General features: G+C 70.5%; 49 protein-coding genes, 1 tRNA gene and 1 pseudogene (1 of these 51 running past the window's edge). 31 read left to right on the top strand and 20 right to left on the bottom strand.

Annotation, left to right across the window (positions count from 1 at the left end):
* Positions 1-251: 251 nt before the first annotated feature.
* Positions 252-1,490 (top strand): MFS transporter, encoded by a 1,239-nt coding sequence (locus ACWD35_RS07395; protein ID WP_451350190.1) that lies wholly within the window; start codon positions 252-254, stop codon positions 1,488-1,490.
* A gap of 42 nt (positions 1,491-1,532) precedes the next feature.
* Here the strand turns inward: ACWD35_RS07395 and aroA are convergent, their stop codons facing one another.
* Positions 1,533-2,780, bottom strand: coding sequence for a 3-phosphoshikimate 1-carboxyvinyltransferase (gene aroA / locus ACWD35_RS07400; protein ID WP_451350191.1), 1,248 nt, complete (start codon positions 2,778-2,780; stop codon positions 1,533-1,535).
* A gap of 163 nt (positions 2,781-2,943) precedes the next feature.
* On the opposite strand from aroA, the gene ACWD35_RS07405 reads away from it, so the two are divergent.
* Positions 2,944-4,803, top strand: coding sequence for a glycoside hydrolase family 3 protein (locus tag ACWD35_RS07405; RefSeq protein ID WP_451350192.1), 1,860 nt, complete (start codon positions 2,944-2,946; stop codon positions 4,801-4,803).
* Between the two features lie 31 nt (positions 4,804-4,834).
* On the opposite strand, the gene ACWD35_RS07410 is transcribed toward ACWD35_RS07405, so the two are convergent.
* The 6 genes from ACWD35_RS07410 to ACWD35_RS07435 all read right to left on the bottom strand — a co-directional run bounded on the left by ACWD35_RS07410 (position 4,835) and on the right by ACWD35_RS07435 (position 11,815).
* Entirely contained in the window at positions 4,835-5,224 is a 390-nt protein-coding gene (locus ACWD35_RS07410; RefSeq protein ID WP_451350193.1) for a hypothetical protein, read from the bottom strand.
* A 115-nt stretch (positions 5,225-5,339) separates the two neighbouring features.
* Entirely contained in the window at positions 5,340-9,068 is a 3,729-nt protein-coding gene (locus ACWD35_RS07415) for an ABC transporter ATP-binding protein (protein WP_451350194.1), read from the bottom strand.
* A gap of 101 nt (positions 9,069-9,169) precedes the next feature.
* Positions 9,170-10,198, bottom strand: coding sequence for an esterase-like activity of phytase family protein (locus ACWD35_RS07420; RefSeq protein ID WP_451350195.1), 1,029 nt, complete (start codon positions 10,196-10,198; stop codon positions 9,170-9,172).
* 53 nt (positions 10,199-10,251) lie between these two features.
* The gene (locus ACWD35_RS07425) at positions 10,252-11,184 is read right to left on the bottom strand and encodes a serine hydrolase (protein WP_451350196.1); all 933 of its coding nucleotides are present in this window, start codon (positions 11,182-11,184) and stop codon (positions 10,252-10,254) included.
* A gap of 110 nt (positions 11,185-11,294) precedes the next feature.
* On the bottom strand, positions 11,295-11,600 hold the full coding sequence (locus ACWD35_RS07430; RefSeq protein WP_451350428.1) for a hypothetical protein: 306 nt from the start codon (positions 11,598-11,600) through the stop codon (positions 11,295-11,297).
* Between the two features lie 8 nt (positions 11,601-11,608).
* Complete coding sequence (locus ACWD35_RS07435; protein ID WP_451350197.1) at positions 11,609-11,815, bottom strand: hypothetical protein; 207 nt, start codon at positions 11,813-11,815, stop codon at positions 11,609-11,611.
* A 170-nt stretch (positions 11,816-11,985) separates the two neighbouring features.
* On the opposite strand from ACWD35_RS07435, the gene ACWD35_RS07440 reads away from it, so the two are divergent.
* Entirely contained in the window at positions 11,986-12,780 is a 795-nt protein-coding gene (locus ACWD35_RS07440) for a helix-turn-helix domain-containing protein (protein WP_451350198.1), read from the top strand.
* Complete coding sequence (locus ACWD35_RS07445; RefSeq protein ID WP_451350199.1) at positions 12,773-12,994, top strand: DUF397 domain-containing protein; 222 nt, start codon at positions 12,773-12,775, stop codon at positions 12,992-12,994. Before ACWD35_RS07440 ends, ACWD35_RS07445 begins: the two co-directional genes overlap by 8 nt.
* Before the next feature lie 200 nt (positions 12,995-13,194).
* On the opposite strand, the gene ACWD35_RS07450 is transcribed toward ACWD35_RS07445, so the two are convergent.
* Both ACWD35_RS07450 and ACWD35_RS07455 read right to left on the bottom strand, forming a co-directional pair.
* On the bottom strand, positions 13,195-15,327 hold the full coding sequence (locus ACWD35_RS07450) for a tetratricopeptide repeat protein (protein ID WP_451350200.1): 2,133 nt from the start codon (positions 15,325-15,327) through the stop codon (positions 13,195-13,197).
* Entirely contained in the window at positions 15,324-15,734 is a 411-nt protein-coding gene (locus tag ACWD35_RS07455) for a hypothetical protein (RefSeq protein ID WP_451350201.1), read from the bottom strand. Before ACWD35_RS07455 ends, ACWD35_RS07450 begins: the two co-directional genes overlap by 4 nt.
* 232 nt (positions 15,735-15,966) lie before the next feature.
* On the opposite strand from ACWD35_RS07455, the gene ACWD35_RS07460 reads away from it, so the two are divergent.
* Entirely contained in the window at positions 15,967-16,236 is a 270-nt protein-coding gene (locus ACWD35_RS07460; protein ID WP_451350202.1) for a hypothetical protein, read from the top strand.
* Positions 16,229-16,840, top strand: a complete 612-nt coding sequence (locus ACWD35_RS07465; protein ID WP_451350203.1) for a DUF6879 family protein — start codon at positions 16,229-16,231, stop codon at positions 16,838-16,840. The genes ACWD35_RS07460 and ACWD35_RS07465 overlap by 8 nt, the downstream gene beginning before the upstream one ends.
* A 60-nt stretch (positions 16,841-16,900) precedes the next feature.
* Here ACWD35_RS07465 and ACWD35_RS07470 read toward each other — a convergent pair whose 3' ends face one another.
* Both ACWD35_RS07470 and speB read right to left on the bottom strand, forming a co-directional pair.
* Positions 16,901-18,637, bottom strand: coding sequence for a thiamine pyrophosphate-binding protein (locus ACWD35_RS07470; RefSeq protein ID WP_451350204.1), 1,737 nt, complete (start codon positions 18,635-18,637; stop codon positions 16,901-16,903).
* 23 nt (positions 18,638-18,660) lie between these two features.
* Positions 18,661-19,629, bottom strand: coding sequence for an agmatinase (speB, locus tag ACWD35_RS07475; protein WP_451350205.1), 969 nt, complete (start codon positions 19,627-19,629; stop codon positions 18,661-18,663).
* Positions 19,630-19,747: 118 nt separating this feature from the next.
* On the opposite strand from speB, the gene ACWD35_RS07480 reads away from it, so the two are divergent.
* Complete coding sequence (locus ACWD35_RS07480; protein ID WP_451350206.1) at positions 19,748-21,208, top strand: PucR family transcriptional regulator ligand-binding domain-containing protein; 1,461 nt, start codon at positions 19,748-19,750, stop codon at positions 21,206-21,208.
* Positions 21,209-21,296: 88 nt separating this feature from the next.
* A complete protein-coding gene (locus tag ACWD35_RS07485) occupies positions 21,297-22,085 on the top strand; it encodes a phosphatase (RefSeq protein ID WP_451350207.1) in 789 nt (262 codons plus the stop codon).
* 94 nt (positions 22,086-22,179) lie between these two features.
* Here ACWD35_RS07485 and ACWD35_RS07490 read toward each other — a convergent pair whose 3' ends face one another.
* From ACWD35_RS07490 to ACWD35_RS07505, 4 genes are all read right to left on the bottom strand, one after another.
* Positions 22,180-22,578: a hypothetical protein gene (locus ACWD35_RS07490; protein WP_451350208.1), complete on the bottom strand. Its 399-nt coding sequence runs from the start codon at positions 22,576-22,578 to the stop codon at positions 22,180-22,182.
* A 360-nt stretch (positions 22,579-22,938) separates the two neighbouring features.
* The gene (tesB, locus tag ACWD35_RS07495; protein ID WP_451350209.1) at positions 22,939-23,805 is read right to left on the bottom strand and encodes an acyl-CoA thioesterase II; all 867 of its coding nucleotides are present in this window, start codon (positions 23,803-23,805) and stop codon (positions 22,939-22,941) included.
* Positions 23,806-23,841: 36 nt separating this feature from the next.
* Positions 23,842-24,999 carry an acyl-CoA dehydrogenase family protein gene (locus tag ACWD35_RS07500; protein WP_451350210.1) on the bottom strand — a complete coding sequence of 386 codons (1,158 nt, stop codon included), beginning with the start codon at positions 24,997-24,999 and terminating at the stop codon, positions 23,842-23,844.
* A 202-nt stretch (positions 25,000-25,201) separates the two neighbouring features.
* Complete coding sequence (locus ACWD35_RS07505; protein WP_451350211.1) at positions 25,202-25,807, bottom strand: SACE_7040 family transcriptional regulator; 606 nt, start codon at positions 25,805-25,807, stop codon at positions 25,202-25,204.
* Between the two features lie 98 nt (positions 25,808-25,905).
* Here ACWD35_RS07505 and ACWD35_RS07510 point away from each other — a divergent pair, with 98 nt between their 5' ends.
* From ACWD35_RS07510 to ACWD35_RS07560, 11 genes are all read left to right on the top strand, one after another.
* Positions 25,906-27,522, top strand: a complete 1,617-nt coding sequence (locus ACWD35_RS07510) for a carboxyl transferase domain-containing protein (protein ID WP_451350212.1) — start codon at positions 25,906-25,908, stop codon at positions 27,520-27,522.
* An 11-nt stretch (positions 27,523-27,533) separates the two neighbouring features.
* A complete protein-coding gene (locus ACWD35_RS07515; RefSeq protein WP_451350213.1) occupies positions 27,534-29,474 on the top strand; it encodes an acetyl/propionyl/methylcrotonyl-CoA carboxylase subunit alpha in 1,941 nt (646 codons plus the stop codon).
* Positions 29,471-30,412 carry a hydroxymethylglutaryl-CoA lyase gene (locus tag ACWD35_RS07520; RefSeq protein WP_451350214.1) on the top strand — a complete coding sequence of 314 codons (942 nt, stop codon included), beginning with the start codon at positions 29,471-29,473 and terminating at the stop codon, positions 30,410-30,412. The genes ACWD35_RS07515 and ACWD35_RS07520 overlap by 4 nt, the downstream gene beginning before the upstream one ends.
* Before the next feature lie 5 nt (positions 30,413-30,417).
* Positions 30,418-31,578 carry an acyl-CoA dehydrogenase family protein gene (locus ACWD35_RS07525; protein ID WP_451350215.1) on the top strand — a complete coding sequence of 387 codons (1,161 nt, stop codon included), beginning with the start codon at positions 30,418-30,420 and terminating at the stop codon, positions 31,576-31,578.
* 153 nt (positions 31,579-31,731) lie between these two features.
* Positions 31,732-32,493 (top strand): DUF4232 domain-containing protein, encoded by a 762-nt coding sequence (locus ACWD35_RS07530; protein WP_451350216.1) that lies wholly within the window; start codon positions 31,732-31,734, stop codon positions 32,491-32,493.
* Positions 32,494-32,642: 149 nt separating this feature from the next.
* Complete coding sequence (locus tag ACWD35_RS07535) at positions 32,643-33,701, top strand: ABC transporter substrate-binding protein (protein WP_451350217.1); 1,059 nt, start codon at positions 32,643-32,645, stop codon at positions 33,699-33,701.
* A 32-nt stretch (positions 33,702-33,733) separates the two neighbouring features.
* Entirely contained in the window at positions 33,734-34,576 is an 843-nt protein-coding gene (locus tag ACWD35_RS07540) for a siderophore-interacting protein (protein ID WP_451350218.1), read from the top strand.
* Between the two features lie 63 nt (positions 34,577-34,639).
* The gene (gene desA, locus ACWD35_RS07545; RefSeq protein WP_451350219.1) at positions 34,640-36,082 is read left to right on the top strand and encodes a lysine decarboxylase DesA; all 1,443 of its coding nucleotides are present in this window, start codon (positions 34,640-34,642) and stop codon (positions 36,080-36,082) included.
* Positions 36,066-37,346: a lysine N(6)-hydroxylase/L-ornithine N(5)-oxygenase family protein gene (locus tag ACWD35_RS07550; RefSeq protein WP_451350220.1), complete on the top strand. Its 1,281-nt coding sequence runs from the start codon at positions 36,066-36,068 to the stop codon at positions 37,344-37,346. The genes desA and ACWD35_RS07550 overlap by 17 nt, the downstream gene beginning before the upstream one ends.
* Positions 37,343-37,867, top strand: coding sequence for a GNAT family N-acetyltransferase (locus tag ACWD35_RS07555; protein ID WP_451350221.1), 525 nt, complete (start codon positions 37,343-37,345; stop codon positions 37,865-37,867). The genes ACWD35_RS07550 and ACWD35_RS07555 overlap by 4 nt, the downstream gene beginning before the upstream one ends.
* Positions 37,864-39,633 (top strand): IucA/IucC family protein, encoded by a 1,770-nt coding sequence (locus tag ACWD35_RS07560; RefSeq protein ID WP_451350222.1) that lies wholly within the window; start codon positions 37,864-37,866, stop codon positions 39,631-39,633. The genes ACWD35_RS07555 and ACWD35_RS07560 overlap by 4 nt, the downstream gene beginning before the upstream one ends.
* 59 nt (positions 39,634-39,692) lie before the next feature.
* Here ACWD35_RS07560 and ACWD35_RS07565 read toward each other — a convergent pair whose 3' ends face one another.
* Positions 39,693-41,294, bottom strand: coding sequence for a beta-N-acetylhexosaminidase (locus ACWD35_RS07565; protein WP_451350223.1), 1,602 nt, complete (start codon positions 41,292-41,294; stop codon positions 39,693-39,695).
* Positions 41,295-41,355: 61 nt separating this feature from the next.
* Between ACWD35_RS07565 and ACWD35_RS07570 the strand changes: the two genes are divergently transcribed.
* A complete protein-coding gene (locus tag ACWD35_RS07570) occupies positions 41,356-42,267 on the top strand; it encodes a DUF4429 domain-containing protein (RefSeq protein ID WP_451350224.1) in 912 nt (303 codons plus the stop codon).
* Between the two features lie 46 nt (positions 42,268-42,313).
* On the opposite strand, the gene ACWD35_RS07575 is transcribed toward ACWD35_RS07570, so the two are convergent.
* The gene (locus tag ACWD35_RS07575) at positions 42,314-43,876 is read right to left on the bottom strand and encodes a purple acid phosphatase family protein (protein WP_451350225.1); all 1,563 of its coding nucleotides are present in this window, start codon (positions 43,874-43,876) and stop codon (positions 42,314-42,316) included.
* 165 nt (positions 43,877-44,041) lie between these two features.
* On the opposite strand from ACWD35_RS07575, the gene ACWD35_RS07580 reads away from it, so the two are divergent.
* Together ACWD35_RS07580 and glmS are read left to right on the top strand one after the other, a co-directional pair.
* Positions 44,042-44,299 (top strand): hypothetical protein, encoded by a 258-nt coding sequence (locus tag ACWD35_RS07580; protein ID WP_451350429.1) that lies wholly within the window; start codon positions 44,042-44,044, stop codon positions 44,297-44,299.
* A 13-nt stretch (positions 44,300-44,312) separates the two neighbouring features.
* Positions 44,313-46,130 carry a glutamine--fructose-6-phosphate transaminase (isomerizing) gene (gene glmS, locus ACWD35_RS07585; RefSeq protein WP_451350226.1) on the top strand — a complete coding sequence of 606 codons (1,818 nt, stop codon included), beginning with the start codon at positions 44,313-44,315 and terminating at the stop codon, positions 46,128-46,130.
* 74 nt (positions 46,131-46,204) lie between these two features.
* On the opposite strand, the gene ACWD35_RS07590 is transcribed toward glmS, so the two are convergent.
* Positions 46,205-46,765, bottom strand: coding sequence for a GPR1/FUN34/YaaH family transporter (locus ACWD35_RS07590; protein WP_451350227.1), 561 nt, complete (start codon positions 46,763-46,765; stop codon positions 46,205-46,207).
* Positions 46,766-46,921: 156 nt separating this feature from the next.
* A complete protein-coding gene (locus ACWD35_RS07595) occupies positions 46,922-47,449 on the bottom strand; it encodes a universal stress protein (RefSeq protein ID WP_451350228.1) in 528 nt (175 codons plus the stop codon).
* A gap of 318 nt (positions 47,450-47,767) precedes the next feature.
* Between ACWD35_RS07595 and ACWD35_RS07600 the strand changes: the two genes are divergently transcribed.
* The 5 genes and pseudogenes from ACWD35_RS07600 (at position 47,768) to ACWD35_RS07620 (ending at position 51,189) form a co-directional block, all read left to right on the top strand.
* The gene (locus ACWD35_RS07600) at positions 47,768-48,067 is read left to right on the top strand and encodes a hypothetical protein (RefSeq protein ID WP_451350229.1); all 300 of its coding nucleotides are present in this window, start codon (positions 47,768-47,770) and stop codon (positions 48,065-48,067) included.
* A gap of 360 nt (positions 48,068-48,427) precedes the next feature.
* Positions 48,428-49,642: pseudogene (locus tag ACWD35_RS07605) on the top strand (helix-turn-helix domain-containing protein).
* A 163-nt stretch (positions 49,643-49,805) separates the two neighbouring features.
* Positions 49,806-50,408: an oligoribonuclease gene (gene orn / locus ACWD35_RS07610; protein ID WP_451350230.1), complete on the top strand. Its 603-nt coding sequence runs from the start codon at positions 49,806-49,808 to the stop codon at positions 50,406-50,408.
* 115 nt (positions 50,409-50,523) lie between these two features.
* Positions 50,524-50,596: transfer RNA gene (locus ACWD35_RS07615), tRNA-His, on the top strand.
* Positions 50,597-50,667: 71 nt separating this feature from the next.
* A complete protein-coding gene (locus tag ACWD35_RS07620; RefSeq protein ID WP_451350231.1) occupies positions 50,668-51,189 on the top strand; it encodes a GNAT family N-acetyltransferase in 522 nt (173 codons plus the stop codon).
* Between the two features lie 15 nt (positions 51,190-51,204).
* Here ACWD35_RS07620 and ACWD35_RS07625 read toward each other — a convergent pair whose 3' ends face one another.
* Positions 51,205-52,260, bottom strand: coding sequence for a LacI family DNA-binding transcriptional regulator (locus tag ACWD35_RS07625; RefSeq protein WP_451350232.1), 1,056 nt, complete (start codon positions 52,258-52,260; stop codon positions 51,205-51,207).
* A gap of 417 nt (positions 52,261-52,677) precedes the next feature.
* Between ACWD35_RS07625 and ACWD35_RS07630 the strand changes: the two genes are divergently transcribed.
* The 4 genes from ACWD35_RS07630 to ACWD35_RS07645 all read left to right on the top strand — a co-directional run.
* Positions 52,678-54,009 (top strand): ABC transporter substrate-binding protein, encoded by a 1,332-nt coding sequence (locus ACWD35_RS07630; protein ID WP_451350233.1) that lies wholly within the window; start codon positions 52,678-52,680, stop codon positions 54,007-54,009.
* A complete protein-coding gene (locus ACWD35_RS07635) occupies positions 54,006-55,031 on the top strand; it encodes a carbohydrate ABC transporter permease (RefSeq protein WP_451350234.1) in 1,026 nt (341 codons plus the stop codon). Before ACWD35_RS07630 ends, ACWD35_RS07635 begins: the two co-directional genes overlap by 4 nt.
* The gene (locus ACWD35_RS07640; protein ID WP_451350235.1) at positions 55,028-55,927 is read left to right on the top strand and encodes a carbohydrate ABC transporter permease; all 900 of its coding nucleotides are present in this window, start codon (positions 55,028-55,030) and stop codon (positions 55,925-55,927) included. The genes ACWD35_RS07635 and ACWD35_RS07640 overlap by 4 nt, the downstream gene beginning before the upstream one ends.
* Positions 55,928-56,001: 74 nt before the next feature.
* A protein-coding gene (locus ACWD35_RS07645; protein ID WP_451350236.1) for a GH1 family beta-glucosidase crosses the window boundary here: on the top strand, positions 56,002-57,101 show its 5' portion. Its footprint extends 328 nt past the window's final position; 1,100 of the gene's 1,428 nt are visible here — the first part of the coding sequence; it begins with the start codon at positions 56,002-56,004; the stop codon falls past the right edge of the window.

Genomic DNA, 57,101 nt, shown 5'->3' on the forward strand with positions numbered 1-57,101 from the left:
GCAGAAGGGGACAGAGGCGACGCGGCCCGGGCCGCCGTAATTCGGTGGCCCCTGCACCGTACGCCCCGCTAGCCTCCCCCGGTGATCCCGCAGCCTGAGGAACCACGGCGAGGCGCGGCCTGAGCGACCGCAGAAGGGGACAGAGGCGACGCGGCCCGGGCCGCCGTAATTCGGTGGCCCCTGCACCGTACGCCCCGCTAGCCTCCCCCGGTGATCCCGCAGCCCGCGCTCCGCGCCGCCCGCCCTCGCTCATGAGCCTCAGCAGCTCCCTCATCGACGTAAGGCCGCTGCGCACCTCGCCCGTCTTCCGGCGCCTGCTGATCGGCCGGACGGTGTCCCTGTTCGGCGGGTTCATGACCTTCGTGACGGTCATGTACCAGGTGTGGGACCTGACCCACAGCACCGTGTGGACCGGCGCCGTCGGGCTGGCGGACGCGCTGCCGCTGGTGGTGTTCGGGCTGTTCGCCGGGGCGTGGGTGGACCGGGCCGACCGGCGGCGGGTCTTCCTCGCGGCCACCGTCGGCCAGGCGGTCTGCTCCGCGCTGCTCGCCGTACAGGGCTTCACCGGGCACGTCCCGGTGGTGGGGATCCTCGCCCTCGTCGCCGTGCAGTCGGCCTTCGGCGCGCTGGGCCACCCGGCCGCCGGGGTCTTCGTTCCGCGGCTGCTGCCCAAGGAGCAGGTGGCCGCCGGGCTGGCCCTGCAACAGGCCACCGGGCAGTCGATGATGCTGCTCGGCCCCGCCGTCGCCGGTGTGCTGCTGGGCTGGCTGGGCACCGGCCCCCTCTACCTGCTGGACGCCCTCAGTTTCGGCTTCGCCTTCTACGGCGCCTTCGGGCTGCCCGCGCTGGCGCCGGAGGGCGAGTCGTCGCGGACGGGTCTGCACGGGGTGCTGGACGGGCTGCGGTTCCTGGCGGGGCACCGGGTGGTGCGGGGCGCGCTGGTCACCGACCTCGCCGCGACCGTGCTGTCCTTCCCGGCCAGCCTGTTCCCGCTGGTCAACGCCGAGCGCTTCGGGGACGACCCGCGCGCGCTCGGACTGTTCCTGTCGGCGCTGGCGGTGGGCGGCATCCTGTCGTCCACGCTGTCCGGGTCGCTGACCCGGCTCGGCCGGCCGGGCCCGGTGATGCTGTGCACGTCCGCCACCTGGGGCGCGGCCCTGGTCCTGTTCGGGCTGGTCCGCAACCCCTGGGCCGGTCTCGCGCTGCTCGTCGTCGCCGGGGCGGCGGACGCCATCTCGGTCGTCTCCCGTGCCACGATCGTCCAGACCCACACCCCCGACGCGCTCCTCGGCCGGGTCTCGGCCGCCGAGGCGATCGTCGCCCGTGCCGGGCCCAGCATCGGCAATGTGCGCGGCGGCCTGGTCGCCCGCTGGACCTCCGGCACGACCTCCCTGGTCACGGGCGGCCTGCTGTGCGTACTGGCGGTGGCGGCGGTGGCCGGCTCGACGCCGCAGCTGCGAGAGGCGGCCACGGCACCGGACGCGGCGTAGGGCGGCGCGAGGCGGGCGCCTGGCGAGCCCGGCCCGCCCCCCTCAGCCGAGCCCGTCCGGCTCCCCGAAAGCCGCCCGGAACGCCTCGTGGAAGCCGGGGAACGTCTTGCGTACGCACCCGGGGTCGTCGAAGGTCAGCCCCGGTACCCGCAGCCCGGTGACCGCGAAGGACATGACGATGCGGTGGTCGCCGTAGGTCTTGATCTCCGCCCCCGGAAGGGGTGAGCCCGGGCGGATCTCGATCCAGTCCGGGCCGGTCGCGACGTCCACGCCGAGCCGCCGGAGGTTCTCCGCGCAGGCCTCCAGCCGGTCGCACTCCTTGACCCGCGTGTTGGCCACGTCCTCGATGCGGACGGGCCCGTCGGCGAACGGCGCGAGCGCGGCGAGCGTCGGCATGGTGTCGGAGACGTCCCGCATGTTGACGGTGAGGCCGCGCAGAACTCCCGTGCCGCGTACGGTCGTCCGGTCCTCGGCGACCTCCACCTCGGCGCCCATCCGCCGCAGCACCTCGACGAACCGCAGGTCGCCCTGGAGCGCCCCCGCCCCGAGGCCCGGCACGGTCACCTCGCGGCCCGGGGTGAGGGCCGCGGCGGCGAAGAAGTAGCTCGCGGTCGAGGCGTCCGGCTCCACCGCGTAGGTGGTGGCCCGGTAGCCGCCTCCCGGCACCTCGAAGACGTCGCCGTCGCGGACGACGTCCACGCCGAACGCCCGCATCATCGCGAGCGTGATCTCGACGTACGGCGCCGACACCAGGTCGGTCACCCGGATCCGCAGGCCCGCGCGGGTCAGCGGGCCGAGCAGCAGCAGCGCGGTCAGGTACTGGGAGGACTGGCCCGCGTCCAGCACGACCTCGCCGCCCTCGACGCCGGCCGCGTGGACGGTGAGCGGGTGGTGGCCCTCGACCTCCTCGTGCCGCAGGTCCACGCCCAGGTCGCGCAGGGCCCGGGTGAGGGGGCCGAGGGGGCGGCGGCGCATCTGCGGGGAGGCGTCGAAGCGGTAGGTGCCGTGGCCGGCGGCGGCCAGGGTGGGCAGGAAGCGGGCGGTGGTGGCGCCGTCGCGGCAGTAGACCTCGGCCTCGGCGACCGCCGGACCCTGCGGGCGGCCGTCCACCTGCCAGGCGTCCGGCGTACGGCCGATCCGGTAGCCGAGCCGGGCCAGGCCCTCGGCGAAGCCCTCCGTGTCGTCCGAGGACAGGGGCCGGACGAGGGTGCTTACGCCGTCGGCGGCAGCGGCGAGGAAGAGCGCGCGGGCGGTGATGGACTTGGAACCGGGGATCTCGACAGCGGGCATGGCCACATGATCGCAGCCCCGCCCGCGCGCCGGGCCCGGCGGTCCAGGGGCTGGACGATCACCCTTATGGGCGCTGCGCATTGCCTTGACGGAAAGAAACTTCCCGGATATTGGTGGCTGCTCGGAAGTTTCCTTCAGCGGTTCTCCTCCGGAAGGAGCGCACGTGCACGACAGCAGCACGGGAAACAGCACGGAAAACGGCACGGGAAACAGCAGGAACAGCGCACGGCCGTCCAGACGGGCCGTCCTCGCCGCGACCGCGGTTCTCACCGCCGCCCTGACCGTACCGACGAGCGCCCACGCCGCCGACCCCGAGGGCGACCGCCGACTGCGCGCCCTCGTCTCCCGCATGACGCTGGAGGAGAAGGTCGGCCAGCTCTTCGTGATGCGGGTCTACGGCCACTCCGCCACCGCCCCCGACCAGGCCGACATCGACGCCAACCTCAAGGAGCTCGGGGTCCGTACGGCCGCCGAGCTGATCGCGAAGTACCGGGTCGGCGGGATCATCTACTTCAGCTGGGCGCACAACACCCGCGATCCCCACCAGATCGCGGACCTGTCCAACGGGATCCAGCGGGCCTCCCTGGAGCAGCCCCGCGGCCTGCCGGTGCTGATCACCACCGACCAGGAGCACGGCATAGTGTGCAGGGTGGGCAAGCCGGCCACACTGTTCCCGGGTGCGATGGCGATGGGCGCGGGCCGCTCCCGGTCCGACGCCCGCACCCTCGGCCGGATCTCCGGCGCCGAGCTGCGCGCGATGGGCATCAACCAGGACTACTCCCCCGACGCCGACGTGAACGTCAATCCGGCCAACCCCGTCATCGGCGTACGGTCGTTCGGGGCGGACCCGGCCACGGTGGCGGAGCTGGTCGCGGCCGAGGTGAAGGGGTATCAGGCCTCCCGGGTCGCGGCGACCGCCAAGCACTTCCCGGGGCACGGCGACACCGCCGTCGACAGCCACACCGGCTTCCCGGTCATCACGCACAGCCGGGAGCTGTGGGAGAAGCTGGACGCGGTGCCGTTCCGGGCGGCGATCGAGGCGGGCATCGACTCGGTCATGACCGCGCACATCCAGTTCCCGGCCCTCGACGACTCCGGCGACCCGGCCACCCTCTCGCATCCGATCCTGACCGGCATCCTGCGCGGCGAACTCGGCTACGACGGGGTCGTGGTGACCGACTCCCTCGGCATGGAGGGCGTCCGCACGAAGTACGGCGACGACCGGGTGCCGGTGCTGGCGCTCAAGGCCGGGGTCGACCAGCTGCTCAACCCGCCCTCGATCGATGTGGCCTGGCACGCGGTGCTCAAGGCGGTCCAGTCGGGCGAGCTGACCGAGACACGCCTGGACGAATCGATCCTGCGGATCCTGCGGCTGAAGACGCGGCTCGGGCTCCTCGAGCAGCCGTACGTCAGCCAGGCCGGCGTCGACTGCACGGTGGGCACCGAGGAGCATCTGGAGACCGCCGACCGCATCGCCGAGCGGACCACGACCCTGCTCGTCAACGAGGGCGGCATCCTCCCGCTCGACCGCCGTACGCAGCCCCGGATCCTCGTCGTCGGCGCCGATCCGGCCTCCCCGTCCGGCACCACCGGCCCGCCCACGGGCGTGCTGGCCGCCGCCCTCACCGAGCTGGGCTTCACCGCCACCGCGCTGTCCACCGGCACCGCACCCTCCGCCGCCACCATCGACAAGGCGGTCACGGCGGCGCGGGACGCGGACGCGGTGGTCGTCGGCACGTACAACGTGACGGCGGGCAGCGCCCAGAAGACCCTCGTGCAGCAACTGCTCGCCACGGGCAGGCCGGTGGTGGCGATCGCCGTCCGCAACCCCTACGACGTGGCCCAACTCACCGCCGTCAAGGGCTACTTGGCGACCTACTCCTGGACCGACACGGAACTGCGCGCCGCCGCACGGGTGATCGCCGGACGGGTGGCGCCGCACGGACGGCTGCCGGTTCCGGTGCAGCGGGCGGACGATCCGGCGCGGGTGCTGTTCCCGATCGGATACGGGCTGACGTACTAGGTCCCGTCGTCAGCACGTCCTCAGCACGTCGTCAGCACAGGATCCAGCCGGAGTCGACCGAGTCCGGGCCCACCGAACCCTTGATGTAGACGCAGCGGTGGCCGGCATGCACGGTGATCGGGCCTGCGTGGTGCCTGAAGTAGCCCTTGTCCACGACGGCCCGGTTGCCGCGGGCCTGCACGCTGACCATCATCCAGCGGGTCACGCCCGGCTTCTTGGTGACGGTCATGGCGCAGACGTAGCCGTCGCGCTTGTAGACCTGCACGACACCGGATCTGAACGGCAGGGTCCGCACCGTGCGTCCGGTGCAGGCACTGTCCGCCGCCTGCGCGCTGCCCGGCACCGCGAGAGCGAATGCCCCGGACGCGGCCAGCACCGCCGCACCGAGCGCCAGGCGCCGGCGTATCGCACCACTGTCCACTGAGTCCTCCCCGTCAGACGACGGCCATGCTCGTACTCCCGTACTTACGTACTGATGTACGGACGCACGCGTGTGTTGCATGGTTGCACGACCGTCAGAAGGCGGTGAGACGGGGTCAGCGGGAGGCGCCCACCGGCTCCTCCGGTTCGGACTGGCCGATGAACGTGCGCCACAGCTCGGCGTACCGGCCGTCGCGGGCCAGGAGTTCCGCGTGGCTGCCGTCCTCGGCGACCCGGCCGTGGTCCATCACCACCACCCGGTCGGCGCGGGCCGCGGTGGTGAGCCGGTGGGCGACCACCAGCGTCGTACGGCGGCCCGCGAGGCGGTCGGTGGCCATGTTGACCTGGGCCTCGGTGGCCAGGTCCAGGGCGGCCGTCGCCTCGTCCAGCAACAGGACGTCCGGGTCCACGAGTTCGGCGCGGGCGAGGGCGATCAGCTGGCGCTGCCCGGCCGAGAGGTTACGGCCGCGCTCGGCGACCTCGTGCAGATAGCCGCCGTCGAGCGTGGCGATCATCTCGTGCGCGCCCACCGCCCGTGCCGCCGCCTCGACTTCGGCGTCGGTGGCCTCCGGGCGGCCGTAGGCGATGGCGTCCCGGATCGTGCCCGGGAAGAGGTACGCCTCCTGCGGGACGACCCCGAGGCGGTGACGGTAGGACGTCAGGTCCAGGGTGCGCAGGTCCGTGCCGTCCACGGTGACCCGCCCGCCGGTGGGGTCGTAGAACCGGGCCACCAGCTTCACCAGGGTCGACTTGCCGGCGCCGGTCTCGCCGACGAAGGCGACCGTCTGCCCGGCGGGGATCCTGAGGTCTATGCCCCCCAGGGCCTCCTCGTCGTCCCCGTAAGCGAAGTGCACGTCCTCGAATCCGATGTCGCCGCGCAGGGACAGGACGTCCCGGGGCTCCTCGGCGGACTTCGTGGACGTCGGCTCGCGCAGCAGCTCCTGGATGCGGCCCAGCGAGACCGTGGCCTGCTGGTAGCCGTCGAAGACCTGGGAGAGCTGCTGGACGGGCGCGAAGAACAGGTCGATGTAGAGCAGGTATGCCACCAGCGCGCCCGTGGTCAGCGTGGCCGCCTCCACCCGGTGCGCGCCCGAGATCAGCACGGCCGCCGCGGCCACGGAGGACAGCAGCTGCACGAACGGGAAGTAGACGGAGATCAGCCACTGGCCGCGGATGCGGGCGCGCCGGTAGCTGTCGCTGCGCTCGGCGAACCGCGCGCCGCCGTCCCGCTCGCGCCGGAAGGCCTGCACGATCCGCAGCCCCGCCACCGACTCCTGGAGGTCGGCGTTGACCACCGACACGCGCTCACGGGCGAGTTCGTACGCCTTCACGCTCGCCCGGCGGAAGAAGAAGGTGGCGATGATCAGCGGGGGCAGGGTGGTGAACACGACGAGGGCGAGCTGCACGTCGAGCACCAGCAGGACGACCATGATGCCGAGGAAGGTGACGACCGAGACGAACGCCGTGACCAGACCGGTCTGCAGGAAGGTCGAGAGGGCGTCGACGTCCGTCGTCATCCTCGTCATGATCCGGCCGGTCAGCTCGCGCTCGTAGTAGTCGAGGCCGAGCCGCTGGAGCTGGGCGAAGATCTTCAGCCGCAGCGCGTACAGCACGCGTTCGCCGGTACGGCCGGTCATCCGCGTCTCGCCGATCTGCGCCGTCCACTGCACCAGCACGGTGAGCAGGCCCAGCAGCGAAGCCGCCCAGACCGCGCCGAGGGCCATCTTGGTGACGCCCTGGTCGATGCCGTGGCGGATCAGCACGGGCAGCAGCAGACCGGCGCCCGCGTCGACGGCGACGAGCAGCAGGCTGAGGAGGAGGGGCGGCCCGAAGCCGCGCAGCAGGCGGCGGAGGCCGTAGGACTCCTCGGGGCGCACCGCGCGGGCCTCGTCTATGTCCGGGGTGTCGGTGGCCGGGGGCAGCGCCGCCACCTGGGCGAGCAGCTCCGGGGTGGCCGGGGAGCCGGCCAGCGCTGTGTCCTCGGCGTTCTTGGCCTCACGGTCGCCGGTCCACAGCCGCGGGGTGACCCCGCGCTCGGCGTCGAACTCGGCGTCCAGTTCCTCGCGGACGCTGGTGTCCTCCTGCGGCACGGGCGGCAGGGCGTGGCCCGGGGAGACTCCGCCCAGCTCGTCCGGGTCGGTGAGCAGCCGGCGGTAGAGGGCGGAGCGCTCCTGGAGCTCCTCGTGCGTGCCGAGATCCGCCAGCCGCCCCCCGTCGAGGACGGCGATGCGGTCGGCGAGGTTCAGGGTGGAGCGCCGGTGGGCGATCAGGAGGGTGGTCCGGCCCTCCATGACGTGCTTGAGGGCCTCGTGGATCTCGTGCTCGACACGGGCGTCCACGGCCGAGGTGGCGTCGTCCAGGACCAACAGGCGCGGGTCGGTGAGCAGGGCGCGGGCGAGCGCGATGCGCTGGCGCTGGCCGCCGGAGAGGGTCAGGCCGTGCTCGCCGACCTTGGTGTCGTAGCCCTCGGGCAGCTCGGCGATGAATCGATCCGCCTGAGCGGCACGGGCGGCGGCCTCGATCTCCTCCTGGGTGGCGTCCGGGCGGCCGTAGGCGATGTTGGCACGGACGGTCTCGGAGAACAGGAACGAGTCCTCCGGAACCAGCCCGATCGCGGCCCTGAGCGAGTCCAGGGTCAGCTCGCGCACGTCGTGCCCGCCGATCAGGACGGCGCCGTGCGTGACGTCGTAGAAGCGCGGGAGGAGGAGGGAGAGCGTGGACTTGCCGGAGCCGGAGGAGCCGACGACGGCGAGGGTCTCGCCGGGCTGTATTTCGAGGCTGAGCCCGTCGAGGACCTTGGAGCCGCTGTCGTACCCGAAGGACACGTCGTCGAACTCGACGCTCGCGGGTGCGTCGGCGGGCAGAGTCCGGGTGCCGTCCTGCAGGGTCGGCTCGGTGTCGATCAGCTCCAGGACGCGCTCGGTGCCGGCGCGGGCCTGCTGGCCGACCGTGAGGACCATCGCGAGCATGCGGACCGGGCCGACCAGCTGGGCGAGGTAGGTGGAGAAGGCGACGAAGGTGCCGAGTGTGATGTGCCCGCGCACGGCCAGCCAGCCGCCGAGCGCCAGCATGGCCACCTGGCCGAGGGCGGGTACGGCCTGGAGCGCCGGGGTGAACTTGCTGTTCAGGCGTATGGTGCGCAGCCGCCCCGCGAAGAGCTTGCGGCCGACCTCCCTGAGCTTTCCGGTCTCCTGCTCCTCCTGTCCGAAGCCCTTCACCACGCGTACGCCGCTCACGGCGCCGTCGACCACTCCGGCCACGGCGGCGGCCTGGGCCTGCGCGTACCAGGTGGCGGGGTGCAGCTTGCTGCGGCTGTGCTTGGCGATCCAGGCGAGGGCGGGGGCGACGGCGAGGGCGACCAGGGTCAGCGGCAGCGACAGCCACGCCATGATCGCCAGGGAGATGAGGAAGAGCAGGACGTTCCCGATGGTCATCGGGAGCATGAAGAGCAGGCCCTGGATCAGCTGGAGGTCGCTGGTGGCCCGGCCGACGACCTGCCCGGTCGACAGCTCGTCCTGGCGGCGGCCGTCGAGCCGGGTGATCGTGCCGTACATCTCGGTCCGCAGGTCGTGCTGGACGTCGAGGGCGAGCCGGCCGCCGTAGTAGCGGCGTATGTAGGTGAGCGCGTAGACGAAGACGGCGCCACCGATCAGGGCGCCGGCCCAGGGCCCCATGGAGCGGCTGTGGTCGCCGATCACGTCGTCGATGATCACCTTGGTGATCAGCGGGACGACGGCCATGACGGCCATACCGGCCAGGGACGAGCCCAGAGCGAGGACGACGTCCTTCGGATACCGCCAGGCGTATCCCGCCAGCCTCCGTGCCCATCCCCGTTGCGCTGCCACGCTGGTGCCTCCGTCGGTCCTGGTCTGCTCCTGATCTACCGGAACACACCAACGCACAGGCGAGCGAATTTCATCCCTCTGCAACAAAACAACGGCAGGCGTCAGACACGTACGCGCAAGTAATAGAACCGGGTCGTCTGGGTGGCCCTCTGGTTGTCGTCGCTCACCAGCAGGACCCGCAGGCGACCGGTGTGGTCACGGCCCGTGATCGTCATGCCCTCAATGTTGTCCAGCAAGGGGTTGGGCTGGGGCTGCCTGGCGGTCGCGCCCAGGCTCGGGCAGTCGGCGATGTCGGCGAGGAGAGTCTTCTGGATCAGACGGACGTCGGGCTGCCCGGTGAGGTTCTCGGTTCCGCTGGTGTCCGTGGCGTGGCGTATGTCGGCCAGGTAGAGGCGGACCGTGTTGCCGACGCCGGCGGTGAAGCCGCGCTCCAGGACGAGGAGACGGCCGTCGGGAGTGGCCTGGACCTCCGGGACACCGAGGCCGTCGTCGGTGCGGTAGGCGTACTGGGCGGAGAGCGCGAAGTGGTTGCCCTCGGTCCGGCGCCAGGTCTGGAAGCGGACGATGCCGGTGCTGTCCCCGGAGATCGCGTACTCCATGGAGGCCAGCAGGGTGCGGCCGTCGGGGAGCAGGGTCAGACTCTCGAAGGTCTGGTTGCCGGTGGCGCGCCCGGCCGGGGCGACCAGCAGGGAGGACGGCACCGGGAGCCGGTCGAGGATCTTCCCGTCGCGGGAGTAACGCCGGACGGACGGCTCGTTCTCGGAGGTGATCAGCCGGGTGCCGTCGCGATCGATGACCAGCCCCTCCGAGTCGAGGTCGGCGCCGTTCTCGTCGGCGAGGTGGACGGCCGACGTCGGCTGAAGGGTCGTCGGGTCCAGGCCGAAGAGGGCCGACCGGTCCTCCAGGGCCGCGATCGATCCGTCCCGGTCCACCGCGAGCGCGGAGAAGTTGCCGACGAAGGTGCCGTCGTACGTCGTCTTGTCGAGCGCGTCGGAGAAGCGGTCGAGGGCGACGGTGGACGAACAGGCGTGATCCGTGGCCGAGTTGGCAACGGCTGGCCCGGTGGCGGTCAGACTGGTGGCCGCCGCCAGGCCGGCGGTGAGGGTGGCGAGTACGGTTCGCAGGCGCATGGGCGTCACCGTAGGACGGGCCGGTGACGCCCGGTGGGCCACCTCGTGAAGTGTCAGCCGCTCGACGGCACGGCTGGGATCGCCTCGGCCGGGTCGGACGTCGGTGTGTAGCGCAGGGCGGTGGCGGTGGACGTGGTCGGGACGAGGTCCTTGTGGATGACCTTGGCCACGGCCTGGATGGTGTTGACGCCGTAGTCCATGGTGCTGTTGTCCCAGGTGAGCACGGACATCATGTAGTCGTGGCCGTTGCCGTTGAAGGTGCCGAGGCTGTGCACGCGCCAGCCGTGCGTGGAGCGCGGCAGCCAGCCGTTCTTGACGTGCACGGTGACGGTGGACGGCGCCCCGGCGGGCGTGCCCCAGCGCTGCGAGGAGATGACCTGGCTCATCAGCTTCAGGATGTACGCGCGGGAGTTGTCGCTCAGCACGGTGTTCTTGGCGGTGATGAGCTTGAGCAGCTTCTGCTCGTCCGTGACGTTGATCTGGGTCAGACCCCAGTAGCCGTTCGCCCCGGGCACGGTCTTCGTCATCCCGGCGGCGGCCAGGAAGCCCTTGATCTTCGTCAGTCCGAGCTGCTTCCAGAGTGTGGTGGTCGCATTGTTGTCCGACTGCGTGATCATGGCCCGGGTGAGCGTGACCTCACGGTCGGTCAGATAGCGGTTGTGCAGCTTCGCGTCCCACAGCAACGTGGCGAGGACGGTGACCTTGACGGTGCTGGCGGAGTCGTAGGAGTAGGTGGGCCGCAGTGCGCACGTCGTCTTGGTGACGCGGTCGTACACACCGACGGCCACGGTGCCCCTGCGGGTGGCGAGGGCGGCCGTGATGTCCTTCTGCAGCTTGGTGGCCAGAGCCGCGTTGGTGGCGGACGTACAGCTGACAGTCGGCGTGGCCGCGGCGGCCGGGGTGGCGGCGGCCACGGTGGGTATGAGCACACCGGCGGCAAGCCCGGCACCGAGCACACGGGCCCGCCGGGACGTGTGGCGAGTCATGGAGTTTCCCCCGTCCCTTTCAGGTGAGACGGCTACGTAGTGGACGCAGCCGCCTCCCTTGACTCGCCAGGGCGGCCGATAGTTGCACAGGGATTCGAGCGCAGGTGGGATCAGTCGTCACCGGCCGGGCAGGGGAGGCGGTCGCCCCGGCTCTGCGCGATCCGGTGTACGGCGGTCAGCGCCTCGCTCATCCGGCCGAGCAGAAACCGGAGTTGCGCGGACGTCGCACGGTGATCGGCGAGCATGTCGGCCGCGTGGTCGAGGAGGTCGGTCGCCATCCCGAGCTGCACGCTCTCCACGGTGTCGGCCACCTTGGAGAGATAGCCGGCTCCGTCGGTCACCAGGTAGCAGGGCTTGCCCTCCGACCCCGCCCAGGGCAGCAGACGTGCGCCGGTCGCACCGTTCGCCGCGTTCATGTCGCCCGTCACCTGCTCACCTCCACGCCCGCGGGCATACCGCACGACCCGATGCCGATCCCCGGCACCCTGGCCGGGAGTTCCGGCCGCGGGGGCCGGTAACCGGTGTGGTGGACGGTCGGCCCGTTCATGTGCGGGGAGTCGGCGTTCCGGCGGGGGCGGCGAAAGGGCCGTAGCACCGTCTCGAAGAGGCGGCGGGCGGTACGGTGACTCATGTCGTCAACTTCCTTGGAACTGGGGATGGATTGATGGCCACGCCCCCGGACCGGTCGCACGGTCGCGGGGGTTTCGCTTTGTGTTGCGATCCACTCACAGAGTGAGACGGTCGCCGCTAGGCTCGCCAGAGGGTCGGATGTGACAAGGCATTTGTCACAAAGGGGTAGCCATGGCGAACACGTACGGTGACTGGCTCAGGCAGCAGCGGGAAGCGGCGGGGCTGACACAGCAGGAGCTGGCCGACATGGCGATGATGACGCGTTCGCACATCGCCCACATCGAGGCGGGCCGCCGGATGCCGTCGAAGGAGGACGCGCGGCGCCTGGACAAGGCCCTGAACACGGGAGACGTGTTAAGCAGCTTCCTCCCGCAGGAGGATGTGGCGACAGCTGACTACTTCGAGGCGGTACGCGCACTCGAACAACAGGCGGTGATGATCCGCGAGTTCGCCCTGGCGTTCTTCCCGGGCATTCTCCAGACGGAAAGGTACGCACGTGCGGTTCTCGGCGCGGCGTTCCCTCCGGTGAGTGAAGACGAGCGTGACAGGCGAGTTGTCACACGCCTTGAGCGCGCGAAGATCCTCGAAGATCCGGTGACGCCCGTAGTGTGGGCGCTGCTGGACGAGACGCTGCTGCGACGCCCCGTGGCCGGCGGGGACATCATGGCCGAGCAACTCATGCACGTCGTTCGTCTCGCTGAGATCGGGCGCATCCGCGTACACGTGATGCCGTTTGGTGTGGGCCTTCATCCGTTGGCGACCAGCATGCTCACGCTGATGTGGTTCGAGGACCAGCCGCCCCTGGCGTACGGTGAGGGCCTGTGGGTGGGGAAGTTGCACGATTCCCCGTCCGTGGTCCGCGCGTTGCAGAGTCGCTACGAGCTCGCGCTGAGCGACGCGCTGTCTCTGAAGGAGTCACTGGCCCTGCTCAGGGCCACCGCGAAGGAGTACGGGCACCATGACTGACCGCACAATCCCGAACGGCGCCGTGCTGAGCGGCTGGCGCAAGTCGTCCCACAGCGATGACAACGCCGGCAGCTGCCTCGAAGTCCTCGACAACCACCCCTCCGGCGTCCCCGTCCGCGACTCCAAAGTTCCGCACGGCCCCGCACTGATCTTCTCCGCAGCCGATTGGTCGACGTTCATCACAGCCGTGAAGAACAGCGAGTTCCTCGCCTGAGCACCCCCGGAAACACATCAACAGCTCTGTACAGGCGAGGCGCTGAAAGTAAACCTCATCCCTCGCTACGCCGCCGCCACCTTCACTCGCTCGCTGGTCCTGGACGGCACCAAACCGGAGGCCAGCGCCTCCAAGCGCAAGGCGATGAGCTACGGCCGTCTTGCCGACGAGGAAGAGCGCATGCCGCAGGCGCGTACCCGTCACGCTCCGGGCGGGCGCCATTGTCCCGACGCGAAATCGCTGAGGAGCTGCCGACTGGCAGTGGTGAACGGGTGGTCGGCTCCCAGGCCGCGTTGCCGCCTGGCCACGACATCCGTCATGATCTCGATCCCCGCGTCCACGTGGCCCCGTGCAGCCTGGGTTCGCGACAGGAGCTGCTGAGCCGAGAGCGCGATCGGGTAGTCGGGACCGAAGCGTCGCCGGTATGCCTCGGTGACCAGCCGAATCTCCTCGTCGGCCTCGCCGAAACGGCCCAGCAGGTACAGGGCCCAGGCGTGGTTGTGGTGGGCGCCCAAGGTCACAGTGTGGTCGGGGCCGAGGGAGTGGACGCAGTCCGAGGGCAGGGAAAGCAGCGCGCCGTCTTCTTCGGCGACGATCTCGGACGCGGACAGCAGGACCAGCAGGCTTGAGCGGGAACGCAGCGTCAGTGGGTGGGCGGGGCCCAGTGCCCTTTGCCTGCCGGCGACCGTGGACCGCAGGAGCGAGACGGCCTCGTCCCGTCTCCCCAGATTTCCGAGTACGAGTTGCAGGCCGTGACCGCTGTCCAAGGTGTCAGGATCGTCGGCCCCAAGTAGTCGCTCTTGGGCCGCGCGGACGCGCCTGAGCAGCAGTTCGGCCTCGGTGTACCTGCCCAGCCGGAAGAGCGCCCGTCCGGCTCTGGAGCGGGCGGCCAGTACGAGGCGGTGCTCCGCGCCGAGCTGGCGCTCGCCGAGGTCCGCGGCGGCCCGGGCGGTCTCCCAGGCGGACAGGTAGTCTCCGGTGCGGTGCAGGGCGGTGGACAGCCTGGTCGCCACGGCCAGTGCGTCGGCCGTTGTCGGCGGGTCGCTGACGTGTCGCAGCAGGGCGAGCGCGTGGGGCACCAGCAGTCGAAGCAGCGGATCGTAGGGGCCCGCGTCGGGTACAGCGGGCACGGCCGCGTCGAACAATCGGACCGCTGTGGCGCTGAGAGCCGGCACCTTGTCCGCCGGGGTCGCTGCCGCGACGCTGTCGAGCAGCACCGCGTGACTCTGTACGCACCGCACGCCGACGTCGACCAGTTCGGTCAGCGACTGATCGAGCAGCGCTCTCAGTGCGGTTTCGCAGCGGGCGCGGAGAAGGACACCGCTGATCTCAGCGCTGTTGAGCAGCGACAGCGGCAGCGGCTCGGGGGCAAAGCGCGACAGGAGCCTGAGCAGCGCGGTCGCTTCGGGCAGGCCGCGGGCTTCGAACGCATCGAGTGTCAGTTGCCACGTCAGGCCGACCAGGTGCCGAGGATCCTCCTCGGACAAGGCATCGGCCCCCTGATCGATGAGCTCGACTCCTTCCCCGTCCTCAAGACGGCGCCCGTAGGTCTCCATCGTCCAGGGATCGAGTACTTGCTGAGAGAGGAAGCCGCCTGCCAGCGTGAGGGCGAGGGGCAGCCGGCCGAGCCGTTCCGCGATCTGCGCCGCCTCTTCCTGTGTGCCGCTGTGCGGGGCGAGGTCCCGCAGCACCCGCGCGGCGTCCTCACGCGGCAGTAAGCCGATGTGCTGCAGCTGTGCCCCCGGCCACCAGCGGGCGGCCGAACGGCGCGTGGTCACCACGACTGTGCCGCGTGGACTGGTGCGCAGCCAACTGCCGTCCCGGAGGATCTCGGGTTGGTCGGCGTTGTCGAGTACCAGCAGCCAGGGCTCGGCGGAGCGGTCGAGATACTGCCAGACGAGATCGGCGGCGGGGCGCAGTCCGTTGCGGGCGGCCAGCAGTTCGCCGTCACCGGCACCCCGGTCGGCGGCGACGGCAAGCATGCCTGCGCGCAGGCTCGCGCGGTCAAAGGCGCTGACCCACAGGCCCACCCTGCCGTATTCGCTGGTGGCCAGCTGGAAGAACGTGTAGGCGACCGCGGTCTTGCCGCAGCCGCCCATGCCGTATAGCACGTAGACCTCGCCGCTACGCCCCTCCCGCAGCCGTTCTAGCACCTCGGCACGGTCGCGGAGAACGAACGGAGGCCGACCGACGGCCGGATGGCGAACCGAGTCGGGGCCGCCGGGCGTGGCCGTCTCTTCACCGTAGTGGTGGTGTTCGCTGATGTGCTGGTCGCCCGACGCCTGGTAGACACGGCCGCGGTCCTCGGCACGGCCGTCCATCGAGCCTGTCATCGCTGCGCGTTGTGCTGGTCTCGTCCAGCCTGGTAGATCCGGGCGTGGCCGGAGGCACTGGCGTGCTGGGTGATCGCAGGACGCGCCGCGCCCCTCGGCTCAAGGTCGTCGAGGAGTCTGCGCAGTTCCACAGCGGCGCCGGGCTGGGCGGCGAGCAGACGCCGCAGCCGACCCTGCCACTCCAGGTGCAGTTCGCCGAGCGTCTCTTGGTCTTCAGCCTCGCCGGCCGCCAGGGCATCTTCGCGGGTGGCTTCCAATTCGGCGGCGACAGCCTCGGCGCGGTGCGGCTGCATGCGGCGCCACAGTTGCGTGATCCCCTCTCGGGTGCGCTCCCAGGCATCGGTGGTAATCAAGGTGACCAGTGTGACTCCCGCGCTCTGCGCGAGTAATGCCGTATCTGAGTCCACAGCTCCCCCTGCCCAAAACCTTCCGAATCTTCGGACTGTATGCCGAATAGCCCGCATCTGTCGCGCTTTGGTACGGTGCGTTTCGTGACCACTCATCGTCGCACTCTCGAGCCGGACGGGACAACCAGGGGCCGTCCACGCCCTCTTCACCACGTCCACTTATGGCATGGCCGAGCCGATACCTACAGCGCTACAGTAATCAGACTCTGGCCCAATCGAGGGGGCGATGGCCATGACCAGGCCGTGGGAAGTCGATCCGACCACGACATTCAAGCGGCGCCTGGGAAAATCACCGCAGGAGTTAGGGAACACCACCGACAACCCCGACTGCCCTGACATCTGGGAACTCGAGAACGGGGACATCGCCGTCATCGGCCGCGACCTCACAGAGTCACTGGGTGAGAAGCTGCCGACCGGGGTCTCCATCGGAGCAGACGAACGGCTCGTAGTCATCCCAAGGAACATGCTGATCGCGGCGAAACCGGATATCCCGAATGTTTGACTCCTTCCCGCACGGGCTCCCCGAACGCATGGATCGCCCCGCCTATCATGCGGACTTCCGCCAGGTCTACGAGAGTGGAATCCGCCACCTGAACAAGCTCGAACGAGGACAGAACTTCAAAGAACGCGGATTCGCCAGCTGGGAAACCTTCGCCGCCGGGGAATGGGACCGTGCGCTGTCCCTCATCCAGGAGAAACGCGATATCTATACACGGCAGTTCCGCGAGGCGGCACGGCTGAGCATTCTGCAGCGTCGCCTTCGCGTGGTGGAGTTCCCGGTGACCCCGTACGTGCAATGGGAACTCTTCGTCCTACGCCTGCGCGTGGAGTTGGGCGACAACATCAGGGTGCTCGACGCCCGCAAGATCTCCGACATCGAGAAGGACCGTCCCGTTCCCGAGGTGGTCATCCTCGGAGACGTCGCCATGTACGAAGTGCTCTACGACGATGACGGGAACGCAATGGGAGCCAACCGCTACACCGATCGAGCACTGATCCGGGAAACATCCGCCGGATTCGACACGCTGTACGAACACGGGGACGACTTCCACGATTTCTTCGACAGGGAGATCATTCCTCTCGCCCCGCCCACAGTCGCCTACTGAGCCCGGTGTTCAGCCAGGGCGGCGTCGTTCAGTCGGTCTGACCGACGCCGCCCTGGGTATTCAGCTCAGGTGTGTAGGCGCGAACATCCGCAACAACGCCGGGAGTACGACCACCGAGGGGCCCGGTGTCGCCAACGCCTTCGCCAGGTCCGCCTCCAGGGTCTCCGGAGTCGTCCGCACCGCCGGCACGCCGAAGGATTCCGCCAGGGCCACGTAGTCCGGGCGGGTCAGTTCCGTGGCTGTTGCGTGGCCGAAGGCGTCCGTCATGTACTCGCGGAGGATGCCGTAGCCGCCGTCGTCCACGATCAGCCAGGTGACCGGCAGGTCGTACTGCTTCGCCGTCGCCAGCTCGGCGATCGAGTACATCGCGCCGCCGTCACCCGAGACCGCCAGGACCGGGTGCGTCGGGTCCGCTGCCGCCGCGCCGAGCGCCGCCGGGAAGCCGTAGCCGAGGCCGCCCGCGCCCTGGGCCGAGTGCATGGTGTTGGGGCGCTGCGCGTCGAAGGCCGACCAGGCCCAGTACGCCAGGATCGTCATGTCCCAGAAGGAGGGGGAGGAGGACGGCAGTGCTCGGCGGACCGCCGCCAACACCGCCTGTTCCAGCGTCAGTTCCTGGGACGCTATGCGCGCCGACACCTTTGACAGCAGGTCCCGTACGCGCTCCGGAGCCGACTCGTCCTGCCTCGGTTCCACCGTCTCCAGCAGCGCCTGGAGCGCCAGGCGGGCGTCCGCGTGGATGCCCAGGGCGGGGTGGTTGGACTCCAGCTTGCCCAGGTCCGCCTCGATCTGGATCACTCGGCCGCGGGGCTTGAACGTGTGGTAGTTCGAAGACAGTTCGCCCAGGCCTGAGCCCACCACCAGCAGGACGTCCGCGTCCTCCAGGAAGTCCGTCGTTTGGCGGTCCTCCAGCCAGGACTGGAGGGAGAGGGGGTGCGTCCAGGGGAACGCGCCCTTGCCGCCGAAGGTGGTCACCACCGGGGCGTTCAGGGTCTCGGCCAGCGCCTTCAGCTTGCCCGAGGCGTCCGAGCGTACGACCCCGCCGCCCGCGATGATCGCCGGGCGCGCGGCATTCGACAGCAAGTCCGCCGCCACCGCCGTCAGTTCAGGGCGCGGGAGCAGGTCGTCCGGGGTCGCGTCCGGTGCCGTCACCACCGGCAGCAGCGCCGGGGACAGCAGTACGTCCTGCGGGATCTCCACCCATACCGGGCCGTGCGGAGCCGTCAGGGCCGACTTCCAGGCGTCCGCGATCGCCGAGGGGATCTGGGACTGGGTGCGGACCGTGTGGACCGACTTGACCACGCCGCGGAACGAGGCCGCCTGGTCCGGGAGTTCGTGGAGGTAGCCGTGGCGGCCACCGCCCAGGCCCGCCGTCGGGATCTGGCTGCTGATCGCCAGGACCGGGGCCGAGGCCGCGGCTGCCTCATGGAGCGCCGCGAGGGACATCAGCGCGCCCGGGCCCGTCGACAGCAGCAGCGGGGCCGCCTCGCCCGTGATCCGGCCGTACGCGTCCGCCGCGAAGCCCGCGTTGTTCTCCACCCGGAGGCCGATGTACCGCAGTGACGAGCGGCGCAGGGCGTCGAACATGCCCAGCGCGTGCTGGCCTGGCAGGCCGAACACCGTCGTGGCGCCCAGTCCGGCCAGGGTCTCCACGACCAGGTCTCCGCCGTTGCGCCCAGTCATCACGTGGCGCGAAGCGCCTCCATGAGGGGTGGTGGCCGGGCGACGGGAGGGCGGGTTCAGCGCGGCCTCCGTCTGCGCGGGCGTCGGGCGGAGTACCTGGTCGTGGTCGTGTGTCACTGCTCTCGGTCTCCTGAGGAGCGTCAGGCGTTGCGGGCCGCCGCGATCTGGCGGCTCATGATGGTGGTCAGTTCGTAGGCCGTGTGGGAGGCCGCGACCGACGTGATCTCCGCGTGGTCGTACGCCGGGGCGACCTCGACGACGTCCGCCGAGACCAGGTTGCAGGACGCCAGGCCGCGCAGGATCTCCAGCAGCTCGCGGGAGGTCATGCCGCCCGCCTCCGGCGTGCCCGTGCCGGGCGCGTGCGCCGGGTCGAGGCAGTCGATGTCGATGGAGATGTACAGCGGGCGGTCGCCGATGCGCTGCCGCAGCTGGTCGGCGACCTCGTCGGCGCCGCGGCGGTAGATGTCGGCGGACGTGACGATGCCGAAGCCCATCTTCTCGTCGTCCGTCAGGTCCTGCTTGCCGTACAGCGGGCCGCGGGTACCGACGTGCGACAGCGCCTCCGTGTCGAGGATGCCCTCCTCGACCGCGCGGCGGAACGGGGTGCCGTGGGTGTACTCGGCGCCGAAGTAGGTGTCCCAGGTGTCCAGGTGGGCGTCGAAGTGGAGCAGGGCCACCGGGCCGTGCTTCTTCGCCATCGAGCGGAGGAGGGGAAGCGCGATGGTGTGGTCGCCGCCGAGGGTCATCAGGCGGGCGCCGGTGCCGAGGAGGTCGTCGGCCGCGGCCTCGATGGTCTCGACCGCCTCGTTGATGTTGAAGGGGTTCACGGCGATGTCGCCGCCGTCGGCCACCTGCGCGAGCGCGAAGGGGGAGGCGTCCTGCGCCGGGTTGTACGGGCGCAGCAGCCGGGAGGCCTCGCGGATGGCGTTGCCGCCGAAGCGGGCGCCCGGCCGGTACGAGACGCCGGAGTCGAACGGCACGCCGATCACGGCGACGTCGGCGGTGCCGACCTCGTCCAGGCGGGGCAGCCGCGCGAAGGTCGCGGGGCCGGCGTACCGCGGGATGCGGGAGGAGTCGACGGGGCCGCGGGGCGTCTCGTTGCCGTTCATGGTTCGCATTCCTTCTGTCTCATGCGGATGACCGCTATCCACACTAAGTGGCTGGAAAGCGGATGCGAAGTGTACGTTTCATCCAATCGAGGGGTACGGGATGGAGGGAGTGCACACCATGCCGGAATCGATCACCCCACCCACCCCGCCGGTCCCGCTCTCGGCCCTGCTGGCCCGCGAGGATCTCGCCCTGCGCCAGATCGCCGGCCCGACGGACCCGGGCATCGCCGTCCACTGGGCGCACACCTCCGAGATGGCCGACCCGTACCCGTATCTGCTGGGCGGCGAGCTGCTGCTCACGGCCGGGGTCCACATTCCGGCGGCGGCGAGTTCGGGCACGTACTTCGACGACTACGTCTCGCGGATCGTCGCGGCCGGCGGCGCGGCCCTCGGCTTCGGCGTCGCGCCCGTGCACGACACCGTCCCCCGCGCGCTGGTGGCCGCCTGCGAGGCCCAGGGGCTGCCTCTGCTGGAGGTCCCGCCGCAGACCACCTTCTCGGGCGTGGCCCGCGCGGTCTGGCAGCTGATGGCCCAGGCCCGCCTGGCCGAGCTGCGCCGGGTCACGGAGGCCCAGCAGAGCCTCGCGTCGGCCGCCTCCCGGCCCGATCCGGTGCCGTCCGTACTGCGCCGGCTGGCCCAGCGGCTGAGCGGCCGTGCGGTGCTCTACGGCCCCGACGGCACGGAGATCGCCGCGGCGGGCCGGGAGCCGGCGAAGGGGGTCGGCGAGGCGCTGGCGGGCCTGGCAGCCGTCGTACGAGCGCCCCGCCCCACCCCCGCCTCCGCCACCGACACCCTCGGCGGGACCCACCTCGCCGCCTACGCGCTCGGCGCCGGTGAGGGCTTCGTGCTCGGGGTCGCCGCCGGGCGGCGGGAGCCCGGGGACCACACCATCGCCTCCGTCGCCGCCGTCCTGCTCACCCTCCTCACCGGCGAGCAGCACAGCGGCAGCGGCGCGGCCCGCTCCTCCGCGCTGGTGCGGCTGCTGCTGGGCGCCGCACCGGAGGCGGTCGCGCCGCTGCTCGGGGAGGGCCGGTGGCTCGTCATGCACGCGCGGCCCGACAACCAGCCTCCGGACGCCGTCGCCGCCTCCGCTCTCGGGGCCGCGCTCGGCTCGCCGCTGGTCGACCTCGGACGGGACGTCGTACGGGTCCTGGTGCCGGCCGGGCGGGAGCCCGCCGCGCAGCCAGGCTGGACCCTCGGCGTCAGCGCCGCCGCCGACCCGCGCGAGTGGCCGGCCGCCGACACCCAGGCGGCCCGCGCCCTGGCCCGCGCCCGCGCCACCCGCGCCCCGCTGCTGCGGCACGGATCCCGGCCCGCCCTGGCGGAGTTGGTGCCCCCTCAGGAAGCCGAGGCGCACGCCCGCGCGCTGCTCGCGCCGCTCGCCGGGCAGCCCGCGCTCACCGCGACCCTGCGCACCTGGCTGTCGCTGCACGGCAGTTGGGACCGTACGGCGGTGGCGCTGGGCGTGCACCGCAACACCGTGCGGCAGCGCATCGCCCGCTGCGCGGCGCTGCTGGACGCCGACTTGGACGACATGGACGTACGGATGGAGCTGTGGTTCGCGCTGCGGCAGCCGTGAAGGACGGGGCGACGGACGGGGCGTGACCCGCGTCCCAGGGTGCGATAAGCCGAGGACGCGCACCGGCCGCTGCCCCACAATGGGAGGCATGCCGATATCCGGGACACCCAACCGCGCTCAGCTCGTCGACCACTTGGTGAGGACCCGTATCGCGGGGGACGTCGCCACGCCCCGCGAGAACAACCTCTCCCACTACCGCAAGCTGGCCAACGGCGACCGCAACTACTGGCTGGGCCTGGAACTGGGCGACCGCTGGACGGACGAGCAGGACGTGCTCGCGGTCATGGCCGAGCGGGTGGGTGTCAACGACGATCCCGAGTACCGGCACGGGCAGGACACCATCGACCCGGAGCTGACCGTGGACGCGCTGGACCGGATGGCGGCCCGGCTGCGCAAGGCCGCTGCCGGGCGGCAGCGGGTGCTGTTCGCCACCGGTCACCCGGGCGGGCTGCTGGACGTGCACCGGGCCACGGCCGACGCGTTGCGCGCCGCCGGCTGCGAGGTCGTCGTCATCCCGGACGGGCTGCAGACGAGCGAGGGTTACGTCATGCAGTTCGCGGACGTGGCCGTCCTGGAGCACGGGGCGACGCTGTGGCACACCCACTCCGGCGAGCCGATGCGGGCCATTCTGCTGGGACTTGAGCACGAGGGGCGTCCGCTGCCGGACCTGGTGGTCGCCGACCACGGCTGGGCCGGGTACGCGGGACAGCACGGCCTGGACTCCGTCGGATACGCCGACTGCAACGACCCGGCGCTGTTCCTCGCCGAGTCCGAGGGCACCGTGCAGGTGGTCGTGCCGCTCGACGACCACGTGCTCAGCCCCCGCTACTACGACCCGATGACGGCGTACCTGCTGGCGGAGGCGGGCCTGGTGTGAACCGGCCCTGACCGTGGCGTCGAGCGCCCTGACGTGCGATGTGCGGCCCCGGCGTAGGGCCGCACATCGTGTTCGGTTCCGGGTTGTGGTCGGATCAGTAGCCGCCACCGCCGTGACCGCCGCCACCGTAGCCGCCGCCACCGTGGTCACCGCCGCCGTAGCCGCCACCGCCGTGGTCGCCGCCGTAGCCGCCGCCACCGTGGTCGCCGCCGTAGCCGCCGTGGTCACCGCCGTAACCGCCGTGGTCGCCGCCGTAGCCGCCGTGGTCGCCGTGGTCGCCGTAGCCGCCATGGTCGCCGCCATAACCGCCGTGGTCACCGTGGTCGCCGTAGCCGCCGTAGCCGCCATGGTCGCAGTCGTCGTTCCACCAGCGTCCGTGGTCGCCGCAGTCCCTGCTGTAGCCGCCGTGGTCGTTGTGTGCCGGCGCCGCCGAGGCGGTGCCCGCCGCGCCGATGGCGGCTCCACCGGCCATCAGCAGGCCGGCAGCGGACATCGCGACAAGGCGCCTAGTGCGCTGTGATCGCATAGGAAATGCCCTTCCGTTCCATCGTTCTCGCGGCTTCCGGAGGGAGACGCGAGGTGGATGGCCGTCGCCGCGGTCAAGAGGGGAAGTCTTCGCGGCGCGGTCTTCAGGTGTCACCGCAGCCTTCAGAGGGGGGCACGGTGCGTTCCGCCGACGCCTTCAGTCCACCCGTACGCCATTGCGCGGACGGGTGCTGCGGCTGAGGTCCCGGGGGGCCGGAGCCTCGTCGGCCGGGCATTCCGTGCACTGCGGCCTTCACTCAAAGAGCGTAATACCCCACCAGCCACTCGGCACCTCGGGCAACGGATTGCTTCCCGGATGCCTCACGGGTCACCGCGGGACGCGGACCACACCCTCCTGGATGACCGTGATGGCGAGCTGCCCGTCCTGGGTGTAGATACGGGCCTGGCCCAGGCCCCGGCCGCCGTGCGCGGAGGGTGACTCCTGGTCGTACAGCAGCCACTCGTCGGCCCGGAACGGGCGGTGGAACCACATCGCATGGTCCAGCGAGGCCCCGACCACGTCCCCCACGGCCCAGCCGCCGCGCCCGTGCGCGAGCAGCACGGAGTCGAGGAGGGTCATGTCGGAGACGTAGGTGGCGAGGACGACGTGCTGCAGCGGGTCGTCGTCGAGCTTGCCGTTGGTGCGGAACCACACCTGGGAGTGCGGCTCGCGCGGCTCGCCGAACTGCCCGTACGGCGGCTCGTCCACGTACCGCAGGTCGATCGCCTCGCGGGCCTCCAGGAACCGCTCCACGACCTCGGGCACGAGGTGGTCGTAGCCGCGGAACCGCTCCTGGGAGGTGGGCAGGCCCGCCGGGTCGGGCGCGGCCGGCATCGGCGCCTGGTGCTCCAGCCCCTCCTCGTACGTCTGGAAGGACGCCGAGAGGTGGAAGATCGGCTTGCCGTGCTGGACGGCGACGACGCGGCGGGTGGTGAACGAACGCCCGTCGCGGATGCGGTCGACGTTGTAGACGATGGGCACGCCGGCGTCGCCGGGGCGCAGGAAGTACGCGTGCAGGGAGTGGGCGGGCCGGTCCGCGGGGACCGTCCGCCCGGCGGCGACCAGCGCCTGCGCCGCGACCTGCCCGCCGAAGACCCGCGGGACGACGGCGAAGCGGGACTGGCCGCGGAAGATGTTCTCCTCGATCTGCTCAAGGTCGAGCAGATCGAGGAGACCCTGGAGTGCTTGGCTCATGGCGTGTAGTTGTACCGGCCAGTGATTGCGCCGGCCTTACAGACCCATGTCCTTGGCGATGATCGACTTCATGATCTCGCTGGTGCCGCCGTAGATGCGGTTGACGCGGTTGTCCGCGTACAGGCGGGCGATCGGGTACTCGTTCATGAAGCCGTAGCCGCCGTGCAGTTGGAGGCAGCGGTCGATCACGCGGTGGGCGACCTCGGTGCAGAACAGCTTGGCGGAGGCGGCCTCGGCGGCGGTCAGCTCACCGGCGTCGAGGGCCTCGGTGGCACGGTCGGCGACGGCCTCGGCGGCGTCCACCTCGGCCTGGCAGGCGGCCAGCTCGAACTTGGTGTTCTGGAAGGACGCGACGGTCTTGCCGAAGACGGTGCGCTGCTGGACGTACTCCTTGGCGAACCGGACGGCGGCCTTGGCCTGCGCGTAGGCGCCGAAGGCGATGCCCCAGCGCTCGGAGGCGAGGTTGTGGCCGAGGTAGTAGAAGCCCTTGTTCTCCTCGCCGAGGAGGTCCTCGACGGGGACCTTGACGTCGACGAACGCCAGCTCGGCGGTGTCGGAGACACGCAGGCCGAGCTTGTCGAGCTTGCGGCCGATGGAGTAGCCCTCGGCCTTGGTGTCCACCACGAAGAGGGAGATGCCGTGACGGCGGTCCTCGGCGGTGGGCGCGGCGGTGCGGGCGCAGACGATCATGCGGTCGGCGTGCACGCCACCGGTGATGAAGGTCTTGGCGCCGTTGAGGACGTAGTGGGTGCCGTCCTCGGACAGCTTGGCGGTGGTCTTCATGCCCGCGAGGTCGGAGCCGGTGCCCGGCTCGGTCATCGCGATGCCCCACATCTCCTCGCCGGAGACGAACTTCGGCAGGTAGCGCTTCTTCTGCTCGTCGGTGGCGAGCAGCTTGACGTACGGCAGACCGAGCAGCGTGTGCACGTTGGAGCCACCGAAGGTGACACCGGCACGGGCGGTCTCCTCGTACAGGACGGCCTCGAACTTGTGGGTGTCCAGGCCGGCGCCGCCGAACTCCTCGGGGACGTTGATGCCGAAGACGCCCAGCTCACCCAGCTTGTAGTAGAACTCGCGCGGGGCCTGGCCGGCGGCGAACCACTCGTCGTACACCGGTACGACCTCGGCCTCGATGAAGGCGCGAAGAGTCTCCCGGAACGCCTCGTGATCCTCGTTGAACACCGTACGGCGCATGCCGCCCACCTCCACCTGTCTAAGCGCTTGCTCAGACTCGAAGATACCGATGAGTAGGACACCCGTCCAGGGTGAGCTTGCCCACCCGCACGAGGCGGACAGGCACTGACGCGTCAGGGAGGCGCATGCGGCCGATCGCCGGGGCCCATGACCCCAGGCTACCGAGATGAAAGTCCGCCGGCGGGCTCGTCAGCCCCCCGGCTCAGCCCTCCGCCGCCCCCGCCGCCGCGAACGCCCCCCGGGCCATCCGGTGCAGCAGGACGGCCGTGGTGCCCCGGCCCGGGAGGGTGCCCGCGCGGCCCAGGTGCGGGGTGGAGTTCAGCAGGCCGAAGACCGAGTGGACCGCCGAGCGGGCCGCGGGCTCGGTGAGGGCCGGGTAGACCTCGCGGACCACCTCCACCCACAGCTCGACGTACTGCCGCTGGAGCTGGCGCACCAGCTTGCGGTCGCTGTCGCGCAGGCGGTCCAGCTCGCGGTCGTGCAGGGTGATCAGAGGACGGTCGTCGAGGGCGAAGTCGATGTGGCCCTCGATGAGGGAGTCGAGCACCGCCGAGGGGCTGGTCTCCCCGTCGGCCTCCGCCAGGCGCCGCTTGGCCCCGGTCAGCAGCTGGCCGCTGATACCCACCAGCAGCTCGGCGAGCATCGCGTCCTTGCCGGGGAAGTGGCGGTACAGGCCGGGCCCGCTGATACCGACCGCGGCACCTATCTCGTCGACACCGACACCGTGGAAGCCGCGCTCGGCGAAGAGCCGGGCGGCCTCCTTGAGGATCTGCTCGCGACGGGTGGGCGCGTCGGTTCTGGTGACCATGCCCGTAATTCTAGACAGCGGGGTTAGCGGTCGTTAACCTGAACGCAATGGTTAACGCTCATTAACCGGTTCGAACACTGGGTGAGGGGACCGCAAGAATGCACGAGGCACCGGAGCTGACGAGCGCGGCGGATCCCGCGTCGGAGGCCTGGCGGGCCAATGAACAAGCCCACCTCGCACTCGTCGGGGAACTGCGCGCCAAGCTGGCCGCAGCCGCCCTCGGCGGCGGCGAGAAGGCGCGGGCGCGGCACACCGCGCGCGGCAAGCTGCTGCCGCGGGACCGGGTGGACACACTGCTCGATCCCGGCTCGCCCTTCCTGGAGCTTGCCCCGCTCGCCGCCGACGGCCTGTACGACGGCCAGGCCCCGGCCGCCGGAGTGATCGCCGGGATCGGCCGGGTCAGCGGGCGCGAGTGCGTGATCGTCGCCAACGACGCCACCGTCAAGGGCGGCACGTACTACCCGATGACCGTGAAGAAGCACCTCCGGGCGCAGGAAGTCGCCCTGGAGAACCGGCTCCCCTGCCTCTACCTGGTCGACTCCGGCGGCGCCTTCCTGCCGATGCAGGACGAGGTGTTCCCGGACCGCGAGCACTTCGGGCGGATCTTCTACAACCAGGCCCGGATGTCCGGCGCCGGGATTCCGCAGATCGCGGCCGTCCTCGGCTCGTGCACGGCCGGTGGCGCCTACGTCCCGGCCATGAGCGACGAGGCCGTGATCGTCCGCAACCAGGGCACGATCTTCCTGGGCGGCCCGCCGCTCGTGAAGGCGGCCACCGGTGAGGTCGTCACCGCCGAGGAACTGGGCGGCGGCGAGGTGCACTCCCGGATCTCCGGAGTCACCGACCACCTCGCCGAGGACGACGCGCACGCCCTGCGGATCGTGCGGAACATCGTCGCCACGCTCCCCGCGCGCCGGTCCCTCCCCTGGGAGGTCACGCCCGTCGCGGAGCCCAAGGTGGACCCGTACGGCCTGTACGGCGCCGTGCCCGTCGACTCCCGCACCCCCTACGACGTACGCGAGATCATCGCGCGTGTGGTCGACGGCTCCCGGTTCGCCGAGTTCAAGAGCGAGTTCGGGCAGACCCTGATCACCGGCTTCGCCCGGATCCACGGCCACCCGGTCGGCATCGTCGCCAACAACGGCATCCTGTTCTCCGAGTCCGCCCAGAAGGGCGCCCACTTCATCGAGCTGTGCGACCAGCGCGGCATCCCGCTGGTGTTCCTGCAGAACATCTCCGGGTTCATGGTGGGACGCGACTACGAGGCGGGCGGCATCGCCAAGCACGGCGCCAAGATGGTCACCGCTGTCGCGTGCACGCGCGTGCCGAAGCTGACCGTCGTCGTCGGCGGCTCGTACGGCGCGGGCAACTACTCCATGTGCGGCCGGGCCTACTCCCCCCGCTTCCTGTGGATGTGGCCCAACGCCAAGATCTCCGTCATGGGCGGCGAGCAGGCCGCCAGCGTCCTCGCCACGGTCAAGCGCGACCAGCTGGAGGCGCGCGGCGAGGAGTGGCCCGCCGAGGACGAGGAGACCTTCAAGGCGCCCATCCGCGCGCAGTACGAGCGCCAGGGCAACGCCTACTACGCCACCGCCAGGCTGTGGGACGACGGGGTCATCGACCCGCTGGAGACCCGTCAGGTGCTGGGACTCGCGCTGACCGCCTGTGCCAACGCGCCGCTGGGAGACCCCCAGTTCGGCGTCTTCCGGATGTGAGGAGGGGAACCGTGTTCGACACAGTGCTTGTGGCCAACCGAGGCGAGATCGCCGTACGCGTCATCCGTACGCTCCGCTCGCTGGGCGTGCGCTCGGTGGCGGTCTTCTCCGACGCCGACGCGGATGCGCGGCACGTCCGGGAGGCCGACACGGCCGTACGGATCGGTCCGGCTTCGGCCGCCGAGAGCTATCTGTCGGTGGAGCGGCTGCTGGAGGCCGCCGCCCGCACCGGCGCGCAGGCCGTCCACCCCGGGTACGGCTTCCTCGCCGAGAACGCGGGCTTCGCGCGCGCGTGCGAGGAGGCGGGGCTGGTCTTCATCGGCCCGTCGGCGGACGCGATCGCGCTCATGGGCGACAAGATCCGCGCCAAGGAGACGGTGAAGGCGGCCGGGGTGCCGGTCGTGCCGGGGTCGAGCGGCAGCGGGCTGTCTGACGCCCAACTCGCCGAGTCCGCCCGGGAGATCGGGACGCCCGTGCTGCTCAAGCCGTCCGCGGGCGGTGGCGGCAAGGGCATGCGCCTGGTGCGGGACGTGACGAAGCTGGAGGAGGAGATCGCCGCCGCCCGCCGTGAGGCGCGCGCCTCCTTCGGCGACGACACGCTGCTGGTGGAGCGGTGGATCGACCGCCCCCGGCACATCGAGATCCAGGTGCTGGCCGACGGCCACGGCAATGTCGTCCACCTCGGCGAGCGCGAGTGCTCGCTGCAGCGGCGGCACCAGAAGATCATCGAGGAGGCGCCCAGCGTCCTCCTCGATGAGGCGACCCGGTCCGCGATGGGCGAGGCGGCCGTGCAGGCGGCCCGCTCCTGCGGGTACCGGGGCGCGGGCACCGTGGAGTTCATCGTGCCGGGCGGGGACCCGTCCCAGTACTACTTCATGGAGATGAACACCCGTCTCCAGGTGGAGCACCCCGTCACCGAACTCATCACCGGGCTCGACCTGGTGGAGTGGCAGCTGCGGGTCGCCGCCGGTGAGCGGCTGGGCTTCGCCCAGGAGGACGTGACGCTGACCGGGCACGCCGTCGAGGCCCGGATCTGCGCCGAGGACCCCACGCGCGGCTTCCTGCCGTCCGGCGGCACGGTGCTGCGGCTGCACGAGCCCCAGGGCGACGGCATCCGCACCGACTCCGGGCTCCACGAGGGCACCGAGGTCGGCAGCCTGTACGACCCGATGCTCTCCAAGGTGATCGCCTACGGCCCCGACCGGGCGACGGCGCTGCGCAAGCTCCGGGCGGCGCTCGCGGAGACGGTCACGCTGGGCGTGCCCACCAACGCGGGCTTCCTGCGCCGGCTGCTGGCCCATCCGGCGGTCGTGTCGGGCGAGTTGGACACCGGCCTGGTGGAGCGGGTGGTCGACGACCTGGTCGGCACGGACGTGCCGGAGGAGGTCTACGAGGCGGCGGCTGCCGTACGCCTGGAGGCGCTCAAGCCCGTCTCGCAGGGCTGGACCGACCCCTACTCGGTGCCGAGCGGCTGGCGGCTGGGCGGCACCCCGAAGGCGCCCGCCTTCCACCTGAGGGTGCAGGACCCGGTGACGTACACCCCGCGCGGCACGCACACCGTCGCCGAGGACCGGGTCTCCGTCACCCTGGGCGGCGTCCGGCACACCTTCCACCGCGCCGCCGACTGGATCGGCCGCGACGGCGACGCCTGGCACGTGCGCGACCACGACCCGGTGGCCGCGTCGCTGAGCCGCTCGGGCCACGCGGGCGCCGACTCGCTCACCGCGCCCATGCCCGGCACGGTGACCGTCGTCAAGGTGGCCGTCGGTGACGAAGTGGCCGCCGGGCAGAGCCTGTTGGTGGTCGAGGCGATGAAGATGGAGCACGTGATCTCCGCCCCGCACGCCGGCACGGTCGCCGAGCTGGACGTGACGCCGGGCACCACGGTCGCCATGGACCAGGTGCTGGCCGTCATCGCACCGCACGACAAGGAAGGGGTGGCGGCGGAATGAGCGCCGACGGACTGCCCATGACGGTACCGGCCCAGGATCTGCCCGCACGGGTGCGCATCCAGGAGGTGGGTGCGCGCGACGGGCTGCAGAACGAGAAGACGCCGGTGCCGACGGCGGTGAAGGCGGAGTTCATCCGCCGGCTGGCCGAGGCGGGCCTCACCACGATCGAGGCGACGAGCTTCGTGCACCCCAAGTGGGTGCCCCAGCTCGCCGACGCCGAAGAGCTGTTCCCCCTGGTGCGGGACCTCGACGTGGAACTCCCCGTGCTGGTGCCCAACCAGCGCGGCCTGGACCGGGCGCTCTCGCACGGCGTGCGCAGCATCGTCGTCTTCGCCAGCGCCACCGAGTCCTTCGCGCGGGCCAACCTCAACCGCTCGCTGGACGAGTCGCTGGGCGCGTTCGAACCGGTGGTGCGGCAGGCGAAGGACGCGGGCGTCCACGTGCGCAGCTATGTGTCGATGTGCTTCGGCGACCCGTGGGAGGGGGCGGTCCCGCTCCACCAGGTGGCCCGCGTCTGCAAGGCACTGCGGGACATGGGCTGCGACGAGCTGGGCCTGGGGGACACGATCGGGGTCGGCACGCCGGGGCATGTCCTCGAACTCCTCAACCTGCTCAACGAGGAGGGCATCCCGACCAACACGATCGGCGTGCACTTCCACGACACCTACGGCCAGGCGCTCGCGAACACCTACGCGGCCCTGGAACACGGTGTGACGACGGTCGACGCCTCCGCCGGAGGGCTCGGCGGCTGCCCGTACGCCAAGTCCGCCACCGGCAACCTCGCCACCGAAGACCTCGTATGGATGCTGCACGGCCTCGGCATCGAGACAGGGGTCGACCTCGGCCGTCTGACCGCCACCAGCGTGTGGATGGCCGAACAGCTGGGCCGGCCCAGCCCGTCCCGTACCGTCCGCGCCCTCTCCCACAAGGACCAGTGATCAGCATGGACCATCGCCTCAGCCCCGAGCTGGAGGAACTCCGTCGTACGGTGGAGGAGTTCGCGCACGACGTGGTCGCACCGAAGATCGGCGACTTCTACGAGCGGCACGAGTTCCCGTACGAGATCGTCCGCGAGATGGGCCGCATGGGCCTGTTCGGCCTGCCCTTCCCGGAGGAGTACGGCGGCATGGGCGGCGACTACCTGGCCCTGGGCATCGCCCTGGAGGAACTGGCCCGGGTGGACTCGTCGGTGGCGATCACCCTGGAGGCCGGCGTCTCCCTGGGCGCGATGCCCCTGCACCTCTTCGGCACGGAGGAGCAGAAGCGCGAGTGGCTCCCCCGCCTGTGCGCCGGCGAGATGCTCGGCGCCTTCGGCCTGACGGAGCCGGACGGCGGCAGCGACGCCGGGGCCACCCGTACGACGGCCCGCCTGGACCCGGACACCGACGAATGGGTCATCAACGGCACCAAGTGCTTCATCACCAACTCGGGCACGGACATCACGGGCCTGGTGACGGTCACGGCGGTCACGGGCCGCAAGCCCGACGGCAAGCCCCGGATCTCGGCGATCATCGTCCCGTCCGGCACCCCGGGCTTCACGGTGGCCGCGCCGTACTCGAAGGTCGGCTGGAACGCCTCCGACACCCGCGAACTCTCCTTCCAGGACGTCCGCGTGCCCGCCGCCAACCTCCTGGGCGAGGAGGGCCGGGGCTACGCCCAGTTCCTGCGCATCCTGGACGAGGGCCGCATCGCGATCGCGGCGCTCGCGACGGGCCTGGCCCAGGGCTGCGTGGACGAGTCGGTGAAGTACGCCAAGGAACGTCACGCCTTCGGCCGCCCCATCGGCGCCAACCAGGCCATCCAGTTCAAGATCGCCGACATGGAGATGAAGGCCCACACGGCCCGCCTGGCCTGGCGCGACGCGGCCTACCGCCTGGTGGCGGGCGAGCCCTTCAAGAAGGAGGCGGCCATGGCCAAGCTGTACTCCTCCACGGTCGCCGTCGACAACGCCCGCGACGCCACGCAGGTCCACGGCGGCTACGGCTTCATGAACGAGTACCCCGTGGCCCGCATGTGGCGCGACTCCAAGATCCTGGAGATCGGCGAGGGCACGAGCGAGGTCCAGCGGATGCTGATCGCACGGGAGTTGGGGCTGGCGGGCTGATCCAGCCCCCGTGCGCGGGCGTCAGGGGCGCGCGGACTTGGTCCGCGTGCCGCCGGGCGCCCGCCGGCACGTTTCTGAACGGCAGAGGAATGCATCATGGCGCCTTGCCGCGGCACGCCTGCACACACGGCACCCGCGGCTAGCGTTCGCGTCATGACGACACGGGGGAGACAGCTCGCGGCGGCCGGGCTGCCGATACTGCTGGCGACAGCCATCACCGCCTGCGGGGGCAACGCAGGCGTGCCTTCGGCGGATCCGGAGGTCCCGACGAGCACGCCGGCGCCGACGGTCCGCCACGCCGCCGCCATGCCGACGGCAGCACCGGAACGCGCTCGCACCGCACGCTCCGGCAGTCCGTCCACCCCTGTCGGGACACCGGCGGCGAAGCGCACGCCGGCACACGCGAACACACCGTCCCGCACGACAGCGCCCGCCACCCCCGCCTGCACGACGAGCGCCCTCAGCGCGTCGCAAGGGCACACCGGCACCGGTCGGTACGGCTGGTTCGCCACGCCGGTCCTGCTGCGCAACCGCTCCGCCTCGACGTGCCACCTGCGAGGCTGGCCCGGCCTCAAGTTCTTCGGTGACGGAGCCCTCCGGGCCTGCGCCAAGGGCGACATCTCTCCCGCCTGCGGCAAGCCGGTGAGCACATCAGGACCGCGCTCCTTCTCGGTCACCCGGACCTCCGAGCACGATCTCCCCGACGTCTACCTCGCCCCGGGGCACACCACCTCCTTCACGATCGTGTGGGAGGGCTCCTACGCCTCCACCTGTTACGACCTCTCCGAGGATCCGGCCTACGGCGTCGACATACGGGTTCCGGGCGACTCACGCGCCCTGACGCTGGCAGACGTCGGCGAGATCTCCCCCTGCGGAGGAAGGACCCAGGTCACCCCGTTCGGCGTGACGGGCTGAGCGACACGCAGAGCCCCCAACTCCCTTATGCAGAAGGCCATTACGGCCAGCCCTCGCACACCCACCCCTGGACATCTAGTGAGGTTAGGCTAACCTATCTTCGACCTTGTCCGGCGGGCGTTTCGCCCTGTTCGAAAGCAGTCATACCCATGCCCCATGCCCGTGCCACCCACCTCACTCGCCGCGGACTGCTCGTCGCGGGCGGCGCACTCGGACTCGGTGCCGCGCTCGCCGCCTGCGGGGACGACAAGGGGAAAGACGCGGGCTCCGGCGAAGGCGGGAGCAAGGGCGGGGCGGCCGGCAAGTCCGGCCCCTGGAGCTTCAAGGACGACCGCGGTACGACCGTGAAGCTGGACAAGGTGCCTGCGAACATCGCCGCCTTCACCGGCGTCGGCGCCGCGCTCTACGACTACGGCATCCAGGTCAAGGGCGTCTTCGGCCCGACCAGGACCACCGACGGCAAGCCCGATGTCCAGGCCGGTGACATGGACATCAGCAAGGTGACGGTCCTCGGCAACGCCTGGGGCCAGTTCAACATCGAGAAGTACGCCGCCCTGGCACCCGACGTGCTCATCACGACGATGTTCGACGACGCCGGCACCCTCTGGTACGTCCCCGAGGAATCGAAGAAGAAGGTCGGCCAACTCGCGCCCAGCGTCGGCATCTCCGTCTACGACCGTCAGCTCACCCAGTCGCTGCAGCGCATGTGGGAGCTGGCCGAGTCGCTCGGCGCCGACATGAAGGCCGCCAAGGTGACGGACGCCAAGAAGCGCTTCGAGGACGCGGCGGCCCGGCTGCGCGCCGCCGCCAAGGCCAAGCCCGGCATCAAGGTCATGGCCGGTTCCGCGAGCGACCAGCTCTTCTACGTCTCCGGCACCAACCTCTCCGTCGACCTGGAGTACTTCAAGGCCCTCGGCGTGAACTTCGTGGAGCCCCCGGGGAGCGCCAAGAAGCAGGGCGGCGGCTGGTACGAGTCGCTGAGCTGGGAGAACGTCGACAAGTACCAGGCCGACATCATCATGATGGACGACCGCTCCTCGACCATCCAGCCCGCCGACATCACCAAGGCCACCTGGAAGAAGCTCCCCGCGGTCAAGGCCGGCCAGGTCATCGCCCGCTCCCCCGAGCCGATCCTCTCGTACGACAAGTGCGTGCCGCTGCTGACCAGCCTGGCGGAGGCCATCGAGAAGGCCAAGAAGGTCGGCTGAGCCCACCCCGATTCCTGAAACCAGGAGCACATATGACGACGGCCGTAGCCGCCCCGTTCCGTTTCTTCTCCCTTCAGGTCGTACGGACGAGGCGGCTCGGCCCGTCTCTGGTCCGCGTCACCTTCACGGGTGCCGACCTGCACGCCTTCCACTCGGACGGGCGTGACCAGTCCCTCTCCCTGTTCCTGCCGCACCCGGGACAGACCGAGCCCGTCGTCCCGCTGGACCGGGGGGAGGACTGGTGGCAGGCCTGGCGTGAACTCCCGGACGACGTACGGGCGGTGATGCGCTCGTACACCCTCCGCGCCCTGCGCCGCGCCCCCGACGAGATCGACATCGACTTCGTCCTGCACGGGGTCGAGCCGGACGCGGCCATCCCCGCCGGCCCCGCCTCCCAGTGGGCCTCCGGCGCCACCCCCGGCGACCGTGTCCTGCTGCTCGGCCCGGCCGTGGCCGACAACCGCGCCATCCGCTTCCGCCTGCCCGAGGACGCCGACCTCGTCCTCCTGTGGGGCGACGAGACCGCCGTACCCGCCGCCACCGCGATCCTGGAAACCCTCCCGGCGGGCGTCCGCGTCCGCGCCTGGCTGGAGGTGCCGCACGCCGGTGACATCCAGGACGTGGCCACCAAGGCGGACGCGGAGATCACGTGGCTCGTACGGCACGACGGGTCCCCCATGGCCGTCGAGGCCGTACGAGCCGCCCAACCGCCCGCCGCCGAGCGGCCGTACGTCTGGATCGCGGGCGAGTCGGAACAGGTGAAGGCGCTGCGCCGGCACTTCGTCCGGGAGTGCGGGGTGGACCGGCGGCGGGTCACCTTCGTCGGCTACTGGCGGCAGGGGATGACGGAGGAACAGCTCCGCGAGGCGGAATGACCCCCCCTTTAAACTTAGGTTAGGCTAACCTAAGTTGAACCCGCGGAACCGGAGGACCCCCACATGCGCTCGCACCTGCTCAATGGCCTCACCGCGGAGCACTACCGCCGCTCCGTGACCGAAGGAGTCGAGCGGGTGGCGGCCAAACTCGCCACCACCGACCGTCCGTTCACCGGCGTCACCGTCGACGCCCTCACCCCCCGCCTCGACGCCATCGACCTGGACCGGCCGCTCGGCGACACCGGCGCCGTCCTGGACGAGCTGGAGGACGTCTACCTCCGGGACGCGGTCTACTTCCACCACCCCCGCTATCTCGCCCACCTCAACTGCCCGGTGGTCATCCCGGCGGTCCTCGGCGAGGCCGTGCTCTGCGCCGTCAACTCCTCGCTGGACACCTGGGACCAGTCGGCCGGCGGCACCCTCATCGAGCGGCGGCTCATCGACTGGACGGCCGCCCGCATCGGCCTCGGACCCGCCGCCGACGGCGTGTTCACCTCCGGCGGCACCCAGTCCAACCTCCAGGCGCTGCTGCTGGCGCGGGAGGAGGCCAAAACCAAAGACCTGGCCAGGCTGCGCGTCTTCGCCTCCGAGGTCAGCCACTTCAGCGTGCAGAAGTCCGCGAAACTGCTCGGACTGGGCCAGGACGCCGTCGTCGCGATCCCCGTCGACCACGAGAAGCGCATGCACACCCTCGCCCTCGCTCACGAGTTGGAGCGCTGCGCGCGAGACGGCCTCGTCCCCATGGCGGTCGTCGCCACCGCCGGCACCACCGACTTCGGCTCCATCGACCCGCTGCCGGAAATCGCCGAGCTGTGCGCCCAGTACGGCGTGTGGATGCACGTGGACGCGGCCTACGGCTGCGGACTGCTCGCCTCCCGCAGACACCGGGACCGCATCGACGGCATCGAGCGCGCCGACTCCGTCACCGTCGACTACCACAAGTCCTTCTTCCAGCCGGTGAGTTCGTCCGCGGTACTGGTCCGGGACGCGGCCACCCTGCGGCACGCCACCTACCACGCGGAGTACCTGAACCCGCGCCGCATGGTGCAGGAGCGCATCCCCAACCAGGTCGACAAGTCCCTCCAGACCACCCGCCGCTTCGACGCCCTCAAGCTGTGGCTGACCCTGCGGGTCATGGGCGCCGACGGCATCGGGGAACTCTTCGACGAGGTCTGCGACCTGGCCCGGGAGGGCTGGCGGCTCCTTGCCACCGACCCCCGCTACGACGTCGTCGTCGAACCCGCCCTGTCCACCCTCGTCTTCCGCTACATCCCGGCCGCCGTCACCGACCCGGCCGAGATCGACCGCGCCAACCTCCACGCCCGCAAGGCCCTGTTCGCCTCCGGTGACGCCGTGGTGGCGGGCACCAAGGTCGGCGGCCGTCACTACCTGAAGTTCACCCTGCTCAACCCCGAGACGACACCGGCCGACATCGCCGCCGTCCTCGATCTGATCGCCGGCCATGCCGAGCAGTACCTGGGAGAGTCCCTTGACCGCGCTTCCTGAGGCCACCCGCATTCATGACTTCGTGGGGATCGGGCTCGGCCCCTTCAACCTCGGGCTCGCCTGCCTCACCGAGCCCATCGCCGAACTGGACGGCGTCTTCCTGGAGTCCAAGCCGGACTTCGAGTGGCACGCGGGCATGTTCCTGGACGGCGCCCACCTCCAGACCCCGTTCCTGTCGGACCTGGTCACCCTCGCCGACCCGACCTCCCCGTACTCCTTCCTCAACTACCTGAAGGAGCAGGGGCGGCTGTACTCGTTCTACATCCGCGAGAACTTCTATCCCCTGCGGGTGGAGTACGACGCCTACTGCCGCTGGGCGGCCGGAAAGCTCAACAGCATCCGCTTCGACACGACCGTCACCGAGGTGACGTACGACGACGAGGCCGAGGTCTACGCCGTCCGCACCCACACCGGCGACGTGTTCCGCGCCCGCCACCTGGTCCTCGGCACCGGTACTCCCCCGTACCTCCCGGCGGCCTGCGACGGCCTGGGCGGCGACTTCATCCACAACTCCCGCTATCTGCACCACAAGCAGGAGTTGCAGCGCAAGGAGTCGATCACGCTGGTCGGCAGCGGCCAGTCCGCCGCCGAGATCTACTACGACCTGCTCAGCGAGATCGACGTCCACGGCTACCGGCTGAACTGGGTGACCCGCTCGCCCCGCTTCTTCCCGCTGGAGTACACCAAGCTCACGCTGGAGATGACGAGCCCGGAGTACATCGACTACTTCCACGCGCTGCCGGAAGCCACCCGTCACCGCCTCACGGACCAGCAGAAGGGCCTGTTCAAGGGCATCGACGGCGACCTGATCAACGAGATCTTCGACCTGCTGTACCAGAAGAACCTCGGCGGCCCGGTCCCCACCCGGCTGCTCACCAACTCCTCCCTGAACACCGTCAGTTACGAGAGCGGCACCTACACCCTGGGCCTGCGCCAGGAGGAGCAGGAGAAGGACTACGAGCTGCGCTCCCAGGGCCTGATCCTGGCCACCGGCTACAAGTACACCGAGCCCGAGTTCCTGAACCCGCTCCGCGACTGGCTCCGCTACGACTCCCGGGGCAACTTCGACCTCGCCCGCAACTACGCCATCGACGTCACGGGCCGCGGCGTCTTCCTCCAGAACGCCGGCGTCCACACCCACAGCATCACCAGCCCCGACCTGGGCATGGGCGCGTACCGCAACGCGTACATCATCCGCGAGCTGCTCGGCAGCGAGTACTACCCGGTCGAGAAGACCATCGCCTTCCAGGAGTTCGCCGCATGACCTTCACATTCCGTGCCGTCGACCCGCCGAAGGACGCGAAGCTGCTGCACTCCTGGGTCACCCACCCCAAGGCCGCCTTCTGGATGATGCAGGACGCCGAGGCCGAGGACGTCGAGCGGGCCTACCTGGAGATCGCGGCCGACGAGTACCACGACGCGCTGCTCGGGCTGCACGGCGGCGCACCCGTCTTCCTGATGGAGCGGTACGACCCCGCCCGCCGCGAGCTGGTCGGGCTGTACGAGCCGCAGCCCGGAGACGTCGGCATGCACTTCCTCGTCGCGCCCACCGACACGCCCGTGCACGGGTTCACGCGGGCCGTCATCACCGCCGTGATGGCCCACCTCTTCGAGGACCCGGCGGCGGAACGCGTCGTCGTCGAGCCCGACGTACGCAACAAGGCGGTGCACGCCCTCAACGAAGCCGTCGGGTTCGTGCCCGAGCGGGAGGTCGACAAGCCGGAGAAGCGCGCGCTGCTGAGCTTCTGCACGCGGGCGCAGTTCGCGAAGGCGGTGGCCGTATGAGCCTCGCCGCTGCCGTGGCCCACCTGTCCCCCGAGCGCTGGGACACCGCCAACCGGCTGCTGATACGCAAGGCGCTCGCCGAGTTCGCGCACGAGCGGCTGATCACGCCCGAGGAGGAGGGCGGTGCGTACGCCGTCCGGAGCGACGACGGAGGGACGCGGTACACGTTCTCCGCGACCCGCCGTGCCCTCGACCACTGGGACGTCGACGCCGGGTCCATCGTCCGGCACCGCGACGGCGGGGAACTTCCCCTCGCCGCCCTGGACTTCGTCATCGAGTTCAAGGAGTCCCTCGGGCTCAGCGATGACATCCTGCCGGTCTATCTGGAGGAGATCTCCTCCACCCTCTCCGGCACCTGCTACAAGCTCACCAAGCCGCGCGTCCCGGCGGCCGAGCTAGCGCGGAGCGGGTTCCAGGACATCGAGACCGGGATGACCGAGGGCCACCCCTGTTTCGTCGCCAACAACGGGCGGCTGGGCTTCGGCGTGCACGAGTACCTGTCGTACGCCCCGGAGACCGCGAGCCCCGTCCGGCTGGTGTGGCTGGCCGCGCACCGCTCGCGCGCCGCGTTCACGGCGGGCGCCGGGATCGAGTACGAGGACTTCATCCGGCGGGAGTTGGGTGCTGGGACCGTCGAGCGGTTCCAGAAGCAGCTGAGCGGCCAAGGGCTCGACCCTGCCGAGTACCTCCTCATCCCCGTCCATCCCTGGCAGTGGTGGAACAAGCTCTCCGTCACCTTCGCCGCCGAGGTCGCCCGCCGGAACCTGGTGTGCCTCGGGGAGGGCGACGACGAGTACCTGGCGCAGCAGTCCATCCGGACCTTCTTCAACACCTCCCATCCGGAGAAGCACTACGTGAAGACGGCGCTGTCCGTCCTCAACATGGGCTTCATGCGCGGACTTTCGGCCGCCTACATGGAGGCCACCCCGGCGATCAACGACTGGCTCGCCCAGCTGATCGAGAACGACAGCGTGCTGAAGTCGACCGGGCTCACGATCATCCGGGAGCGGGCCGCCGTCGGTTACCGGCACCTGGAGTACGAGCGGGCCACCGACCGCTACTCGCCGTACCGCAAGATGCTGGCCGCGCTGTGGCGGGAGAGCCCGGTGCCCTCGCTGCGGGAGGGCGAGTCGCCGGCGACCATGGCCTCCCTGCTGCACGTGGACCACGAGGGTGCCTCGTTCGCGGGCGCCCTGATCGAGCGCTCGGGACTCGGCCCGGCTCAGTGGCTGCGGCAGTACCTGCGGGCCTACTACACCCCGCTGCTGCACAGCTTCTACGCCTACGACCTGGCCTTCATGCCGCACGGCGAGAACGTGATCCTCGTGCTGAAGGACGGGGTCGTGCAGCGCGCGGTCTACAAGGACATCGCCGAGGAGATCGTGGTGATGGACCCGGACGCCGTCCTGCCGCCGGAGGTGCGGCGGATCCGGGCCGAGGTCCCGGAGGACCAGCGGCTGTTGTCGGTCTTCACGGACGTCTTCGACTGCTTCTTCCGCTTCCTGGCCGCGCACCTCGCAGCCGAGGGCATCCTGGCGGAGGACGCCTTCTGGCGTACGGTCGCGGAGGTCAGCCGCGAGTACCAGGACTCCGTGCCCGAGCTCGCCGACCGGTTCCGGCAGTACGACCTGTTCGCCCCCGAGTTCGCGCTGTCCTGCCTCAACCGGCTCCAGCTGCGCGACAACCGGCAGATGGTGGACCTCGCCGACCCGTCCGGCGCGCTTCAGCTGGTGGGGACGCTGCCGAATCCCATCGCCGGGTACTGAGCCGAACGGCTGACGGGCACCCCCGAGTACGGTCCTCGGGGGTGCCCGTCAGTCATGGGTCAACGCGTCGGCCAGGGGACCTGCGGCGACTTGTAGTACGCCATCCCGAGCGCGTCCCAGCGCGGGGCCTGGGCGGCCAGGCGCACCTTGTAGGTGTTCCAGTCGTGCGTGGCCGCCGGGGACCAGCCCAGCTCGGCCGCGCCGGGCAGCCGAGGGAAGGCCATGTACTCGAGGTCGGCCGAATCGGTGAGGGTCTCGGACCACAGCGGCGCCTCGACGCCCCTGATGGCGGACGCCGGGGCGCCCGCCAGATAGGCGCCCGGGTTCCAGTCGTACGACCGCTGCACCTCCACGTACCCGGCCCACTTCGTGCCCAGCCTGGTGCTGGTGGTGTACTTCATGTCCAGGTAGACCCGGTCGGCCGGGGACAGGATCAGCCCGGTGCCGTTCTGTGCGGCCTTGGCCACCTGGGCCTTCTCCGCCGCTCCGGTGCGGTCCAGGCCCCAGTACTGGGCGAGGGCGCCCTCGGCCGGGTGGGCGCCGGTCAGCTGGTGCCAGCCGATGACCGTCTTGTGGTACTTGGCCACGATCGGCTGCACCCGGTCCATGAACGTGACGTAGTCGGTGTGGCTGGTGGAGTGCGCCTCGTCGCCGCCGATGTGCAGATAGCGGCCGGGGGTGATCGCGGCCAGCTCCCTGACGACGTCGTCCACGAAGTCGTACGTCACCCGTTCGGGCACGCACAGCGAGCTGAAGCCGACGTGGGTGCCGGTGTACAGCGGGGGCGCGGTGCCGTCGCAGTTCAGCTTGGCGTAGGAGGCGAGTGCCGCGTTGGTGTGGCCGGGCATGTCTATCTCGGGGACGACCTCCAGATAGCGGGAGGCGGCGTAGCGCACGATCTCCTGGTAGTCGGCCTTGGTGAAGTAGCCGCCCCGGCCGCCGCCGACCTCGGTGGAGCCGCCGTAGGAGGCGAGGCGCGGCCAGGAGTCGATCGCGATGCGCCAGCCCTGGTCGTCGCTGAGGTGCAGATGCAGCTCGTTGATCTTGTAGAGGGCCAAATGGTCGATGTACCGCTTGACTTGGGCCACCGTGAAGAAGTGCCGGGAGACGTCCAGCATGGCGCCCCGGTAGGCGTAGCGGGGGCGGTCCGTGATGGTGCCGCCCGCGATGCGCCAGGGGCCGTCCTGGACGGTCCGCTTCTCTATGCTCGCCGGGAGCAGCTGGCGCAGGGTCTGGACGCCGTGGAAGAGGCCGGCGGGCGTGCTCGCGGTGAGGCGGACGCCGACCGCCGTGCTGATCAGCCGGTAGCCCTCGGCGCCGTAGTCGCCGCCGTCGAGGTGGAGCTGGATGCCGCCCGGGCCCTCGCCGGTGAGGGGCAGCGGGAAACCGGTGGACGGCCGCAGGATGCCGGCGAGGTAGGTGCCGACCGCGCGCACCTCGGGGGTGTCGTCGGCCCGGACGCTGGTGCTGCTGGTGATGCGGTACGGGGTTCCGCCGGGGAGGACCGAGGCGGGCGCCGGGATCACCTGGCCGAGGGGGGTGGCGGTGGCGGGTCGCGGAGGGGCGGCGGCGCCAAGGGTGAACACACCGCCTGCCGCGAGAAGCAGCAGTGATCCGAGTATGCGAGGCGTGCGGGGAGTCGAGCTGTGCTTCCGTCTCACATGCGCTCCCTTCAGATGTGGTAGAGACCACTCTCCCGCAGCGGGGTGAAACAATCCACGGATGGCGGAAATCATCCAGAAGGACGGCACCTGGGTCTTCGACGGCGACACCCTGCGGCTCACCCCCGGCCGGGAGCGGAACGTCGGCCCGCTCCGCCAGGAACTGGGTGAACTCACCGTGCCGCTGGGGGCGTTGGCCGGGGTCTCCTTCGAACAGGGCCGCAAGTCGGGGCGGCTGAGGCTGCGGCTGCGCGAGGGCGCCGACCCCCTGCTGCACGCAGCCGGCGGGCGGCTCGCCGAGGGGGACGACCCGTATGTGCTGACCGTGGCGTCCGACCGGTACGGCGTCGCCGAGTACTTCGCGGACGAGGTGCGCAACGCCCTGCTGCTGGACCAGGTTTCCGCCGCTCCGGTCACGGAGTTCCTGCTGTCCGGCCCGGCCGTCCCGGTCTCCGCGTCCGCCGGGGACGGCTCGGCGAGCTTCGACGGGGAGCGGGTGCGGCTGGAGTGGAACTGGAAGACGGAGGAGGCCAAGTCCGCCGCCGGTCCGCGGGCGATACCGCTCGCCGAGATCGCCGGCGTGGAGTGGCAGCCGGCGGCCGGGCTGGAGAACGGGCATCTGCGCTTCCTGGTGCGCGGCGCCCCGGTCACGGCACCGCCCAAGTACGACCCGAACGCGGTCGAGCTGTGGGGCTTCAAGAAGGACCCGCTGATGGCCTTGGTGGCGGCGGCGGTCCGGGCCCGGCTGCCGCATCCGTCGGCGCCGGCCGCTCCCGGGAATTCCGCCCCCGCCCTCGAAAAGGCGGATACGGCCGCCGAAGACAGCGGGGCCCTGCCGTCACAGCCCGCCGGGGCTGACGACCACGACGCCCTGCTGCGGCGGCTGCGGGAGCTGGGCGAGCTGCACCGCGCCGGGGTGCTCACCGACGAGGAGTTCACCCTGGCCAAGCGGGCGGTCCTCAACCGCATGTGAGGACCGCCCGCTGCCCGGGACCGGAGGCCGCCGGGCGGACTGCTTACTACTTGGCCCGGCGGGCCACCGTGAAGTGGTCGATGCGGTCACCGGTCTCGGCGATGCCCTGCACCTTCAGGGTGGTGTAGCCGCCCGTGGGTGCGGGCGTGACGTCCACGCGCAGGAACGAGTAGTTGAGGTAGCGCACCCGGGACCAGGCGACGGTCTCGGGCTGCCGGGCGCCGTCCTTGAGGCAGATGAACGAGGACACGGAGTCGACCTCGTTCTCGTTGCCCTCGTACGAGTCCGGGGCGGTGAAGGCGTACAGGCTGCGGCCCGCCGCGCCGGCCGTGACGTACACCACACCCTCGGTCTCGGGGTAGGCCGTGCCGCCGATCGGCAGCTTCTTGGTGACCTCGTTGCCCTTGATGATGTCGGTGCGCTCGTACTGGTGGTTGTGGCCGTTGATGACGAGGTCGACCTGGTACTTGTCGAACAGCGGCACCCACTCCTGGCGCACGCCCCCCTCCGAGGCGTGCGCCTTGGACGTGCAGTAGGCGCAGTGGTGGAAGAACACGATGATGAAGTCGATGTCGTCGCAGGCCCGGAACTTCTTCAGCTGGCCCTCGAACCATGTGGTCTGGGTGCCGCCCGAGATGCCCAGGTTTGCCGGGATCTCGAAGGAGATGTCGTTGGGGTCCAGCGAGATGATCGCCGTGTTGCCGTAGACGAAGGAGTAGACGCCGGGCAGGTTCTCCGGGTCCGGGCCGTTGTCCGGGAGGGTCCAGCGGGCCTCTTCGCCGCCGTAGCCGTTGGGCGAGTACCAGGCCTCCATGTCGTGGTTGCCGTACGAGACCATCCACGGGATCTGCTTGGCGACCGACTCGGTCTGGTACAGGAACTGGTCCCAGGTGCGCGAGTCGAACCCGGTGTCGGTGGTCTTGCCCTGGCCGGCCGGGTCGCCGTAGGCGATGTCGCCGGCGTGCAGGTGGAAGGCCGGGTTCTGGCCGAGGATCAGGCTGTCGTTGGCCAGCGCGTGGTAGCTGACGCCCTGGTCGCCGAAGGCCGTGAAGGTGAACGGCGCCTTGTGGGCGGGGGCGGTGGTGAAGGTGCCCAGGGTGCCGATCAGGTGCGGCTCGGCCGGGTCGAAGCCGTCGTGGCCGACACCGTAGTAGTACGTCCTGCCGGGGCGCAGGCGGGTGAGCTGGGCGTGCATGTAGTACTGGGTGTGGTCGCCGCTCGCGCCGACGCCGGCCGGGGTGTAGAGGGTGCGGACCTCGGCCTCGATCTTGCGGGACAGGTCCCAGGGCGCGGCACCGATGCGGATGAACGGGCTCTTCACGGCGACCGGGACCTGCCACGAGATGGTCATCTCGGTGCGCGGGTCGGCGCCGTAGGCGAGGTGGCGGCCGAAGGGCGCGACCATGGCGCCGTCGACGGTCTCGGTGGCGGTGCGCTGCGTCGGGACGGCGGCCTGGGCGGTGGCGCCCGTCACAAACGCGCCGCCGGTGACGGCGCCCAGCGTGACCGCGCCGCCTCTGATCATGGTGCGCCGAGAGAACTTGGCGCGCAGGTACTCATGCTGCTCGGCCATGCTCATGCGCTCGGCGAGCTTCTCCGGTACTCCCATACGAGGAATGTCCATGACGCCTGAAACTCGTCCTGTTGAGCAACGGCGCGCAAGACACAGGATGGCCAGCTTGCAAACAAGATCTCAAAGGAGTCTCAATCTGCGCTTGCCCGGAATCGGGCAGGATTCTTGCGAAACTCGCTCCCGTACCCCAGGATCTACCGGGTGCACGACGAACTTGTTGATCATCTGACGCAGTCCACGCCCCTGAGCCGGGGCGAGGCGCTGCGGGTGGTCCAGGACGTGCTCGCGTACTTCGACGAGACGACCCAGGACTTCGTCCGTCGCCGCCACCGTGAGCTCCAGGCCCAGGGCCTGGTGAACTCGGAGATCTTCGAACGGATCGAGGCGGACCTGAAATACCGGGCGGTCGCACCGCCGGAGCTGACGCTCCGGCAGCTGCGCCGCATGGTCTACGGCTGAGGAATACCTATATATGTGCGGAATTGTCGGATACATCGGGAAGCGTGACGTGGCGCCGCTGCTCCTGGAGGGCCTGCAGCGCCTGGAGTACCGCGGCTACGACTCCGCGGGCATCGTCGTCACCTCCCCGAAGACGGCCGGCCTGAAGATGGTCAAGGCCAAGGGCCGGGTGCGCGACCTGGAGGCCAAGGTCCCCGCGCGCTTCAAGGGCACCACCGGCATCGCGCACACCCGCTGGGCCACCCACGGCGCCCCCTCCGACGTCAACGCCCACCCGCACATGTCGGCCGACAACAAGGTCGCCGTCGTGCACAACGGCATCATCGACAACGCCTCGGACCTGCGCCGCAAGCTGGAGGCCGACGGCGTCGAGTTCCTCTCCGAGACCGACACCGAGGTCCTCGTCCACCTGATCGCCCGCTCCCAGGCCGAGAAGCTGGAGGACAAGGTCCGCGAGACCCTCCGGGTCGTCGAGGGCACGTACGGCATCGCCGTGATGCACGCCGACTTCTCCGACCGCATCGTGGTGGCCCGCAACGGCTCCCCGGTCGTCCTCGGCATCGGCGAGAAGGAGATGTTCGTCGCCTCCGACGTGGCCGCGCTGGTCGCCCACACGCGCCAGATAGTCACGCTGGACGACGGCGAGATGGCGACGCTGAAGGCCGACGACTTCCGCACCTACACCACCGAGGGCACCCGCACCACCGCCGAGCCCACCACCGTGGAGTGGGAGGCGGAGTCGTACGACATGGGCGGCCACGACACCTACATGCACAAGGAGATCCACGAGCAGGCGGACGCCGTGGACCGCGTGCTGCGCGGGCGCATCGACGAGCGCTTCTCCACCGTGCGCCTCGGCGGCCTCAACCTGGACGCCCGCGAGGCGCGCCGGATTCGCCGCGTGAAGATCCTCGGCTGCGGCACCTCGTACCACGCGGGCATGATCGGCGCCCAGATGATCGAGGAGCTGGCCCGCATCCCCGCCGACGCCGAGCCGGCCTCCGAGTTCCGCTACCGCAACGCGGTCGTGGACCCCGACACGCTGTACGTCGCCGTCTCCCAGTCCGGTGAGACCTACGACGTCCTCGCCGCCGTGCAGGAGCTGAAGCGCAAGGGCGCCCGCGTCCTCGGCGTGGTCAACGTGGTGGGCTCGGCGATCGCCCGCGAGGCGGACGGCGGCATCTACGTGCACGCCGGCCCCGAGGTGTGCGTGGTCTCCACGAAGTGCTTCACCAACACCACGGTCGCCTTCGCGCTCCTCGCGCTGCACCTCGGCCGCACCCGCGACCTCTCCGTGCGCGACGGGAAGCGGATCATCGAGGGCCTGCGCAAGCTGCCCGAGCAGATCACCGAGATCCTCAAGCAGGAGGACGCGGTCAAGGAGCTGGCCGAGCAGTACGCCGACGCCCGCTCGATGCTCTTCATCGGCCGCGTCCGGGGCTACCCGGTCGCCCGCGAGGCCTCCCTCAAGCTGAAGGAGGTCTCCTACATCCACGCCGAGGCCTACCCGGCCTCCGAGCTGAAGCACGGCCCGCTGGCCCTTATCGAGCCCGCCCTGCCGACGGTCGCGATCGTCCCCGACGACGACCTGCTGGAGAAGAACCGCGCCGCCCTGGAGGAGATCAAGGCCCGCAGCGGCAAGATCCTCGCGGTGGCCCACCAGCACCAGGAGAAGGCCGACCAGACGATCGTCGTCCCGAAGAACGAGGACGAACTGGACCCGATCCTGATGGGCATCCCGCTCCAGCTCCTCGCCTACCACACGGCGAAGGCCCTCGGCCGGGACATCGACAAGCCGCGGAACCTCGCGAAGTCGGTGACGGTCGAGTAGCCGACCCCCTTACAGAAGAGACCCCCCACGTGTGCCACCTTGCACGTGGGGGGTCCTTCATGCGCTGCCTTATTTCAGCCGGCGGCCGTCACCCCCCGGCCGGCAGCACGCCGCGGAAGTACCGTCGGCCAGTGGGCCAGCGCGGCCGTCGCCGCGTACCAGGCCACCGCGCCGGAGGCGACGGCGACCCAGCCGCCGGTCTTGGTGAGACCGGAGCTGTCGGCGAACTGGGCGACCGCCAGCACCGCCATGGCCAGGAACAGCAGCCCGTTCATGAGCCGGCCGAGGCTGTCGCCGCCCGCGAGGGTCAGCGAGAGCGCCACGAGGGCGAACAGAAGCAGGAAAAGTCCGGCCGCGTTGGCCGAGGTGTGTGCCGCGACGGCCCAGGTGAACCACAGGGCGCCGAGGGACGCGAAGGACGTACCGGACGCGGTGTCACCACCGCGGAAGGCCAGCAGGCCGACCAGGAACAGGGCGACGCCGCCCACGTAATGAGCCAGCGACACGGCGTCGGAGGCCCCCACGTCGTCGATCACGCCGGTCGTACCGAGACCGAACGCCAACAGGGTTATCCCCAGGGCGAGTCGGCCCAAGACGGTGGTGCTTCCGCTTCCCGCAGAGACGTCGGTGTCCACGGCGGGCTCCCTTCATGCATGTGCTGATGCGCGGTGACCGATATATGCCCTTCACAAGGGCACAAACACCTCTACGCGCGAGTAGTTTCCTGCTGTACAAAGGGAGTTGAGAGGGAGACCGAGGACGGCTCGGGAGGCTCGGGAGACTCGGGAGGATCAGGGAATGACGACCACGGGCCGCTGCGCGCGCTTGGCGAGCCGGCCGGCGACGGAGCCGAAGATGCGTCCGACGATCCCGTGCGTGGACCCGACGACGATCGCGTCGGCCTCGTACTCCTTGCCCACCTCTTCGAGTTCGTGGCAGATGTCCCCGCCGCGCTCGACCAGGATCCAGGGCACCTCGGCCAGATAGTCCGCACAGGCCAGTTCCAGACCGAGCACCTCGGTGCGGTGGTCCGGGACGTCCACGAACACCGGCGGCTCGCAGCCGGCCCACACGGTGGTGGGCAGCCGGTTGGCCACATGGACGATGATCAGACCCGAGTGGGAGCGGTGGGCCATGCCGATGGCGTACGCGAGGGCGCGCTCACTGGAGGTGGAGCCGTCGAAGCCGACGACGACCCCGTGCCGGAAGGCGGGATCGCAGGAAGGGCGTGTCTCTTCCGCCGCCTGCGGTTCTGCCGCCGTGGGATCGGCGACCGGCCGCTTGCGGTCCGCGGGGTCGAAGAATTCGTGACCGGCCATGACTGTCTCGGCTTGGTGATCCTTGATCGGGTTCGGGACGACAGTGTGCGACGGAGCTGTGTCCGGGAAACATCTTCCCAAGCCCATACCCCCAAGGGTACGGCGGCACGCCTCCCTGGCCCAGATACCGCGCACGCTCCGTGAGCAGCCCCCCGGAGTCCCGTAGGGGTTCACCGGAGCATGCACGAGCCGCGCCCGTAACGCAATGGTTGCTGCCCCGTACAGGCGGTTTGCACGGGATTCACAAGTGCACGGCCGGTGACCGAGTGATCGAACAGGCGTTGAACGGGGGTGAGCCACCGCCACAGGGAGTACCCGATGCCCCGACCGCGATCCACGACCGAGCCGCAGCCCGCACCGGACACCGCGAGCGAAGTGATCCGCTGGGCCGCCTTCAGCTGCGTCCTCGTCCCCGTGGTACTCGTCTGGTACGGCACCTCACTCGCCGGCGCCACCGGCGCCGCGCTCGGGCTCGCCGCCGTCACCGCCGTCTGCCGGATCCTGCTCCGCCGCTCCGAGCGTTGCGCGACGCAAAGAGGCGCACGTCACACAAAAGGGCAGTCAACGGTGGACCGACCGGCGCTGCACCGGTCAACTGACCGGTTTCCGCGCCCCTGAACGCTTGTTTTCGGCCAACTTATGGATGCCCTTCCGGAGGGGTCAGGACCACCCCCCAACCCCCGTTCCACCTGCACGGACAGGGTCCAGGCGGCCCTGCGCACCCTACGCGGATTGGCCACTGCGACGAGGCGCACTTCCCTGCACGCCCCACTAGTGCAACCCTTCGTGATCGAATGCTTCACGCCAAGTTGTCATGTCGACAATGCACCGCGTGTGGAACTGGACACCCGTGCCAGCGCGGGAACCAGTAGATTCGATCTTGACTTTTTACGGCGGGGGACTCGTGCAGGACCAAGGGGAAACGTGCAGGAGCGACACAACCGAGGAGCCGCGACCACCGAGGGGGGCTTAGCAGTAATGAGCCACGACTCCACTGCCGCGCCGGAAGCCGCGGCCCGGAAACTCTCCGGGCGACGTCGCAAGGAGATCGTCGCGGTGCTGCTGTTCAGCGGCGGCCCCATCTTCGAGAGTTCCATACCACTGTCGGTGTTCGGGATCGACCGCCAGGACGCCGGCGTGCCGCGCTACCGACTGCTGGTCTGCGCGGGCGAGGAAGGCGCGCTGCGGACCACGGGCGGCCTGGAACTCACCGCGCCACATGGGCTGGAGGCGATCTCACGCGCCGGGACGGTCGTCGTACCGGCCTGGCGTTCGATCACCTCGCCGCCGCCGGAAGAGGCGCTCGACGCGCTGCGCCGAGCACACGAGGAGGGCGCCCGGATCGTCGGGCTGTGCACCGGCGCCTTCGTGCTCGCGGCGGCAGGAATGCTGGACGGCCGCCCGGCCACCACCCACTGGATGTACGCACCGACGCTGGCCAAGCGCTATCCGTCGGTGCACGTCGATCCACGGGAGCTGTTCGTCGACGACGGCGACGTCCTCACGTCGGCGGGTACGGCGGCCGGAATCGATCTCTGTCTCCACATCGTGCGGACGGACCACGGCAGCGAGGCGGCCGGCGCGCTCGCCCGGCGCCTGGTGGTCCCGCCGCGCCGCACCGGCGGTCAGGAGCGCTACCTCGACAGGTCTTTACCAGAGGAGATCGGCGCCGACCCGCTCGCCGAGGTCGTCGCCTGGGCGCTGGAACACCTCCACGAGCAGTTCGACGTGGAGACGCTGGCGGCACGCGCCTATATGAGCCGCCGTACGTTCGACCGCCGGTTCCGTTCGCTGACCGGCAGCGCTCCGCTGCAGTGGCTGATCACCCAGCGGGTGCTGCAGGCGTAGCGGCTGCTGGAGACGTCGGACTACTCCGTGGACGAGGTCGCGGGCCGGTGCGGGTTCCGCTCGCCGGTCGCGCTGCGCGGGCACTTCCGCCGCCAGCTCGGCTCGTCCCCAGCCGCCTACCGGGCCGCGTACCGGGCCCGTCGGCCGCAGGGCGACAAGCCGGGTGACCCGGAGTCGCCCATGCACCTGTCCGGCCCGACCGGCGCCCCCGTCGGCCTGTCCGGTCCCGGCCCCATGGGCCCCGCGCACCCGGGCCTGCACCCGGACACCGGGGTACCGATGCAGAGCCGCCGCACGCCCGCGGGCGCGGTGGGCCTGCTGCCGGGGCCGCGCGCGGGCAGCTGAGCGAGGCGCGAGAGCGTGGGAAAGGGGGGCGGGGACTCACACCCGCCCCCTTCTCTCTTCCACTGCCTCTTCCACCCAGATCGGCCGCTTCCACCCAGGTCGGCCGCACGCGAGGCCCGTACCGGGGCACCCCAAAAGCCGACGTCAGCTTTAGGGTGGTCGCATGAACGATCGCATGGTGTGGATCGACTGCGAGATGACCGGCCTCTCGCTGTCCGACGACGCTCTCATCGAGGTGGCCGCCCTCGTCACCGACTCCGAGCTGAACGTGCTCGGCGAGGGGGTGGACATCGTCATCCGCCCGCCGGACTCGGCGCTGGAGACGATGCCGGAGGTGGTGCGCCAGATGCACACCGCGTCCGGGCTGCTGGACGAGCTGGCCGGCGGCACCACGCTGGCCGACGCCGAGGAGCAGGTCCTCGCCTACATCCGCGAGTACGTCAAGGAGCCCGGCAAGGCCCCGCTGTGCGGCAACTCCGTCGGCACCGACCGCGGCTTCCTGCTGCGTGACATGCCGACCCTGGAGGACTACCTCCACTACCGGATCGTCGACGTCTCCTCCATCAAGGAGCTGGCGCGGCGCTGGTACCCGCGGACGTACTTCAACAGCCCGGAGAAGAACGGCAACCACCGCGCCCTCGCCGACATCCGCGAGTCCATCGCCGAGCTGCGCTACTACCGCGAGGCCGTCTTCGTCCCGCAGCCGGGCCCCGATTCCGACACGGCGAAGGCGATCGCCGCCAAGTACGTCCTGCCCGCTCAGTAGGGCCCGCGGGTCCGTTCGGGGGCCCGCACGAAAACCCGTGCGCGAGCACCCCTTCGGACCCTGTAGACTTCTTCTCGGCCGGTCGGGGAAACGACAAGTTCAACCGCCGGTCGTGGTGGGTGTAGCTCAGCTGGCAGAGCACCTGGTTGTGGTCCAGGATGTCGCGGGTTCAAGTCCCGTCACTCACCCTGATGATCAGCCGGTGACTGCGTCGAAAGACGGGTCGCCGGCTGATTTGTTTTTCCGTAAAGTCACAGCGGTGACCCCAGCCCCGCTGCTCGCCGAGCCGATCATCACCGCCCGTCTGGAGCTGCTGCCGCTCGGCGCCGAGCACGCCCCCGAGATGGCCGCCGCCCTCGCCGACCCGGCCCTGCACACTTTCATCGGCGGCTCCCCCGCGACCCCCGAGGCGCTGCGCGCCCGGTACGAACGTCTCGTCGCCGGCTCCCCCGACCCGGCCGTCTCCTGGTGCAACTGGGTCCTTCGCCCGCGCGAGGCGGGGCGGCTGATCGGCACCGTGCAGGCCACCGTCGCCGGGGCGGGACGGGACCATGCCGAGATCGCCTGGGTCGTCGGCACCCCCTGGCAGGGCAACGGGTACGCCACCGAGGCGGCCCGGGGGCTCGTGGGGTGGCTGCGGGAGCGCGGGGTGCGGACGGTCCTGGCGCACATCCACCCCGCCCACCACGCCTCGGCCGCCGTCGCCGGCGCGGCCGGGCTGTCCCCGACCGAGGAGGAGCAGGAGGGCGAGACCCGCTGGCGGCTCACCGCCGCCGAGTGACCCCCGGCACCCGCCCTACGACGACGCCCGCGTCACCAGTTCCGCCGGCAGCACCGCCTGCCGCCGCTCCAGGCCCCGGGAGGCGGCCGGGCGGCGGTCGGCGATCTCCGTCAGCAGGAGGTCGATCATCGTGCGGCCCATCTCCTCGATGGGCTGGCGGACGCTGGTCAGCGGCGGGTCCATGTGGCGGGCGATGACCGAGTCGTCGTAGCCGACCAGGGCCACGTCGTCCGGGATACGGCGGCCCGCCTCGCGCAGCACCTGGCGGGCGCCGGCCGCCGTCACGTCGGAGCCGGCGAAGACCGCGTCCAGGTCGGGGTGGCGGGCAAGCAGCGCCGACATCGCCCTCCGGCCGCCCTCCTCCGTGAAGTCGCCCTGCTCGATGAGGAGTTCGTCCACCTCCCGGCCCGCGTCCCGCAGCGCGTCGCGGTAGCCGTCGACGCGGCGCTGGGCGCCGTAGACGTCCAGGCGGCCGGTGATGTGGGCGATCCTGCGGCGGCCCCGGGCCAGCAGGTGCTCCACGGCCGAGCGGGCGCCGCCGTAGTTGTCCGAGTCCACCGAGGTGAGCTTCTCCGCAGCCGAGCGGGGGCCGCTGATCACCGCCGGGATCTCCAGCTGGGCCAGCAGGTCCGGGAGCGGGTCGTCGGCGTGCACCGAGACCAGCAGGACGCCGTCGACGCGATGGGCCGCCAGATACTGGGCGAGCCGCTGCCGCTTCTGGTCGCTGCCCGCGAAGATCAGCAGCAACTGCATCTCGGTGTCGGAGAGTTCGGCCCCGACCCCGCGCAGCATGTCGGAGAAGTACGGCTCCGCGAAGAAGCGGGTCTCCGGCTCGGGGACGACGAGCGCGATGGCGTCGGTGCGGTTGGCCGCGAGGGCGCGGGCCGCGGTGTTGGGGACGTAGCCCAGCTCCGCGACGGCGGCCTCGACCGCGGCACGGGTCGCCTCGCTGACCCGGGGCGAGCCGTTGATCACCCGCGAGACCGTGCCCCGGCCGACCCCGGCCCGGGCGGCGACCTCCTCGAGCGTGGGCCGGCCACCGCTCCGGCCCCGCGCTCCGTGGCTTGCCATGGGCTCCGCCTCTCTCCGCCGCGAATCTAGGGTCTGTCCGGCGGATCTTGCCGCAGACGCGGGGCCCGGCACGCCCATCTGCGGCGTCCATGAGGTGCCGTCGATCTCCTGCGACCTGATCCGCCGGACAGACCCTAGCTGGCCTGGAATCCAACAGTGCCGCCGAGACCCGCCTCGGCCTCCGTCACGTGCGGCCGGCCAACGGCCCAATGACTGAACGCGGTTGCCGCTGTCCGCTCCCTTGACACCGTTCCGCGAACCGGCGACTCTTCAACACATCACTGGTGGGAGCGCTCCCACGATACCTGACACCTACACATCCCGCACGTTCCCCGCCCGAGCCGCCGCGCGTACGAACGGGCCCAGATGCATGCAGATGGCCGGGGGGTCGGCACGTCAGGCAACAGGAGGACGCACATGCGCACGAGCATCCGCCGGTCCCAGCGACTGATGGCCCTCGCGGGCGTCGCCGCGCTGACCACGGGGCTGCTGGCCGGCTGCGCCAAAGACTCGGACGACGGCTCGTCGGACAACTCGGGCGGCGGCGACGGGGGCGGCAAGGGCAAGATCACGCTGACCGTCGGGACGTTCGGCGTCTTCGGCTACAAGCAGGCCGGCCTCTACGACGAGTACATGAGGCTCCACCCGGACATCCGCATCAAGGAGAACGTCACCACCCGCACCGACGTGTACTGGCCGAAGGTGCTCACCCGCCTCCAGGCCGGTTCCGGCACCGACGACGTCCAGGCCGTCGAGGTCGGCAACATCACCGAGGCCGTGCAGACCCAGGCGGACAAGTTCGTCGACCTCGGCAAGGACGTCGACAAGTCCCAGTGGCTGGACTGGAAGCTCGCGCAGGCCACCACCAAGGACGGAAAGACCATCGGCCTGGGGACCGACATCGGGCCCATGGCGATCTGCTACCGCAAGGACCTGTTCGCGAAGGCCGGGCTGCCCACCGACCGGACCAAGCTCGCCGAGCAGTGGAAGGGCGACTGGTCCAAGTACGTCGACCTCGGCAAGCAGTACATGCAGAAGGCGCCCAAGGGCACCAAGTTCGTGGACTCGGCCTCCTCCGTCTACAACGCGGCGGTGGGCGGCGCGAGCGAGCGGTACTACGACCAGGACGGCAACGTCGTCTGGGACAGGTCGGCGGGCGTGAAGAAGGCCTGGGACGTCGCCATGACCGCCGCCACCAGCGACATGTCGGCGAAGCTGAAGCAGTTCGACCCGACGTGGGACCAGGGCTTCGCCAACGGCACCTTCGCATCCCTCGCCTGCCCGGCCTGGATGATCGGCTACATCGAGCAGAAGTCCGGCGACTCCGGCAAGGGCAAGTGGGACGTGGCGGCGGCGCCGGCGGCGTCCAACTGGGGCGGTTCCTTCCTCGGTGTGCCGACGGCGAGCAAGCACCAGAAGGAGGCGGTCGAGCTGGCCAAGTGGCTGACCGCGCCCGCGCAGCAGGCGAAGGTGTTCGCCAAGCAGGCCAGCTTCCCGTCGACCCCGTCGGCGTACGCGAACCTGACGCCGCAGGCCGACACCACGGCGTACTTCTCCGGCGCGCCGCTCACCCAGATCTTCTCCGACGCGGCGAAGACCATCCCCTCGCAGCCCCTCGGCCCCAAGGACAAGCCGATCGACAACGCGATCAGCGACGTCGGCATCCTCCAGGTCGAGCAGAAGGGCAAGTCGCCCTCGCAGGGCTGGGACGCCGCGTCCAAGGAGATCAAGGACGTGCTCGGCCAGTGAGCGTCTCGAAGCAGGCTCTCGCGCACCCCGCGTCGAGCGCCGAAGCCGCGCCCGGCACCCCGCCGGGCGCGGCCCGGGGCGCTCACGGTCGCGGTACGCCGGCGGGCGGCGACTCCTGGCGCAGCCGGCTGTACCGCTGGGACACGAAGGCGTCGCCGTACGCGTTCGTGGCCCCCTTCTTCGTCCTGTTCGGGGCGTTCACGCTGGTCCCGCTGCTGTACACGGCCTGGTACTCGCTGCACCATGTGCAGCTGTCGGCCCTGGACCACCAGAGCTGGGCGGGCCTGGAGAACTACCAGAACCTGTGGTCCTCGGAGTTCTTCTGGAACGCCCTGGAGAACACGTTCAGCATCGGGCTGATCTCCACCGTCCCGCAGCTGCTGGCGGCGATCTGGCTCGCGCATCTGCTGAACTACCGGCTGCGCGGCTCGACCGTGTGGCGGGTCGTGATGCTCACCCCGTACGCCACCTCGGTGGCCGCGGCGACCCTCGTCTTCACGCTGCTGTACTCGTGGGACGGCGGCATGGTCAACTGGATCCTGCACTTCTTCGGCGTGGATCCGGTCAACTGGCGTGAGTCGGACTGGGGTTCGCAGTTCGCCGTGTCGTCCGTCGTGATCTGGCGGTGGACCGGGTACAACGCGCTGATCTATCTGGCGGCGATGCAGGCGATCCCGGCCGATCTGTACGAGTCGGCGGCGATCGACGGGGCCAACCGCTGGCAGCAGTTCCGGCACGTCACGGTCCCGCAGCTGCGGCCGACGATCCTGTTCACCGTCGTCGTCTCGACCATCGGCGCCACCCAGCTCTTCGGCGAGCCGCTGCTGTTCGGCGGGGTCAGCGGCTCCAAGGGCGGCTCGGAGCACCAGTACCAGACGCTCGGCCTGTACATGTACGACCAGGGCTGGATCATCGGCAACCTCGGCAAGGCGTCCGCGATCGCCTGGTCGATGTTCCTGATCCTGCTGATCATCGCCGCGGTCAATCTGCTGCTCACCCGACGGCTGAGGAAGTCCCCATGACGACCGGTGAACTGACCACCCATGAACTGCTTCCGTCCGCGGCGAAGGTGAAGCGCCGGCGGGTGATGGGCGCGGGCAAGCAGCTGCACGCGGGCCCGGTGACGTACGTCGTGCTGACCGTCTTCGCGCTGGTCTCGCTGGCCCCGCTGGTGTGGACGGCGATCGCGGCCTCGCGCACCGACCGGCGGCTCGCCCAGACCCCGCCGCCGCTGTGGTTCGGCGGAAACCTGTTCAAGAACCTCCGGACCGCCTGGGACCAGGCCGGGCTCGGCACCGCGATGTTCAACTCGGTGCTCGTCGCGGGCACGATCACGGTGAGCACGGTGCTGTTCTCCACGCTGGCGGGGTTCGCCTTCGCCAAGCTGCGGTTCCGCTTCTCCGGCCTGCTGTTGCTGCTGACGATCGGCACGATGATGATCCCGCCACAGCTCGCCGTCGTACCGCTGTACCTGTGGATGTCGGACCTCGGCTGGTCGAACCAGCTGCAGACGGTGATCCTGCCGAGCCTCGTCACCGCCTTCGGCACGTTCTTCATGCGGCAGTACCTGGTGCAGGCGCTGCCGTCGGAGCTGATCGAGGCGGCCCGGGTGGACGGGGCGAACAGCCTCCGGGTCGTCTGGCACGTGGTCTTCCCCGCCGCCCGGCCCGCGATGGCCGTGCTCGGGCTGCTGACCTTCGTGTTCGCCTGGAACGACTTCCTGTGGCCGATCATCGCCCTGAACCAGCAGAACCCGACCGTGCAGGTGGCCCTGAACTCGCTCGGCACCGGCTATGTCCCGGACCAGGCGGTCATCATGGCGGGTGCCCTGCTCGGCACGCTGCCGCTGCTCCTCGCCTTCCTGCTGTTCGGCAAGCAGATCGTGGGCGGGATCATGCAGGGCGCGATCAAGGGCTGAACCTCAACGATCAAGGGCTGACACCTCACTCACTCACTTCGCCGGTCTCCTACGACCTCTATGGGAGCGCTTCCATGCCTGACTCCGTTTCCTCCGTCACGTTTCCGCCCGCCTTCCTCTGGGGCGCGGCCACCTCCGCGTACCAGATCGAGGGGGCGGTGCGGGAGGACGGCCGTACCCCCTCCATCTGGGACACCTTCAGCCATACGCCGGGCAGGACGGCCGGCGGGGAGACCGGTGACTTCGCCGTCGACCACTACCACCGGTACCGCGACGACGTGGCGCTCATGGCGGAGCTGGGCCTGAACGCGTACCGGTTCTCGGTCTCCTGGCCCCGGGTGCAGCCGACGGGCCGGGGGCCCGCGGTCCAGGTGGGCCTGGACTTCTACCGGCGCCTGGTGGACGAACTCCTCGCCCACGGCATCAAGCCGGCGGTCACCCTCTACCACTGGGACCTGCCGCAGGAGCTGGAGGACGCGGGCGGCTGGCCGCAGCGGGACACCGCCGCGCGGTTCGCGGAGTACGCGCAGCTCGTCGGCGAGGCGCTGGGCGACCGGGTGGAGCACTGGATCACCCTCAACGAGCCCTGGTGCAGCGCCTTTCTCGGCTACGGCTCCGGTGTGCACGCGCCCGGCCGCACCGACCCGGTGGCCGCCCTGCGCGCCGCTCACCACCTCAACCTCGGGCACGGGCTGGCGGCTTCGGCCCTGCGTGCGGCGCTTCCGGCTCGTAGCCAGATCGGGATCAGTCTCAACTCCGCGGTCGTACGGCCCCTTTCGCAGGACCCGGCCGACCTGGCCGCGGCCCGCCGGATCGACGACCTGGCCAACGGGATCTTCCACGGCCCGCTGCTGCGCGGGGCGTACCCGGAGACGCTGCTGCGCTCGACGGCAGCGCTGACCGACTGGTCGTACGTCCTCGACGGCGACCTGCGTACGATCCACGCGCCGCTGGACGCGCTGGGCCTGAACTACTACACGCCGGCGCTGGTGTCCGCCGAGTCCGGGGAGGTCAAGGGCCCGCGGGCGGACGGGCATGGGGCGAGCACGCACTCGCCCTGGCCGGGCGCCGAGGACGTGCTGTTCCACCAGACGCCGGGCGAGCGCACGGAGATGGGCTGGACGATCGACCCGACGGGCCTGCACGAGCTGATCATGCGGTACACCCGGGAGGC

The sequence above is a fragment of the Streptomyces sp. NPDC002671 genome (assembly GCF_053592475.1).

Bases quoted from the DNA above. Each gene is read 5' to 3' on its own strand.
- ACWD35_RS07395 (WP_451350190.1), top strand. From the start codon at position 252: ATGAGCCTCAGCAGCTCCCTCATCGACGTAAGGCCGCTGCGCACCTCG.
- aroA (WP_451350191.1), bottom strand. From the start codon at position 2,780: ATGCCCGCTGTCGAGATCCCCGGTTCCAAGTCCATCACCGCCCGCGCG.
- ACWD35_RS07420 (WP_451350195.1), bottom strand. From the start codon at position 10,198: ATGCGCCTGCGAACCGTACTCGCCACCCTCACCGCCGGCCTGGCGGCG.
- ACWD35_RS07425 (WP_451350196.1), bottom strand. From the start codon at position 11,184: ATGACTCGCCACACGTCCCGGCGGGCCCGTGTGCTCGGTGCCGGGCTT.
- ACWD35_RS07430 (WP_451350428.1), bottom strand. From the start codon at position 11,600: ATGAACGCGGCGAACGGTGCGACCGGCGCACGTCTGCTGCCCTGGGCG.
- ACWD35_RS07435 (WP_451350197.1), bottom strand. From the start codon at position 11,815: ATGAGTCACCGTACCGCCCGCCGCCTCTTCGAGACGGTGCTACGGCCC.
- ACWD35_RS07440 (WP_451350198.1), top strand. From the start codon at position 11,986: ATGGCGAACACGTACGGTGACTGGCTCAGGCAGCAGCGGGAAGCGGCG.
- ACWD35_RS07445 (WP_451350199.1), top strand. From the start codon at position 12,773: ATGACTGACCGCACAATCCCGAACGGCGCCGTGCTGAGCGGCTGGCGC.
- ACWD35_RS07450 (WP_451350200.1), bottom strand. From the start codon at position 15,327: ATGACAGGCTCGATGGACGGCCGTGCCGAGGACCGCGGCCGTGTCTAC.
- ACWD35_RS07460 (WP_451350202.1), top strand. From the start codon at position 15,967: ATGACCAGGCCGTGGGAAGTCGATCCGACCACGACATTCAAGCGGCGC.
- ACWD35_RS07465 (WP_451350203.1), top strand. From the start codon at position 16,229: ATGTTTGACTCCTTCCCGCACGGGCTCCCCGAACGCATGGATCGCCCC.
- speB (WP_451350205.1), bottom strand. From the start codon at position 19,629: ATGAACGGCAACGAGACGCCCCGCGGCCCCGTCGACTCCTCCCGCATC.
- ACWD35_RS07480 (WP_451350206.1), top strand. From the start codon at position 19,748: ATGCCGGAATCGATCACCCCACCCACCCCGCCGGTCCCGCTCTCGGCC.
- ACWD35_RS07485 (WP_451350207.1), top strand. From the start codon at position 21,297: ATGCCGATATCCGGGACACCCAACCGCGCTCAGCTCGTCGACCACTTG.
- ACWD35_RS07490 (WP_451350208.1), bottom strand. From the start codon at position 22,578: ATGTCCGCTGCCGGCCTGCTGATGGCCGGTGGAGCCGCCATCGGCGCG.
- tesB (WP_451350209.1), bottom strand. From the start codon at position 23,805: ATGAGCCAAGCACTCCAGGGTCTCCTCGATCTGCTCGACCTTGAGCAG.
- ACWD35_RS07500 (WP_451350210.1), bottom strand. From the start codon at position 24,999: ATGCGCCGTACGGTGTTCAACGAGGATCACGAGGCGTTCCGGGAGACT.
- ACWD35_RS07505 (WP_451350211.1), bottom strand. From the start codon at position 25,807: ATGGTCACCAGAACCGACGCGCCCACCCGTCGCGAGCAGATCCTCAAG.
- ACWD35_RS07510 (WP_451350212.1), top strand. From the start codon at position 25,906: ATGCACGAGGCACCGGAGCTGACGAGCGCGGCGGATCCCGCGTCGGAG.
- ACWD35_RS07520 (WP_451350214.1), top strand. From the start codon at position 29,471: ATGAGCGCCGACGGACTGCCCATGACGGTACCGGCCCAGGATCTGCCC.
- ACWD35_RS07525 (WP_451350215.1), top strand. From the start codon at position 30,418: ATGGACCATCGCCTCAGCCCCGAGCTGGAGGAACTCCGTCGTACGGTG.
- ACWD35_RS07530 (WP_451350216.1), top strand. From the start codon at position 31,732: ATGACGACACGGGGGAGACAGCTCGCGGCGGCCGGGCTGCCGATACTG.
- ACWD35_RS07535 (WP_451350217.1), top strand. From the start codon at position 32,643: ATGCCCCATGCCCGTGCCACCCACCTCACTCGCCGCGGACTGCTCGTC.
- ACWD35_RS07540 (WP_451350218.1), top strand. From the start codon at position 33,734: ATGACGACGGCCGTAGCCGCCCCGTTCCGTTTCTTCTCCCTTCAGGTC.
- desA (WP_451350219.1), top strand. From the start codon at position 34,640: ATGCGCTCGCACCTGCTCAATGGCCTCACCGCGGAGCACTACCGCCGC.
- ACWD35_RS07555 (WP_451350221.1), top strand. From the start codon at position 37,343: ATGACCTTCACATTCCGTGCCGTCGACCCGCCGAAGGACGCGAAGCTG.
- ACWD35_RS07560 (WP_451350222.1), top strand. From the start codon at position 37,864: ATGAGCCTCGCCGCTGCCGTGGCCCACCTGTCCCCCGAGCGCTGGGAC.
- ACWD35_RS07570 (WP_451350224.1), top strand. From the start codon at position 41,356: ATGGCGGAAATCATCCAGAAGGACGGCACCTGGGTCTTCGACGGCGAC.
- ACWD35_RS07575 (WP_451350225.1), bottom strand. From the start codon at position 43,876: ATGGGAGTACCGGAGAAGCTCGCCGAGCGCATGAGCATGGCCGAGCAG.
- glmS (WP_451350226.1), top strand. From the start codon at position 44,313: ATGTGCGGAATTGTCGGATACATCGGGAAGCGTGACGTGGCGCCGCTG.
- ACWD35_RS07595 (WP_451350228.1), bottom strand. From the start codon at position 47,449: ATGGCCGGTCACGAATTCTTCGACCCCGCGGACCGCAAGCGGCCGGTC.
- ACWD35_RS07600 (WP_451350229.1), top strand. From the start codon at position 47,768: ATGCCCCGACCGCGATCCACGACCGAGCCGCAGCCCGCACCGGACACC.
- orn (WP_451350230.1), top strand. From the start codon at position 49,806: ATGAACGATCGCATGGTGTGGATCGACTGCGAGATGACCGGCCTCTCG.
- ACWD35_RS07625 (WP_451350232.1), bottom strand. From the start codon at position 52,260: ATGGCAAGCCACGGAGCGCGGGGCCGGAGCGGTGGCCGGCCCACGCTC.
- ACWD35_RS07630 (WP_451350233.1), top strand. From the start codon at position 52,678: ATGCGCACGAGCATCCGCCGGTCCCAGCGACTGATGGCCCTCGCGGGC.
- ACWD35_RS07640 (WP_451350235.1), top strand. From the start codon at position 55,028: ATGACGACCGGTGAACTGACCACCCATGAACTGCTTCCGTCCGCGGCG.